This is a genomic window from Streptomyces sp. WM4235 (genome assembly GCF_001279725.1).
Lineage (GTDB): Bacteria > Actinomycetota > Actinomycetes > Streptomycetales > Streptomycetaceae > Streptomyces.
Map to the genome: position 1 here is coordinate 1 of NZ_LGDE01000293.1, position 56,536 is coordinate 56,536.

Below are 56,536 nucleotides of genomic sequence, written 5' to 3' on the forward strand. Positions count from 1 at the left end.
ATGTCGAGGACGGTCGAGATCGGGGCGGGGGTGTCGAACTTCAGCATGATGTCTTCCTTCGCTTCGTTGTTTCCGATGAGGGAAAAGCTACGTTGCGTTTGAGGATCAGGCAATCACTTCATTGCGACTGAAGCACATCATTGCTGGTGAAGGCCGCTAATTCGTTGCATTGGTTTTGGAATCAATGCAACATGACGGCCCCGTCTCGTTGCAATGGAATGAGAGTGAACGCTATGCTGGGGCATCACACACCACGAAGGAGACCGCGATGCCGGGAGGCAGACTCACCCAGCAGGAACGTCGGCAGATCGCGCTGGGGGTGGCCGACGGGCTCGCCTACGCGGAGATCGCCAGAAGCCTCGATCGTCCGACCTCGACGATCACGCGTGAGGTGATGCGCAACGGCGGCCCCGCCGCCTACCGCGCCGACCTGGCCCACCGCGCCACCGAACAGCGCGCCCACCGACGCAAGCGCACCACGCCCCGGGACCCCGGAACATCCACCCAGGCGACCGGACGCGATACCGAGGCCGTCCGCGAGTACGAGGAGGTGTTCGCCACCGTCTTCATGCAATCGGGCCTGCCCAAGATGACGGCCCGGGTGCTCGCCGCCCTCTACACCACCGACGCCGGCAGCCTCGGCGCATCCGAACTCGCCGGGCGCCTCCAGGTCAGCCCGGCGACCGTCTCCAAGGCAATCGCGTTCCTCGACGATCAGGGCCTCATCCGCCGGGAACGCGACGAGCGTCGCCGCGAGCGCTACATCGTCGACGACGACGTCCTCTACCAGTCGACGATGGCCAGCGCCCGCGCCACCGCCCACCTCGGCGATGTCGCCCGGCAGGGCGTCGGCGTCCTCGGCCCCGGCACCCCGGCCGCGGCGCGACTGGAGAACATCGCACGCTTCGTCGACTTCATCTCCGAGAGCATCGCCCGCGCCGCGGACCAGGCCCGCGCGGTCCTCCACACGAAACCCGAAACGTCATCGGAGAACGCCAACTGAATCACGTTCGGATGAGCCGGCTGAGTCACGTTCGGATGGGGCCGGACGCGCCGGGCCGACCACCGCCGGGACATGGGAGCGCGGGCCGCCCGCCCCGGGCCGCCCCGCTTCAGCCGGTGCCCGGTGTCCTGGTGCGGCGCCCACTCGTGTTCCAAGATCGAATGGGTGGTCGAGTCTCGTCAGGATCCGTGAACGAAGACGTGATCCCGGATGCGTCCGTCCTCCGTCATGCCCGCACGCAGAAGGGTGTGCGCGGATGCCTCGTCGAGTGGCGAGCGTGCAGCCCATATCCGGTGCAGGCCGAGGACCTTGAAGCCGAGCGCGCACAGCAGTGGACGGTCTCCGTGCCGAGGCCCTTGCCCCATTCCGCCGGGTTCAAGGCGAAGCCGACGGTGGCTGCCCGCTGCGGTTCGGTCGCCAGGCGCGCGTAGCCGATCAGCCGGTGTTCACCGGGCGGCGTGATGGCGAGGCAGTACTCGCTTCGCGGAGTGCCCTTCGCGGAGGCGATGGACCGGTCGACGATCCCCTGGACCTGGTCGCGGGTGCGGGGCTCGAAGCTGAGGTGCCGAGTGGCCTCGGGGTCCCCGTAGATGGCCAGGAGGGCAGCGGTGTCCTCGGGTTCGACTTCGCGCAGCACCAGGCGGGTGCCGGCCAGGTGGACTGGGGTCATGCCTTCGGAGCCTGCCGGCGGGGTCAGTGGCGGTCAGCGGTGCACGGTCGCGGGCCGTGGGGTGTCCGGTGCCGGGGCCGACGGGCCCGCGAGTTTCAGCAGCGGGCCGGTCATCAGGGTGGTGACCAGGGCGACGACGGTGAGTATCGCGAGCAGCGGGCCATCGATGATGCCCGCCTCGTGGCCGATCTGGAGGACGACCAGCTCGGTCAGTCCGCGGGTGTTCAGCAGCACGCCCAGAGTGAACGACTCCCGCCAGGGCAGGCCCGCGTACCGTGCGGCCAGCCCCGCGCCGCCGATCTTTCCGAGGACGGCCACGGCCAGCAGGGCCGACAGGACCAGCCCCCCACCCGAGGAGAGTTCCAGGGCCGACAGGTCCACTCCGAGCCCGAAGCCCAGGAAGAAGAAGGGCAGCAGTACGGTCTTGGACGTGGTGGCCAGCGGCTCGGCGGCGGCGACGGCGAACGGGTTGCCGGTCGGCCACACCAGGCCCACCAGGAACGCACCGATGAGTTGGTGCACGCCGAGTGCGGCGGTCAGCGCCGCGGAGGCGGTGATCGCGGTGACGAGCACGACCCGGAGGGTGGCGGGGTCGGTGGTCTCGCCCTTGCGCGCGAACCACCCGGCCGCCGCCCGGCGCACCGGCCCCAGGTAGACGGCGACAACGACCACCGCGATGAGCGCGCGTACGGCCGCGTCCCGGTGGTCCGAGCCCTGGGACAGCGCGACGATCGCCGAAAGCGCCAGCCAGCTGCCGCCGTCACCGACGGCCGCGGCGAACAGGCTCAGCCGGCCGGGCCGGGTACGGGAGAGGCCCAGGTCCTCCAGCATGCGGGCCAGCACCGGGAACGCCGTGATGCTGATCGCGCATCCGATGAACAGGACGAAGACGGGCTCCGGCAGGCCCGCGGGCGTGTAACGGTCCGCGAGCGGCAGGGCGGCCAGGGCGCCACCGGCGAACGGGACGAACAGGGAGGCCTGGCTGACCAGCAGGCCCTGCCGGGCGGTGCCCCGCACCCGCATCGAGCAGAGCTCCTGCCCGGTGAAGAACATGAACACCGCCAGGCCGATCTGCGCGAGCCCGGAGAACATGGGGAGCACGGCCTTCGGGAACAGCCACACCGCCGCCTCGGGGGCGAGCGCGCCCAGGAGCGAGGGGCCGAGGGCGATGCCCGCGACCACCTCGCCCATCACACGCGGCTGGCCCACCCGGACGGCGAAGCCGCCCGCGGCCCGCGACAGGGCGAGGACGACGGCCGCACCGAGGAAGAAGTGGCCGACGGAGTCGAGAGGAAACATGCGGTTCCGTTCTGCCGGACCAGGCGGGTCCGGCCCTTCGCGGTGCGGCGGTGCCGGCTGCCGTCAGTGGCGGGGGCGGCGGCTGAGTGCCATGCCGGCGAACAGGAAGACCGCGCCCAGGACGCCGGCGATGACGGCCGCGGTGGTGTGGGCGGGCTGGTCGCCGGCGTGCAGGACGGCCGTCACGACGCCCATCACGCCGCTGATGTAGCAGAAGATCGTCAGGAAGATCTTGAGGCTCGGATTCATGGGGGGTGGGTCCAATCGGAGAGGGGCGGTTGTTCGGGCCGGGTCAGTGGGGGGCGGTGCCCGTGGCGGTGAAGCCGAGCAGCATCACGTACGCGTCCGGGTCGGCGCGGAAGCGGTTCCAGCGGTCGGTGGCCAACGCGAACTCGCCCAGGCTCACCACGCCGGCGGCCACGAGCGGCTGGAGACGGCCGGGGCCCAGGTGCGGGGCGAAGGCCTCGACGGGGTGGTCGTCATTGGTGGAGGCGAACGGGCGCAGGGCCACGTCCTCGTAGCCCGCGCCGCGCAGCAGCCGGGTCAGACGGCGTCCGACGGTCCGGTCCCCGCCCGCCGAGGTCTGGGCCCGGGCCAGCTTGCCGTGGATCCCGGCCAGTTCGGGGTAGGCGGGCTCGGCCAGACCCCAGCAGGAGGCGTCGACCTCGGTCACGGCGATCCGCCCGCCGGGCCGCAGCACGCGCAGCGCCTCGGCGAGTACGGCCTGCGGGTCGGCCAGGTGTTGCAGTACGTAGCGCAGCAGCACGAAGCCGGCCGAGTTGTCGGGGAGCGGCAGGGCCGCGCCATCGGCCACGAGGAGTTCGGCTCCGCAGCCGGCGGCGTGGGCCAGCAGGTGGCCGTCGATGTCGACGGCGGTGTGGGCGAGGGCGGGCAGGGCGGCGCGCAGCCTGCGCGTGACCGCCCCGGAGCCGGCGCCGATCTCGACGAACGGGCCGGCGTGCGCGTCCAGGCCCGCCTCGCGCAGGATGCGCAGTTCGGCGCCGAACGACAGCTCGGCCTGAGCCTCCAGGCGGGCCAGTTCGCCCGTGAGCCCGCCGGCCGTGGTGGCGGCGGGATCGTACGAGCCGCCGACCGGGCGGGCGCCGGCGCCCGCCCGGCCTGCCGGATCCGCCGGGGCCGGGGCCGGGTCCGAGGTGGCCGACGGGCCCGACGGAAGGGAGGGCATCAGGGGGGACGTGGTCATCGGGGCCTCGCAGTCATCCGCATGCCGTGCTTGGGTCGCAGGGTCACCAGGGCTTCCGGCTCCACCGGGAAGCCCGGCTCCAGTTCGAGGCGGGTCGCGCGCATCAGGACGGCCAGCACCAGCGTGGCCTCGATCAGGGCCAGGTGCCGGCCGATGCAGATGCGCTCGCCCCCGCCGAACGGCAGGTAGAGGTGGCTGGGCAGGTCGGCGTCCTCGAAGCGGTCGGGTACGTACGCATCGGGCCGGTCCCAGTAGTCGGGGTGCCGGTGCAGCACCCACTGGCTGACGCACACCAGCGTCCCGGCGGGAATCTCGTAACCACCCACGGTGTCGGGGCCCTTGGCGCGCCGGGAGATCAGCCACACCGGCGGGTAGAGGCGCATGGCCTCCTCGATCGCGCGCCGGCAGTGCACCAGGTCGGGCAGGTCGGCCGCGGTGGGCGTGCGGTCCCCGAGGACCGCGTCGAGCTCCGCCCGGACCTTCTCCGCCTCCTCCGGGTGCCGGTCGAGCAGGTACAGGGTCCACGTCAGGGCCTTGGCCGTGGTCTCGTGGCCCGCCATGACCAGGGTGAGCACCTGGTCGCGCAGTTCCTCGTCGTCCAGCTCGCCGATCATCGCGTCGAGCAGGGACGCGGAGCCGTGCGCGGGGGGCTGCCCGCCGGCGACCGCCCGTCGGGAGGCGATGACGGTGCGGGCGATCAACTGGAGGAACATGCGCGCCTGTACGTATCCCTTGCGGCGCAGCGCCGTGTCCGCGGGGTCCGGGTCGGGGGTGGGTACGTAGTGCCCCATGAACCGGTTGGCGGCGTCGACGGCGCGCCCGAAGCCCTCGCCGGTCGCGCCCAGGTCCACGCCGAGTACGGCGCGGGTGAGGATCGCCAGGGTCAGCGAGGTCAGGTGGTGTTCGACGGGGAGGGCAGCGCCGTCCCGCACGGCCGGCTGCCAGCGCGCCAGGAGGGCTTCGGTCTCCTCGGTGATGATGCTGTCGAAGGTGGCGACCTCGGTGCGCCGGAAGGCGGGGGCACACTGCTTGCGCTGGCGGGCCCAGTCGGCCCCGTTGCTGGTCAGCAGCCCGTTTCCGAGGAGGGGCCGCAGCATCGCGTCGTCGGGGGTGTTGGCCTTCGTGTAGTTGGCGGTGTTGTCCTTCAGTATGTGCTTGGCCAGCTCGGGCCGGTGCAGCATGACCACCCGCTCGCCGTCGCCGACATGGCTGGTGATGTCGCCGTGGCGACGGTTCATTTCGGTCACGAAGGCCAGCGGGTCGGCACGCATGAGTGCCATGTCCACAGGGGTGTCCGGCCCCGGTGGGACGGTGCCCGCCGGTGCGGTGGTGGCTGTCACATGAACCTCCGTGGATGGCTTGATCCGATGTACGTACGCCCCCTACGCAAGCCGGCTCCGCGATGCGTACCGGCTGTCGGTAATTCGGTAATCGCCGCGGGAATCAACCCGGTTGTGTTCCCGGCAGGCACCGTGCGGAGCTTTGCGTGAGAGCATGCCTACGCAGGCAGGGCAACCGACCCTGCGGGCGCGGGTGGTTCGGCCACAGTAACTCCCCGAAAGAATAGGCTCAATGCTTATCGGGACCGGCCGGATACTCATTGTCCGGGGGTCTTCGGATTACGTTTCCTTGCGTCTTGGCCGGGCGGTTGCCGCCGTGTGAATCTTGCTTCGTCGCCGGCTGGGCGGCCGCATCGAATCCGCAGCAATCGCAAGGAATGGAGAGTCCACATGGCACTCGACCCGCAGCAGCGCGCTGAGTTCGTGAACTCCTACACCCGGGTTCTCATCAGCGCCTGGTCCGACGAGGCGTTCTCCGCCAAGCTCTCCTCGGAGCCGCGGACCGCGCTCGCCGAAGCCGGCCTGGAACTCCCGGCCGATGCCGAGGTCGTCATCGTCACCCAGGCCCCCGACGGCCACGAGCAGGGCAACCTGGACGTCCAGGTCGACCTGTGGGAGAGGGGTCTGGAGACCGGCCGCTACGAGTTCCACATCCCCGCGACCCCGACGGTCGACGCCGCCGAGCTCAGCGAGGGTGACCTGTCCGACGTCGCCGCCGGCGTGCTCGACGCCTGCAACTACTGCTGCTGCCCCTGCTGCTGCTGCACCTGACAGGTGCTCGCGCCCATTCCCACTTCGCTGGAGCGTCCCATGCCCCCTGCGCCGACGGCACATCCCGTTTCCGTACGCGGACTTTCCAAGCGGTACGGTGACGTCCAGGCCGTTCGCGACATCAGCCTCGATATTCATCGTGGCGAAGTGTTCGCACTGCTCGGGCCGAATGGCGCCGGAAAGACCACGACCGTCGACGTTCTGACGGGAGTGCAGAGGCGCACTGGTGGAGACGTGCGGGTCCTCGGCCATGATCCGGCCGAGGACCCGCGGGAATGGCGGGCGAGAATAGGTGTGGTGCCCCAGACGGCGGGCGCCTATTCCGATCTGACCGTAAAGGAAGTCGTCACGCATTTCGCCGCCATGTATCCGGCCCCGCTGCCGGTCGGCGAGGTGCTGGGGATGGTGGGACTCGGCTCCCTCCACTCCCGCCAGGCGTCCGCGTTGTCCGGCGGCCAGCAACGCCGTCTGGACGTCGCGGTCGGTGTCGTCGGCGATCCCGAACTGATCTTCCTGGACGAGCCGACCACCGGCCTGGACCCGGTGGCCCGCCGTGAGGCGTGGGAACTCGTCCGGTACTTCGCCGACCGCGGCCGTACGACCGTCCTGACCACGCACTACCTCGACGAGGCGGAGGAACTGGCCCAGCGGGCCGGCGTCGTGGTGGGCGGCCGTCTCGTCGAGTACGGGCCGCTGGCCTCGTTCGGCGGCCGCGACCGGACGCCCTCCACCGTCTCGTTCCGCCGCGGCGAAGCACTGGCCGGTGTCGCGCTGCCCGCACTGCCGCCCGACACCGAGGTGGTGCCGTCCGGACCGGGGACCGTGACACTGCGCACCGCCGCGCCCTCGCACGCGCTGAGCCTGCTGCTGCCCTGGGCACGCGAGGCGGGCTCGCTGGAACTCGCGGACCTGCGCGTGCACCGGCCCACCCTCGAAGAGATCTACCTGAGTCTGATCGACAGGGAGAGCAGGGAGACCGCCGCATGACCGCGACCGTGCCCGAAACCAGGACCGCGACCCCGGACTCGTCCGGTGACGGGACGACCCACCCGGCCGGAGCCGGGCCCGCGCGCCCTGCCGCGCGCGGTGCGAGAGGGTACGCGCGGGCCTGCGCGGCGCGTTCGTCGGTCGAACTGAGAGCGTTCTTCCGCAACAAGCAGTCCCTGGTGTTCACCCTGTTCTTCCCGGTGATCCTGCTCGTCGTCTTCGGCTCGATCTTCGAGGGGAAGGTCGAGGGCACCGACACGGACTTCCGGCAGGTCTTCATGGCCGGGGTGATCGCGGCGGGCGTCATGAGCACCTCGTTCTCCGGTCTGGCCATCAACGTGGCCATCGAGCGGGACACCGGCACCATCCGCCGCCTCTCCCTGACCCCGATGCCCAAGTCGGCGTACTTCGTGGGCAAGCTCGTCCGCGTGGTGGTCACCACCGTGCTGGAGACGATCCTGCTCATCGGCATCGCCGTGGCCGCGTTCGGGCTGCCCCTCCCGCAGACCGCCGAGCGGTGGGGCACCCTCGCGTGGTGCCTCGCCCTGGGCACCGCGGCCTGCGCGCTGGCCGGCACCGCCTACAGCGCGCTGATCCCCAACAGCCGTTCCGCCGCGGCCGTGGTGACGCCGGTCTTCATGGTCCTGCAGTTCATCTCGGGCGTGTTCTACCCGTTCGATCAACTGCCGCCGTGGATGCAGAACACCGCCGCCCTGTTCCCCGTGAAGTGGATGGCGCAGGGCTTCCGTTCGGTGTTCCTGCCGGACACCTTCACGGCCGTGGAGCCGGCCGGCTCCTGGGAACTGGGCCGGATCGCCCTGGTCCTGGCGCTGTGGGCGGTCGGCGGCCTGCTGGCGACCGGGCTGACGTTCGACTGGCGCGGCCCGCGGGTGCGTTGAGCGGGCACCCCCGATGACAGCGGCCGGGCGGGAGCCGGGCGAGAGAAGTACCGTGATGAGGAGAACGCGTACATGACCAAGGCTGCCGGGCTGCCCGCCCACCTGGCCCACCCCTTCAGCCCCGCCGGACGGGTCGACCCGTACCCGGCGTACGCATGGCTGCTGGCTCGCGACCCCGTGCACCGCGACCCCGTGACCGGCATGTGGCTGGTCACCGGACATGCCGACTGCGCGGCTCTCCTCAAGGACCCGGCGTTCTCCGCGGCCTCGGGTCAGCGCGAGCGGTCCCGGGACGACGACCTGCCGGTGTCCATGCTGACCACGGACGGCTTCGACCACACCCGGCTGCGCGCCCCGGGCGCCCTGCTGCTGGGCCCGGCCGCCCTGGCGTCCGTGGCCGACGCCATCGCCGCCGACGCCGACGCCCTGCTCGACCGGGCCGTGGAGCGCGGCGTGCCCGTCGACGCCGTGGAGGAGCTGGGCGCGCCCCTGGCCACCGCCGTGCTGGCACGGCTGTTCGGCCTGTCCGAAGACGGGCGGGAGACGCTGGCCGCACTGGCCCGTGCCGCGTCCGTCAACCTCGATCCGCTCGCCCCGCCGCACATCGCGCGCCTGGGCCGCGCCGCCATGGGCGAGCTGACCCGGTTCCTCGACGCCCACACCGACGGGGTGGACCCGCGCTGCCCGCTCGGCCGGCTCGCCGCCGACACCCGGCTGACCCGGCAGGAGATGCTCGGCGTCCTCGGCCTGGCCGTCGTAGGAGGCTGGCAGCCGCTGGCCGAGGCCGTCGGCAACGCCCTGTACTGGCTGCTGCCGCGCCCCGAGGTGCGCGCCACCCTGCGCTCCGCCGGCCAGGACGCGGCCGAGACGGCCGTCGACGAGTTGCTGCGCCTCGAAGCGCCGATCCCCTTCACCGCCCGCGTCACCGTCCACGACGCCGAACTTCCCGGCGGGCACGTCCCGGCCGGGCAACGGGTCCTCGCGGTGCTCGCCGCCGCCAACCGGGACCCCGCCGTCTTCGCCGACCCCGACAGCCTGGTGTGGGACCGGCGGCCCAACCCGCACCTCGCCTTCGGCGGCGGCCCGCACTTCTGTCTGGCCGCCCGCCTGGTCAAGCAGTCCGGCGCGGTGCTGCTCGGCAGGATCGTCCGCCGCTTCCCCGAGGCCGTCATCGCCGGCCCGGACCCGCGCTGGGCGCCGTCCCTGATCCCGCGCCGCCTCACCGCTCTCCCCGTCGACCTGGGCACGGACGTACGGGACACGGACGTACGGGACGCGGACGTACGGGACGCGGCCGGGCTGGAGGGCGCACATGCCTGAGGTGGTGGTGATCGGAGCCGGGGTCGCCGGGCTGGCCTGTGCCCAGCGCCTGGCCCAGGCCGGCGTCGACGCCCTCGTCCTGGAGGCCCGGCCCCGCATCGGCGGCCGCGTCCGCACGTTCCGCCCGGCCGACGGCGGCCCGGCACTCGAACTCGGCGCGCAGGTCGTGCACGGCGACCGGAACCCGGCCCACACCGTCCTCGGCCCGCTGCCCGCCGCGCCCCGCCCCTCGGCGGCGTACGTCGTGACCGGGCGCGTCGCCCGCCCCATGGGCGTCCTCGCCCGCGGCGCGAACCCGCCGTGGCTACTGGAGGGCAGGCTCGCCGGCTACGCCCCGGCCCCCGGCGGCCCCGACGGCGGGCTCAGCGTCGGCGGCTGGCTGGCGGCGAGCGGCGCCGCGCCCGCCGAGGCGGCCACGGCCCGCGAGTGGCTGCGCCAGACCTGGGCCGCGGACCCCGACCGGCTCGACGCCGCCGGGGTGGCGGCCGCGGTGCGCCAGGACGGCGGCGGCCGCGGTGAGTTCACCGTGCCCGGCGGTCTGGATCTACTGCCCCACACCCTCGCCGAAGGGCTGGACGTGCGCACCGGCACCCCCGTCCGCCGGATCGCGGCCGACCCCGAGGGCGGCGTGCGCATCGTCACCGGTGAGGGCGAACTCACCGCGGACCGGGCGGTCCTCGCCGTACCGCCCGCCGTGGTCGCCGGCGGCCTGCTCGCCGTCGACGGGCTCGGCCCGGAGAAGACCGCCGCCGCGAGGGCGCTCGTACCCGGCGACGGCTTCTGCGCGGTGGTGACGCTGGCCGGCCCGGCTCCCGAAACGGCCGCCGTGTTCGACGCGGACGGCGTCGGCGGGTTCGTCTCCTGCCGGCAGGGCCGCCCCGAGGTGCTGATCGTCGCCAAGTCCGCCGCGGCCGCGTGCGTCCGGGAGGCGGCCGGGTCCGCGGTCCACCTCGCCGGGCTGCTGGCCGTGGCGCTGCCGTGGACCAGGGGCGTGGCGGTCGTGGACGTCGAGACCGCCGACTGGGCCGCCGACCCGTACAGCGGCGGGGCGTTCTGCGCGCCGGGACCCGGCACGGACCGGGCGGCCCGGGACTGGGCCCGCCCCTTGCACGGGCGCGGCGGGCGGCTGTTCTTCGCGGGGGAGGCCGCCGTGACCGGGCGGGCACTGCCGTGGCTGCAGGGCGCGTACGCCGACGGGCGACGCGCCGCACAGGAAGTTCTGGAGGCGGGGAAGCAGTGACTTTGAACGTCCATTCGGGGTGGTACCTGGCCGCCTTCGCGTCCGAACTGGACGGCGAGGTGGTTCCGTTGGACATCGGCGGGCGCCGTCTGGTGGCCGTGCGCACGGAGGGCCGCCTACGCGTCCACGACGCCGACTGCCCGCACCGCGGCGCCCATCTCGGCCACGGCGGCCGGGTGGAGGGCGGCTGCCTGGTGTGCCCCTTCCACGGGCGGCGCATCGGGCTGGGGCAGCCCTCGGGCGGGGGCAGCCGGCCCTGGGTGCGCGAGCACGAGGTCGTCGAGTGCGGCGACGCCGTCTTCGTGCGCCTCACCGACGGGCCGGACGACGACCGCGGGCTGCGCACCGTACTGAAGGAGCTGGCCGACTCGATGCCGCTGGTCAAGGCGGTGGAGCGGCCAGTGGCCGCGGCCGCGGACCTCATCGTCGAGAACGCCTTCGACACCGACCACTTCACGGCGCTGCACAAAGTCCACCGGATCCGCGGCATGAGGCATTCCACCGGTGTGCACGGCGAGTTGGTGATGGACGGGGAGTTCCCGATGTCGGCCTCGCCCTGGGCCGGCCGCGGCGCGGCGGCGGCGGCGCAGCCTTACGTTCCGCGCTTCCACGCGCGCGCGTACAGCCCCGGTGTCGTCGTCACCGAGTTCGGGCCCGCCGACGAGGTGCACGTCATCGTCACCGGCGCCGTGCCTGACGGGCGCGGGGGCTGTGTCGCCCGGGTCGCCGTCGGCGTGCGCGAGGGCCGCGAGAACCAGCTGCCCATGCTGGTCGCCGGCAGCGAGCGGGCCCTCGCCGAGGACATCACCGTCTGGGAGCACCTCAACCCGCGGGTGACGCCCCGCTACGACGCGGCCGACGCGGGTGTCGTCGCGTACCGGGAGTTCTGCGCGGGCTTCGCGCAACTCGGCGACGGGGTGGCACCGTGACCGGGCCCGGGACGGCGACCGACGCCGATCACCCCGGGGGCCGCACCGTCGGGTCCGGCGACGGCGTCGGGCGCCACGTCTCCCGCGAGCCGCTGCCCGGCGAGCGGGAGGGCGCGTACGACGGGCTGCGCACCCTGACCTACGGCAGCGGCCCCACCGTGCTGTGGGTGCACGGCTACACCATGGACGCCACCCTGTGGCGGCCCTTGTGGCGGTTGCTCCCCGGGCTGCGCCATGTCGGTGTGGACCTGCCGGGGCACGGCGGCTCCGAGGCGCTGCGCTCCGGGCTGACCATGCCGGAACTCGCCGCACGCGTCATGGGGTTGGCCCGTGAGCAGGAGGCCCGGCGGTGGGTGGGCCTGTCCTTCGGGTCGACCGTCGCGCTGGAGATGGCGCTCGCGTACCCGGACGAGGTCGACCGCCTGGTCGTGGGCGCGCCGACCCCGGCCGGCGGACCGCCCGACCCGGCGGCTCGCAAGCGGTACATCGAGATGCTGATGTTGCGCCGGATGCGCGGGGCGGAGGCGGCCGAACTGTTGGCCGATCTGTGGATGGCGGCGCCGCCGGACATCTTCCGGGGCACCGAGGCCCATCCGGTGCTCCGCGCCGAGTTGCGGTCCGTCGTGGCCCGTCACTCCTGGGCCGAGCTGGACAGCGGGGCGATGGCGGGGCTCAGCGCGCACGTGCACTCCGGGGAGGACCTGGCGCGGATCACGGCCTGTACGTTCGCACTGACCGGCAGCGCCGACATGCCCGTATTCCATGACAATGCCGCTTTGTTGTCCCGGGCGGTGCCCCGCTGTCGCGTCCATGTGGTTCCCGACGCGGGTCATTTGCCCTTTCTCGAACAGCCGTGGGCCGTGGCGCCGCTGCTGCTGGACCACCTGTTGGCCTGTTAGTCACTTAATGGGGTTGTCGATGCCCGTATAAAGTGATCAAGGGAAGCAAATCGGGGGGCGGGGGACATGCCGATATTCACGCTTGAGTTCTTTGGGATGATCCTCCAAGTAATGGGGCTGGTGGAGGAGTCTGACCTCGCCTTTCACTTCGGCCGACATCTGCTCGAGGAACGGTCGGAGTCGGTGCGGACCGCGGTGAGCCTGCATTTCGCCTCGCACACCGGGGTGGGTCAGGTAGGGCGTGAGGTGCGCGTGCTCGATGGCGAGGGGCGTGTGCTACGCCGCTGGGCCTACCACGGCATAGGCGGAATCCCGCCAGTTTTGCCGCCCTTCGCCGTCATGGAGCACCCGTACGCGGTCGTCCAGGCCGCCGTGCTGGCCAAGGGCGCCGGCGTGGTGGCGCTGGTCGGCGGCATCGGTTCGCCGCGGAACTGCGTGGCGCTCGCCCTGGGCGCACGCGGGTGGCGCATGGTTTCCGGCCAATACCTGGTCGTCGACCGCGTCACCGGGGAGACACTGCCCTACCAACTGCCCCTCGAACTGCGGGGCCCCGCCCTGGAGGCCGCCCGGGCCGCCGGCCTCACCGACGACCCAGGCAGCGACGTACGAACGGTCTGCTCGCCACTGACGGGCCCGTCCGTCATGGTCCGCCCGGAGCGGCTGATCACCACGGCGGACATCCGCGAACGGCTCGGCCCGGCCACGCTGGTCCGGCTCTGCAGCACGGGCGCGCAGCGGTCCCGGCTGGAGGACTGGAACTTCGCCGCCTCGGTGTGGCCCCCGGACGCCTCGGCGGACCCCGCCTTCGCGGCCACCCCCCGCATGCGCCTGCTGCTGCCCGAATCGGGCGCCGCCGAAGAGGCCGCCGACCTGCTCGACGGACGACTGACCGCGACCACCCCGAAGGGAACCGCGCCGTGCCCCGCCGCACCTCCTACGTTGACGGAACTCCTTGCTGGATCGACCACGTAGGCGTCGACCCCACCGGGGCCAAGGACTTCTACGCGGCCCTCTTCGGCTGGGAGTTCCGGCCCGAGGGCGGCCGGGGCTACCACCTGGTGCTGCTCGGCGGCGAGATCGTCGGCGGCCTCGGACCGAGCCCGGCGGGACCGCGCTTCGGCTCCGCGTGGACCGTGTACCTCGCGGCGAAGGACCTCGACGCCGCGGGGCGGCGGGCCGAGCGGCACGGCGCCCGCGTGGTGGTGGCGGACGTCCCGGCCGGCGGCAACGGCCGCCTCAGCCTCGCCGTCGACCCCCTGGGCGCGGCCTTCGGGCTGTGGCAGGGCGCCCACGACGAGGGCGTGGTGGTCGTCGACGAGGCCGGGGCGCTGACCGGCGCCGCCCTGCACACGCCGCGGCCGGGTGAGTCGGGCGACTTCTACAGGGAGGTCTGCGGCGCCCGGCCGGAGACCGAGAAGGCGGTGGAGGCGGCGGACGCACGCTGGGTGCCGCGGTTCGGGGTGGCCGACACCGGCACCTTCGAGAACCTCGCCCGCGCGGCGGGCGCCCGTGTCCTCGCCCCGGGACTGCTGAGCGATCCCTGGGGAGCGGTGTTCGGCGTGAAGGACGGCTTCGGCACCGCCTGAGGGCGCCTCCCGTGGAACCGGTCGCCCCCGGGACCGCCCCTCACCGGCCGCCGACTACGCAATCCGCCGGATACGTAATCCCTCGCTGCGCATCGCCTCCTGTTCATTCGCGCCGCTCGTCGTGCGAAGGTCGATTCGGCCGAAGAAATCCGATGCGAGACATCCGCTGTGAAGAATTCCCGTGCTCGCGCGGACGCATGGAATGCGGTGGAATTCCGTACGGGGAAAGGCAAAAGCGATGGCATCCGAGATCGTGGTCATGGGTGGTGGGCCGGCCGGCTCCATTGCCGCGGCGCTGCTGGCCCGCCAGGGCGCGCGCGTGAGACTGCTGGAGCGTGCCCATTTCCCGCGGTACCACGTCGGGGAATCCGTGGCGACGTCCTGCCGGTCCATCATCGAGTTGGCCGGCGCGCTGGAGAAGGTGGAAGAACGCGGCTATCAGGTCAAGGAGGGCCTGTTGCTGCGCTGGGGCGCCGAGCGCGACTGGGTCGTCGACTGGCCCGAGATCTTCGGCACCAACGCCCAGACCTCCTGGCAGGTCGACCGCGCGGACTTCGACGACGTCCTGCTGCGCCACGCCGCCTCCCAGGGCGTCGAGGTCATCGAGGGGGCCCAGGCCCGCAAGGTGCTGTTCGAGGACGGCCGCGCGGCGGGCGTCGAGTGGACCCACGAGGGCCGGGAGCACACCACCCGCGCCGACCACGTGATCGACGCGACCGGTCGGGCCGGACTGTTGTCGGTGCGCCACCTCGACAACCGCACACCCCACGACGTGTTTCGCAACGTGGCCGTCTGGGGCTACTACCAGGGCGGCACGCTGCTGCCGCGCACCCCCCGCGGCGGCATCAACGTCATCTCCGCCCCCGAGGGCTGGTACTGGGTCATCCCGCTCAAGGACGACGTGTACAGCGTCGGCTTCGTGACCCACCAGGACCACTTCCTCAAGCGCAAGCAGGGCCATGCGGCCGGCGCGGCGGGCATGGAGGCCCTGTTCCTGGACGCCGTACAGGAGTCGGAGACCGTGCGCGAGCTGGTGGCGGACGGCGTGTTCCAGCACGACGTGCGCGTCGAGCAGGACTTCTCGTACACGGCGGACAGCTTCTGCGGGCCCGGCTACTTCCTCGCCGGCGACTCGGCGTGCTTCCTGGACCCGCTGCTGTCGACCGGCGTCCACCTCGGCATGTACAGCGGCATGCTCGCCGCCGCGTCGATCACGGCCGTCGACGCGGGCGAGGTGACCGAGGACGAGGCGCTGTCCTTCTACGAGGCGCTCTACCGCAACGCGTACGCCCGCATGTTCTCGATGGTGGCCGGGTTCTACGAGCAGTACCGCGGCAAGTCCACCTACTTCTGGCTCGCCCAGCGCCTCGCCCGCGGCCGCCATCCCGAGCTGATGGCCCGCCAGGAGAGCCCGGAGCCGATGCGCTCCGCGCCGGACAGCGAGGCGTTCGCGGCGCTCACCGCCGGGGTCCTGGACCTCGACGACGCGCAGCGCGCGGGTGGCGCCGGTCCGCTGCCCGCCGACGTGCTGGCCGACCGGATGTCCGGGCGGCACGACATCGGCGGCCACGACACGGCGACGGGGCTGTACCTGACGACCACTCCCCGGCTGGGCATAGGCCGGGCCGGCCGGTCCGCGGAGGCGGCGCCCGCCTAGGCGGTGTGTTGTCGGTCGGGCCGCGAGCCCGGCCTGACCGGCGAGACACCCCCTGCCCTCGGGCCGGGCGCGGTGGGCGGGGCCCGGCGGCTCCGCCCACCGCCCTTTGTCACACCCGCAGTTCCTCGCCGATCGCGGCCGCCAGCTCGTGCCGGCTGTGGATGCCGAGCTTGCGGTAGATGCGGCCCAGATGGGTGTCGACGGTGCGCTTGCTGAGGAACAGCTTCTCCGCGACCTCCAGGCTGGAGTTGCCCCGCACCACCAGCTCGGCCACCCGCTGCTCCGCCGGGCTCAGCAGTGTGCGCTCGCGCCCCGGCTCGCGCCCCGGCCGGGGCCGCGACACCGGGCCCCGCTGCCGGGGCGCGCCGTCCAGGATGGTGGCCGAGGCGGACTCTTCGCCCAGGGCCCGGTACGAGGCGGCCGCCTGGGCCCGCCAGGTCACGCAGCCGGGGTGGGTGATGCCGCGCATTGCGAGCCGGTGGCCGCAGTCGAGGAACAGGCGTACGGCGGTGGTGTGGTCGCCGAGGGCCGCGGCGACCGTGCCGTGTGCCTGGAGGGACAGCGCCTTGATGAACGGGTGGGCGTCCCCGGCCGCCGGTTCGTCGCTCAGCAGGACGGCGGCTTCGGCGGCCCGGCCCAGGCCCACGAGGGCGCGGGCCGCGGCCGCGGCGGCCGCGCCGGCCAGGGCGGGGGCGTTCAGCCGGCGGGCGAGGTGCAGCGCGGCCTCGGCGTCGGTGTGCGCGTCGGTGTGCTCGTCCCGGCGGTGGCGGACCTCGCTGCGTACGAGGTGGGCGAGCAGGGTGGTGGCGAGGTCGTCCGACGCGCGCGACATGCTGATCAGCCGGTCGGCGAGGGCCGCGGCCCCGTCGAGGTCGCCGGTCCAGGTCAGGGCCAGGGCGGCGCCCACCGGGCCGGCCGCCGACCCGGGCGCCGTCCCCTCCGGTGCGTCGGCCGGGCCGGCCGCGACCCGCAGGGCCATCCGGCGCGCGGTGCCGAGCCGGCCGCCGGCGGCGGCGGCCGCGGCGAGCGCCCCGGCGAAGACGTGCGCGGCCGGGTCCCCGGGGTCGGCGGCGGCGAGCCGGGCCGCACGGCGCAGACCGGAGCGGTGCCCGGTGAGCAGGGTCTGGGCGGTCAGCCGCAGCAGGTGTTCGCGCGGCGGTGCGGGCAGTGCCGCCAGTTCGCCGCAGATCCGGACGAACGGCTGGGCGCCTTCGACCCGGGAGACGAGCGCGGGGGAGGCGAGTCGGGCCAGGGCCTCGGCGCGCCGGACCGGCCCCAGCGGGCTGTCGGCGGCGGCCGCGGCCTGCCGGGCGCAGGCGTCGAGATCTCGGTGGAGTTCGACGGCGCCGAGCCGCACCGTCAGGTCAAGAAACGATTCTTCACGTTCCCGGGCCTCCTTCGCCGCGCTCTCGTCCCCGTCCGCCCCGGGCACGCCGCGCTGCTCCAGCAGGGTGAGCGCGCGCCGCAGGTAGCGGGCCGCGGACTCGCGGTCGCCGGCCCCGGAGGCCTGGATGCCCGCGCCGCGCAGCACGTCGATCCCCCAGTCGCAGCCCGCCAGGATCAGTTGGTCCGCGGTCTGCCGGGCCGGGGCGCCGAGCCGTGCCAGTACGGCCGCGGCGCGCCCGTGCAGCAGCAGCCGCTCGTGCGCCGACACCCGGGCGAGGACCGCGGGCCTGACCGCCGTGTGCGTGAAGCGGCCGGGCGCCCCGGCTTCCAGGAGCCCGGCCCGTACGAGCGTTTCGCGGGCCTGCTGGTCGTGCACCTCGCCGTGCTTGGAGAGCGCGGCGCACACGGCCGGGTCGGTGTCGGGGCCCAGGACGGCCAACTGCGTGAGCAGTTCACTCGCGCACGGCTCGTCCTCGTCGAGCCAGGCCAGCACGGTCTCCGAGAGGGCCTGCGCCCCGATCGGCAGTACCTGCTCGGGGTCGGGCGAGCCGGGCGGCACGTGGGTGCGCCGCAGCCGGGTCACCAGGTCGTGCAACACGAGCGGGTTTCCGTGCGCGAGGGTGTGGCAGAGCGCGGCCAGCTCCTGGTCGACGGGGCTGTCGAAGGCGCGGTCGACCAGCTCGGTCGTACAGGTCGGGCACAGCGGCTCCGGCCACAGCCGCAGCAGGTACGGCAGCGGGCCGAGTTGCTCCGCCACCTGTGCCGCGGCCGAGGCGGGCAGCGTGGCCACCATCAGCACCGGCAGGTCGTCGAGCCGCCGCGCGATGTAGGAGAACCAGCGCAGCGAGTGCGGGTCGGCGTTGGTCAGGTCGTCGACGAGGATGGCCACCGGCCGGTCGACGGCGAGGGAGCGGGTGGTCCGCAGGAGGCCCAGCAGGGCCTCGTGGGTGGGACCGGCTTCTCCGAGCCCGGGTCCGGGCGTGCCGTGGCCGCCGGCTCCGCCGAGGACCGGGTCGAACAGCTGACTCACCATGCTGTAGGGGAACTGGCTCTCGCTCGGATGGCAGCGCGCCCGCAGAACCAGGGTTTTGGGGGGTAGCAGCCGAGGCACCGCGTTCAGCAGCGCGGACTTTCCGATTCCGTGAGGCCCGTGAATGGTGGCCACGGTCGGACGCCCCAAGGCGAGTTCACCGACGGCATCCTGAAGGAGGCCCATCTCACGCTCACGGTGGTACAGATCCCCGTTGGCTGAATGCATGGGGTCAATGTTTCATTCCACAGGGTGCAGATCAAGCCAAACGGCAGTCTGAGCAGTGCAGTTGGATCAGGTTCTCGCATAGAGACCGGATGGTCGAATTCCGCGCGAGTCGCCCCGCGCCCCTCGCGTGTCCCGGTACGTATGAAACACCGTCGGGCTACGTATTCGAAGGCGTTCCTGCGTATCAGGTGAAGCATTTACCCGGGGTCGGCCCCGTGTTTGGGTTGCCGGTGTGATGCCACGTCAGGGCTGATCGCGAGAACCGAGGGGGACAGATGGAAAAGCCGCGCCTCAAGGCCCATTTCCACGTCGAGGTGGTGGAGGGCGAGCGGGTCTTCCTCTACGCGGAGGGCCAGGACTACCTGGTGCCCGGCAAAGCGGCCGCGGCTGTGCTGCCGCACCTGGACGGCCGCAGGACCGTCATGGAGATCGTGCAGGCCCTCGCCGGCACGCTGCCCATCCCCGCCGTACTCGCGGCACTCACCCGCTTCGGCGCCGCCGGGCACCTGGCCGAGGGCCGGCCCGACCTGCCGGAGGCCACCCTCGCGTACTGGGACGCCCTGGGCATCGACCCCGCCCGCACCCTCGACACCGCGCCCGTCACGGTCTCCGCGACCGCGGGCGTCGACCCCGAGCCGGTCCTCGCGGCGCTGCGCGCGCTCGGACTGGCCGCCCGCACCGGCGACTTCGACACCGTGCCCGACGAGGGCATCTCCGTCGTCCTCGTCGACGACTACCTCGACCCGGTCCTCGAAGCCCGCAACGAGCGCCAGTTGGCGGCGGCCAAACCGTGGCTGCTGGCCCGTACCGGCGGCATCGCGCCATGGATCGGCCCGTTCCTCGACCCGGACCACACCGGCTGCTGGACCTGTCTGGCCCAGCGCCTGGCCGGCAACCGCCAGTTGGAGCGCTACCTGGCGGGCAAGCGCGGCGACTCCGTGCCCCGCCACCCGTCCCGCGCGGGCATCCCCGCCGGAGCGCTGGCCGCCGCGGGCCTGATCGCCGCCGAGGCCGCCCGGATCGCCGCCACCGGCGAACCCGGCGCCCTGTGCGGGCAGATGGTCACCCTCGACCTCGCCACCCTCACCACCGACCGGCACCCGCTGATCCGCCAGCCCCAGTGCCGTTCCTGTGGCGACCCGACCCTGGTCAGCGGGCGCAGCCCCAAGATCGTCCTGACCTCCGGCGACGCCAGCCACACCAGCGACGGCGGCTACCGCGTCAACAGCCCCGAGGCCACCCTCGCCCGCCTGGAGCGGCACATCAGCCCGCACCTCGGCGCCATCACCAAGCTGGTCTCGCACACGCCCGAGTCCAACACGCTGACCTACAGCTACGCCGCGGGCCACAACTTCGCGATGGTCAACGACAGCATGGACCTGCTGCGCCGCAACCTGCGCGGCCAGAGCGGCGGCAAGGGCCGCTCCGAGATCCAGGCCAAGGTGAGCGCCGTCTGCGAGGCCATCGAGCGCTACGCCGGCGTCTGGCGCGGCGACGAGGCCGTGCGGCGCGCCGCCTACCGCGACCTCGACGCCGACACGGTCGTCCACCCCCGCAGCCTGCTGCACTTCTCCGAAGCACAGGTCGCCGGCCGCGACACCTGGAACCAGGACCCCGCCAACCGCCTGCACAAGGTGCCGGACCGGTTCCCCGAGGACGTCGCGATCGACTGGACCAGCGGCTGGTCCCTCACCCACGACGAAGAACGCCTGATCCCGGCCGCCTACTCCTGGTACGGGCACCCCGACCTCCAGGAGCACTTCTTCTGCATCGCCGATTCCAACGGCACCGCCGCCGGCAACTCCCTCGAGGAGGCGATCCTCCAGGGCCTGTGCGAGCTGACCGAGCGCGACGCCGTCGCCGTGTGGTGGTACAACCGGCTGCGCCTCCCGGCCTTCGACATGGACTCGCTCGAAGACCCGTACGTGGACCAGCTGCGCACCTACTACGACGCCATGGACCGCGACCTGTGGATGATGGACCTCACCACCGACCTCGGCATGCCGGTGTACGTGGCCGCTTCGCGGCGCCGCCACAGCGTCGAGGACATCATGGTCGGCTTCGGCGCCCACCCGGACCCGCGCGTCGCCGCCTTCCGCGCGCTCACCGAGCTCAACCAGTTCCTGCCGATGATCGAGACCCGCGACGCCGACGGGAACACCTCCTACCTCGTCGGTGACCTGGAGACCCTGACCTGGCTGAAGACGGCCACCGTCGCCGCGGAGCCCTGGCTGCTGCCCGATCCGGAGCTGCCGGCCACCAAGGTCGGCCCGCAGGCCGGGTTCGACCTCGCCGCCCGCATCCGCGAGCAGGTCGAGCGCATCAAGGAGGCCGGCTCCGAGGTCATCGTCGTCGACCAGACGCGCCCCGACCTGGAGCTCAACGTCGTCAAGGTGATCGCCCCGGGGCTGCGCCACTTCTGGCGGCGGCTGGGCCCCGGCCGGCTCTACGAGGCTCCGGTCCGCATGGGCCGCCTCGCGGAGCCGACCCCCGAGGCCGACCTGAACCACTGGAACGTCTTCTTCTGAGCTGCCGGACCACCGAGGCAGTGGGCCTCTCCTGATCATCCGTCACCACCGCGGGCCGGGGCACGCTCCGGCCCGCGCCTCATCAGGGCTGGAGCCATGACCAGTACGACCACACTCCCGGGCGAGGCGCCGCCGGTCTCCGCGGCGTCCGGCACCTACACCCTGACCAGCCGCCTGCCCCGGGGCGGCGCCTTCCAGGACGGACAGCTCACCACCCGCTTCGGCGCCGTGCGCCTGGGCGCCCTCACCCCGGGAGCCGAGGCCGCGCTGCGCGCCTTCGGCGAGGACGACCACGACGAGGCCGCGATCAGCGCGCTCGTCGTGGCCCACGACGGCGAAATGGGCCTGCTGCGCTGGCACATGCTGCGCTCCAAACTCGAAGCCGCAGGCCTCCTGGAGCATGCGGTGGCCGGGCCGGACGGCGCTCCCGTCGCCCGCCTGGTGGCCGTCGGCCGCGGCGCCACCACTCTCAAGCCCGCCCCGCGCGGCCCCGTACGGCTGAGCCGGCACGCCCTGCTGTCACCCGCCGAGGGCACCCTCGCGCTGCGCGCCCCCGGCAGCCCGTTGGCGGTGGAACTGGGCGCCGGCGCCACCGCGCTGCTCCCGCTGCTGACCACCTGGACGGAAGAGGTCCCGGCGCCGCTGGTGCGGCTGCTCGCCACCGCCGGCGCGCTGGCCCCCGGCGGCCCCGACGCCGACCCGCAGGCCGAGGAGCGCGGCAGCGTCCAGTGGCACCCGCTCGACCTCGCCTTCCACGCCCGCACCCGCGTCCCGGCCTCCGCGCCCGGCTACGGAGGCACCTACCGGCACGCCGACCGCTTCGGCCCCGAGCCGGTCGCGGCGCCCGCCGCCGACGGGCCGCGCGTGGCACTGCCCGTGCCCGACCTCGAAGCCATCGCCGCCCGGGATCTGACCCTCACCGAGGCCATCGAGCAGCGCACCTCCACCCGCGCGCACGACCCCGAGCACCCACTGACGCTGAACCAGCTCGCCGAGCTGCTCTACCGGACCGTCCGCATCCGCGGCACGTTCACCGGAAGCGACGGCCAGGAACTCGCCGACCGCCCGCTGCCCAGCGGCGGAGCCGTGCACGAGCTGGAGGTCTACCCGCTGGTCACGCGCTGCGAGGGGCTGGAGCCGGGGCTGTACCGGTACGCGCCCGACCGGCACGAGTTGGAGTTGGTCGGCGCGCCGGGCCCGGCCACCGCGACCCTGGTCAAGGAGGCCCGCGGCGGCACGATGATGGACGGGGACCCGCAGGTCGTGCTGCTGGTGGCCGCCCGCTTCGGCCGCGTGATGTGGAAGTACGAGACGGTCGCCTACCCGCTGATCCTCAAGCACGTCGGCGTGCTCTACCAGACCGTCTACCTGGTGGCCACCGCGATGGGCCTGGCCGTGTGCGGCCTCGGCGGCGGCGACACCAGCGCGTTCGCCGCCGCCACCGGCCGGGATCCGCTGCTGGAGGGCACCGTCGGCGAACTCGTCCTGGGCAGCCGCCCGGCCGGGCCGGCCGCCACACGCACGGCCGCGGCCGCCACCACCGCCACCGGGGCCTCCGCCGCCGCGGCCCCGCCCGCCGAGCGCGCCACCGAGCGCGCCGCAGCGGGCTTCTGACCCGGCAAGGGGGAACACCACCATGAAGTTCCGCTACCAGGCGCTGCAGCGCAAGCGGGAGCCGGACGAGCTCGACGCCGCCGTCATGCTCGCGGCCCCGCGCGGCTGGATCGCCGTCTTCGTCGTGCTCATCGTGATGGTCGGGGCCTGTGTGTGGGCGGTGCTCGCCCGGCTCGACGTCACCGTCGACGCCCCGGGCGTCCTGACCCACCCCGGCGGCACCAGCCAGGTCCAGAGCCCGTACACCGGCATGGCACAGGATCTACTGGTCCGCCCCGCCGACGAGGTCCGCGCCGGGCAGCCCGTCGCCCGCCTCGCCGACCAGGCCGGGGAGATCCACACGATCACCAGCCCGTTCGCCGGCAAGATCATCAGCGCCACGCTCACCATCGGCCAGTTCGTCCCGGCCGGCGCCACCGTCGCCACCGTCGAGCGCACCGACCTCCCCGGCGACCGCCTCGTCGCGCTCGTCTTCGTGCCCGCCGACCGGGCCGCCCGCCTGGTGCCCGGCCGCCCCGTCGACCTGAACGTGTCGACCGCGCCCCCGGCCGTGTACGGCCTGCTGCGCGGCACGGTCACCCGTGTCGACCCGTACCCGCTGACCCGCGAGGGCCTCGCGGCCATCGCCGGCGGCGAACTGGCGGCCCAGAGCTTCCAGCAGGACCAGGCGCCGCGCCTGGTCACCGTCGACCTGATCCCCGAATCGGGCTCCGCCTCCGGATACGCCTGGAGCTCCGCCAAGCCTCCGCCCATCCGGCTCAGCTCGCAGACCTCCGTGTCCGCCTCCATAGAGCTGCGCACCCAGTCGCCGTTCGACCTGGTGCTGGGGCGCTGAGCGGCGCCGACGCCGCTGCCGCCGAGACATCCGACGCCAAGTGAGGAAACGGCAGCCATGAGCGACACGAAAACCCGACCCCCCGTGGCCGCCTCCCGCCGGGACGCCCGCCGCACCAGGCGCACCGCGGCCCGGGGCCGCCGCTGGGCCCGGCGCCGCGCGCACCGGGTGCCCACCGTCCTGCAGATGGAATCGGTGGAGTGCGGCGCGGCCAGTCTGTCGATGATCCTCGCCCACTACGGGCGCCACGTCCCGCTGGAGGAGCTGCGCGCCCTGTGCGGCGTCTCCCGGGACGGCGCCCGTGCGAGTTCCGTGCTGGCCGCTGCCCGCTCGTTCGGACTCGTCGCCAAGGGCTTCCAGGCGGAGACCGACCAGTTGGAGGAGAAGCTCCGCAGCGGGCCCGTCATCATCTTCTGGGCGTTCCAGCACTTCATGGTGGTCGAGGGCATCACCACCCGGTTCGGACGCACCCAGGTCGCCGTCAACGACCCGGCGAGCGGCCCCCGCCTGATGGAGTGGTCCATGTTCGACTCCGGGTACACCGGCGTCGTCCTCACCTTCGAACGCGGCCCCGACTTCACGCCCGGCGGCCGCCGCAGCAGCACCGCCGCCGCCCTCCTGGACCGGCGCCTGCCGTCCGGGCGCGCCCTGCCCCTGGTCCTGCTGGCCAGCCTGCTGCTGGTGGTGCCGGGCATCGTCGGCGCCGCCTACTCGCGGGTGTTCCTCGACCGGGTGCTCGTCTCGGACTCACCCACGGCCGTGCTGCCACTGATCCTGGCGATGTCCGTCACCGCACTGATGGTCTTCGTCCTCACCTCCGTGCAGCAGCACTACCTGCTGCGCATGGAGATCCGTACCGGACTGGTGGCGTCGGCGCGCTTCTTCCGCCATCTACTGCGGCTGCCCATCGAGTTCTTCCTGCAGCGCCGCCCGGCCGAGGTCGCCCGACGCGTCGCGAGCAACGACACCGTCGCGATGATCCTCTCGCGCGACGTCGCCGCGACCACCATCAACATCGCGCTCGTCGTCTTCTACGGCGGCCTGATGGTCCGCTACGACGTCCTGCTCGGCCTGCTGGGCCTGGCCACCGCCGCCTTCAACGTGCTGGTCCTGCAACTGGTCTCGCGCTCCCGCAAGGACGCCGTGGACGCGCTGCGCGCCGACCGCGGCAACCTGATCGGCACCACGTTCGCGACCCTGTCCACCATCGAGTCCGTCAAGGCGACCGGCGCCGAGCCCGACGCCTTCACCCGCTGGGCCGGTTTCCTCGCCAAGGTCACCACCGCCCAGCAGCGGCTCGGACAGACCACCGCGGTGCTGACGGTCCTGCCGCCCCTGCTGGCCGTCGTCAACATCGGCGTCATGCTGCTCGTCGGCGGCCTGCGGGTGGCCGACGGCACCCTCAGCGTCGGTATCCTCGTCACCTTCCAGACCCTCCTCGCCGCCCTCAGCCGCCCCGTCACCCAGCTCACCAACCTGGGCAGCCGGCTCCAGGAAATGAACGCCGACCTCAAGCGCATCCACGACGTGGAGAAGTACCCGCAGGCCCGAGGCTTCCAGCCCGGCGCATCCGGGAAGGACGGCCTGACGGACGACGCCCCCGCCGGCCGGCCCGGGCGAATCGGCGGACCGACGAACCGGCTCGACGGCGAACTCGTGCTGGACGACGTCACCTTCGGCTACGGCCCGCTCTCCGACCCCGTCGTCACCTCACTCACCCTCACCGTCACCCCCGGTTCCCGCACCGCGATCGTCGGCGGCTCCGGCAGCGGCAAGTCCACCGTGGGCCGGCTCGTGACCGGCCTGTACGAGCCGCGCTCGGGGCAGATCCTCATCAGCGGACAGCCCCGCGAGGAGATCCCCCGTACCGTCCTCGCCGCCTCCATGGCCTACGTCGACCAGGACGTCGCGCTCTTCGCCGGCACGGTCCGCGACAACCTGACCCTGTGGGACGACACCGTGCCCGACGAGGTCGTCCTCGCCGCCCTCCAGGACGCCGCCGTCTTCGACGAGGTCATGTCCCGGCCCGGCGGCATCAACGCCAAGGTGTGCGAACAGGGCAGCAACTTCAGCGGCGGCCAGCGCCAGCGCCTGGAACTCGCCCGCGCGCTCGCCGCCCGCCCCACCCTGCTCGTCCTCGACGAGGCCACCAGCGCACTCGACCCGGCCACCGAGCGCACCGTCATGGACAACCTGCGCCGTCGCGGCTGCGCCTGCCTGATCATCGCCCACCGGCTTTCGACCGTGCGCGACGCCGACGAGATCATCGTGCTCGACCGGGGCGTCATCACCGAACGCGGCACGCACGACGAACTGCTGACCGCCCAGGGCCGCTACGCCGCCCTGTTCGACTCCAGCCGCTCCGAGGAGAAGGACACCCTGTGAGCACTCCCTCCGCCGCGGCCGCCGCCTCCCGGACCGTCTGCCTGGACGACCCCGCGACCCTGCTGTACGTGGAATCCGGCGCGGCCGACCTGTTCGCCGTGGACCGCGGACCGGACGGCGGCGGCGGCGAGGAGCACGGCCGGCGCTACTTCCTGTGCCGCGCCGAGGCCGGCATGCTCGTGGTGTGCGGCACCGGCGGCGAGAGCCGCCACACCGTCATCGCCCGGCCCGTGCTCGACGCCCGGCTCACCCGGCTGCCGCTGTCCGTCCTCGACCAGATCCGCCAGGGCCGGGCCACGCTGCCCCGGTCGGCCGGCGACCGTCCCGCCGCGCTCGACCACGCCCGGCTCCTCGCCGGCCTCACCGCCGGGCTCACCGCCCTCGCCGACGCGCTGCCCGGCGCCCTCGCGCCCCGCCAGTTCACGTCCCTGAGCACCACCGACGGCACCGAACTCGACAAGGGCGACGTGGCCCGCTCCGTCGACGGGGTGCAGTTCGTCCGCGTGGAGTCCGGCCTCCTCGACCCGGGCGACCCGGCCACCGAGGGCGCCGCCGCAGACCTCGACGGGGAGGAGGACACCAGTGAGCTGGAGCCCGTCGGCCCCGGCGCCGAGCTGGTCCTGACCGAGCAGGACTGGGTCCGGGCCCGCGGCGCCGCCCGCCTCACCACCGCCTCCCTCCTCTCCGTCTACCGGGAGGGCCGGCTGACGGACGCGCTGACCGAGCACTCCGCCCGGCTGCGTACCACCGTCGACCACCGCATCGCCGTCCAGCGGGCCCGTGAGCGCGCCGAACTCGCCGCGCGCCGCGCCCAGGACGGCAAGGTCCTGTCGTCCGCCGTCCGCACCTTCGACGCGGTCCTGCACGACACCGGCACGCGCCTGAAGCTCGCGGACGTCGCCGACGACGAGCCGATGCTCGCCGCGGTCCGGCTGGTCGCCTCCCGGCAGGGCTTCTCGGTCCGCCCCCCGGTCCGAAGCCCCGGCCCGGGCCGCCGCAGCGCCGCCGAAGACCTGCGGGCCATCGCCCTCGCCTCCGGCTTCCGCACCCGGGGCATCCGGCTGGAGGACCGCTGGTGGACCCGCGACGTGGGGCCGGTGCTCGGCTACCACGTCACGGGCCGGCCCGTCGCGCTGCTGCCCCTCGGCCACGGCTACGTCCTCGTCGACGACGGCCGGGTCTGCGTGCTCAACGCCGAGACGGCCGCCCGGCTGCGCCCCGCCGCCGTCGTGCTGTACCGGCCGCTGCCCGCGGCCGTGCGCGACGTCCCCAGCCTGCTGAGGTTCGGCCTTTCGCCCTCCCTGGGGCACGGCCGGGACCTGGTCCGGCTCGCGCTCACCGGCGCACTCGTCGCCCTGATCGGTCTGATCATCCCGGTCATGACCGGCAAGGTGCTCGGCGAGTTCGTGGCGGACGCCAACCGGAACCTGATCGTGCAGGGGTCCCTGGTCGTCATCGGCTCGGGCCTGGTGACCGCCGCGCTGTCCGTCGTACAGAACTTCGCCGTCCTACGGCTGGAGAGCCGCACCGGCGCCGCCATGCAGGCCGGGCTGTGGAACCGGCTGCTGTCCCTGCCGGCCGCGTTCTTCACCCGCTACTCCACCGGTGAGCTGGGCACCACCGTGCTCGGTGTCACCGCCGCCCAGGAACTCCTTTCGGGGATGCTCACCACGGCCACGCTGGCCCTGCTGACCGGCCTCGCCAACCTGGCCCTCGTCTTCTGGTACGACCTGACCCTGGCCCTGGTCGCCGCCGGTCTCACGGCCGTCGGCGTGCTGTTCGCCGCGGCGGCCGGGCGGCTCCAACTGCGTTGGGCGCGACGCGAGTACACGCACGAGCAGGCGATGTCCGCGATGGTCTTCCAGATGCTCACCGCCATGCCGAAGCTGCGGGTGGCCGCCGCCGAGGAGCGGGCCTTCGCCGAGTGGACCCGGCTGGCCGCCCGCGGCCACGCCCTGTCCGCCCGCGTCCGCCGGGTGCAGAACAGCGTGACGACGTTCAACGCCGGCTTCCCGCTGGTGTGTTCGGCGGTCGTCTTCGGGGTGACCGCGGGCCCCCTGCACGGGGAGGTTCCGCTCGCCACCTTCCTGCCGTTCTTCGCGGCCTTCAACCTGCTGCTCTCGGCGGGCCTGCAGTTCACCGCCTCCGCCGTGACCGCCGTCGGCACCGTTCCCATGCTGGAGCGGCTGAAGCCCATCCTCGAAGCGGAGCCGGAGAACGACGGCACCAAGGTCGACCCCGGCGACCTGTCCGGCCGGATCGCCGTCTCGCACCTGTCGTTCCGCTACGGCCAGGACGGCCCGCTCGTCCTCGACGACGTCAGCCTCACCGTGATGCCGGGTGAGTTCATCGCCGTCGTCGGCGCTTCCGGCAGCGGCAAGTCCACCCTGCTGCGGCTGCTGCTCGGCTTCGAGACCCCCATGTCCGGCAGCCTGCTGTACGACGGCCAGGACCTCGCCGAGCTGGATGTCTCCGCGGTCCGCCGGCAGTGCGGAGTGGTGCTGCAGAACGGCGCGCTCCAGGCCGGCGACATCCTCGCCAACATCGTCGGTTCCGGCGGCCACACCCTCGACGACGCCTGGGCGGCGGCCGAGATGACGGGCCTGGCCGACGACATCCGGGCCATGCCGATGAGCATGAACACCGTGCTCTCCGAGGGCACCAACACCCTCTCCGGCGGCCAGCGCCAGCGCCTCATGATCGCCCGCGCCCTGGTGGCGCGGCCGCGCCTGGTCTTCTTCGACGAGGCGACCAGTGCCCTCGACAATCCCACGCAGGGACTGGTCGCCGAGAGCACGCGCCGCTTGAACGCCACCCGGATCGTCATCGCGCACCGGCTGTCCACCGTGGTCGACGCGGACCGCATCGTGGTCATGGACCGGGGCCGGGTCGTCCAGCAGGGCACGTACGAAGAGCTCATGGCGGACGCGGACGGACTCTTCGCCCGGCTGGCGGGCCCACAGATGTCCGACGCCGCGAACACGCCGTGAAGGCAAGTGATATGACGGAATGTGAGTTCGGGTGGCGGTCGCGGACGGGAGGTGCGACGCTCCCCTCGCCCGACCGCTCACGGCATCCGCCGTCAGGTGAGATGATCCTTCCGCAAACGATGCACCCCACGACCAACCCGCCCGCCGCGCACATGGCGTGCGGACGGGTACGACCGATCCACCGAGTAGGGGGACCCACCCATGTCACAAGGTCCGAAGACTGCCGCCACCAACCTGAACGTGCTGCTGCCCGTGGCGTACGCGATGGCCGTCGTCGTCACCGCGAGCCTCGCCTCCGGCACGGCCGCCACCGCCGTCGCCGTCGGCGGCGGGGTGCTGCTGGGCCTCTGGTTCGCCTTCGGCCGCCGCCGCGCCACCCGCGGCTGAAGCGGCGGCTGACACGGCTGACGGGCGCACTTCAAGATCCGCACCCCTTTCGGCTTCCGGGGTGCGGGTGGGGCGGAGGCCGGTCGCGGCCCGCGGTGGATCGCCGTCCGGCGTACCCCCGCCCCGGGGCACGCCGGCGGGACACGTCAGCGAGCGAGAAGGTCGTCCTGGGCGCTGACCGCCGTCTCGAAGGTGTCCAGGGCGCGGGCCCACACCCCGTCCCAGTCCGCCAGGCGCCGCAACTGCGGGGCGAGTTCGGCGGAGAAGGCGAGGGTGGCCTCGCTGGGCAGGAGGGAGGGCAGGTTGTCGATGGCGATCAGGTCGAGGGGTGCGCCGCCCGCGGTGAGTGCGCGTACCGGCTCCTCCCAGGTGGTGGTCTCGTCGTACACCGGCAGCACGTTGCAGTCGGAGGTGACGTCGCAGGTGACGTCGGAGACGAGGGAGAGGCGCCGGCCCGGGTCGTCGAGGTCTGCCTTGGTGAGGAACGGCGGGACTGGAGTGGTGGTGAGCACGGTGTTGACCATCAGGTCGTGGCCGATGAGCGCGGCGCGGTCGATCTCGCGGGTCTCGGCGAGGTCCCAGCGGGTCGGCTCGATGCCGGCGGTGGTCAACGCGTCGCAGGCGCCGCGTCCGCTGCGGCCGAGCGCGCCGATCACGAGTGCGGTGCCGTCCGCGCCGGTACCGGGTGCTCCCGCGCCGGAGGCCAGCAGTGCGTCGAGGGCGGGGCGGTCGGTCGGCCGCAGGGGTGCGGTGAGCAGCCCGCGGCGGTGCAGGACGGCGAGGGCCGCTCCGACGTACCCGGCCCAGTAGCCGAACGCCGCGACACGGCGGCCGGCCTCGTCGATGAGGTACTCCATGTCGAGCAGGGCGCCGCCGCCGGCGGTGAAGCGGGCGAGCAACTCGGCAGCGCCGGCCTGACCCTTGTAGGCGTGGCCGAAGTAGATGTGCCGGTGGCGCAGGACGGGGGCGCCGGGGCCGGCGGGAAGTTCCTTCAGGCCGAGGACGTAGGCGTCGTCGGGGGCCGTGAGCCAGGAGGCGGTGGGTGCGGTGTCGCAGCCGGCCGCGGCGTAGTCGGCGAGGGGGAACACGCGCTGTTCCGAGGCCTCGACGGTGATCCGGAGGCCGGCCCGGACGAGCTGTCCGGCGTCGGAGGGGGTGAGGGGGGCGCGGCGCTCGGTGGGGCGGGACTCGTGCCGCATCCAGAGGTGCGGGGTCTTCGACATGAGGGGTCATTCCTGTCTGGGGGCGTGCGGTTGGCAGACGCCCGGCCGTGGTGCGCGCCGGGCGGTACGGTCCCCACCGGTGCCGCCGGCGCCACCGCTGTCACTGGTGTCTCCGGTGCCGCCTGTCCCCCGTCCCGACCCGGCCTGCGGTGCCCGTAACGCGCCACCCGGTCGGATCCGTCCCCGCCGGCGAGTCGGCCCCGGCCGCTTCGGTGTTCGAGGTGCGGGATCCGGGGCGGGCCCCGTGAGCGGGTCAGAGGTGCGGGATGCGGGCATTGGCCAGGGGGCGGTAGGTCGGGGTGTCCGTGGACGACAAGCCTGCCGTGCGGAGTTCCGTCACGATGGCGGCGGCGAGGGTCGAGGCGAGGGCTTCTCCCGGGCAGCGGTGGGACGACGCACCGAAGGTGAAGATCATCGGATTCACTCTTCCGGGTGATAGCTCGTGTGGATCCGGGTTGACGGCCGGGTCACGGTTCGCGGCGGCGAGGAGGACCAGGATCTGCTGCCCGCTCTCCACCGCACGGCCGTCGTGGGCGAAGGGCGTTCGGCCACCAGGCGTGCGTGGTACGGGTAGGGGTCCGCCGGTCGGACCGCGTCGATCGGCGTGGTGGCGCTCACCTCACGCTCCCCGGCCGGGCGTGACAGGTGACGCCGGGGCGCCGGGGTGCGTGACGGCGGACGCCCGGCCGGCGGAGGTCGCGGGTGTCGTGGGCGGGGTCAGGAGTGCGTTGGCCTCGGCGTACGGGATGGCGTCCGCGCCGAAGTCGAACGTGCCGGACCCGGCGATTTCCCGGGCGGCCCGGGTGAACGCGCCGAGGGCCGCGCGGGAGAGGGCGGAGCCGGTGCTGATCCGGCGGACTCCGAGGGCTCCGAGTTCGGCGACGGACAGCTTCAGGGCGCCGCCCATGAGGACGTTCACGGGCCGGTCAACGGCGGAGCAGACGGCACGGATCGCTTCGGCGTCGGGCAGGGCCGGGGCGTAGAGGACGTGGGCGCCGGCGGCCTCGTACGCCCGGAGGCGGCGGATCGTGTCGTCGAGGTCGGGGCGGCCCTGGAAGAAGTTCTCGGCGCGGGCGGTGACGGTGAAGGGGAAGTCCAGTTCCTTCGCCGCCTCCACGGCGGCCGCCACCCGTTCCACCGCCTCGTCGAGCGGTCGCACGGGGTCCTCGTCGCGGCCCGTGGAGTCCTCGATGGAGCCGCCGACGAGGCCGGCGGCCGCGGCGAGGCGGATGGTCTCGGCGATGTCCTCGGGCCGCTCCCCGAAGCCGCTCTCCAGGTCGGCGGTGACCGGCAGGCCACTGGCCTCGACGATCACGGCCGCGTTGGCGAGGAGTTCGGCGCGGCTGATCTGGTTCGTGCCGTCGGGGCGGCCGAGGCTGTGGGCGAGGCCGGCGCCGGTGGTGGCGAGTGCCGCGAAGCCGAGGCCCGCCAGGATGCGTGCGGTGCCCGCGTCCCAGGGATTGGGGACGACGAACGGCCGGTCGGCGGCGTGCAGATCCCGAAAGGCGACGGCGCGCGCGTGTCGGGCGGCTGTGGTGGTGCGGTTCATGGGTCCTCGCTGGATGTCCGTCGTCCGGTGGTCGGATCGGTCCAACGTACCGACCAACCGGGCGAGTTGCTCTGAGAATCGCTTCCGCGCGTCGCTCAGAGCGCGAAGCCGAGGGCGAAGGCGCCGACGACCGGGGCCATGTAGATGACCGGGAAGGGGATGTGCGCGTACGAACGGGCCTTGATCACGGTGATGACGGCGCCGAGGTAGTACAGCACCAGGCCGATGCCGGCCGCGATGCCGACCACGGGGAGGAAGATCCCGACGACGAGGCCTGCCGCGCCCAGGGCCTTGGCGGCGCCGAGGGGCGTCCACCAGGCCTGGGGCACGCGGTACTCGTTCATCGCCTCGACGACCCACTTGGCCCGCGAGAGCAGCGAGTAGCCCGAGAAGCCCGACATGGCGGCGGCGAGGACGGCGACGATGGTGGCGGCGGTGTTCATCGGGAAGCTCCTTCTCAGGTGATCGCCCCTGCGGCGACCTCACCCCCTTGACCCGCCGCGTGCCACCGGTGTGACAGGTCTCGGGAGAAAGTGTTCTCATTTCGTCGAGGGCGCGCCCCCGGGGAGCGCTTCGACCCGCCGCCTGCGGGACACGGCCACACCGGCCAGGCAGATCGCGCCACCCAGCAGGGTCAGCCACCCGGGGACCTCGTCGAGGGCGATCCAGGCGATGAACACCACGACGGCCGGCACCGCGTAGGTGGTCGCGCCCATCTTCCCGGCGGTGGTCCGCGACAGGGCGTAGGACCAGGTGGTGAAGGCCAGCGCGGTCGGGAAGAGCCCCAGATAGACCATGTTGAAGGTGGCGGTGAGCGGGGCGTCGGGCAGTTGGTCGACGAGCTGCCCGATGAACGGCAGGGTCACGGCGGTACCGACGAAGCAGCCGTACGTCGTCACCTGAAGCGGGGTCGCGTGGGCCAGGGCGGGTTTCTGGAGGACCACGCCGGCCCCGTAGGTGAGGGCGGCGAGCAGGCAGAGCAGTACGCCGGTGAGGGAGGAGGAGCCGCCGTTGGAGGTGGACACTCCCACCACGACCGCGCCCACGAAGGAGACGGCCATGCCCGCCAACAGCATCGGGGGGAACCCTTCCTTCAGCATCCATCCGCTGAGCAGGGCGATCACGATGGGGCCGATGTTCACGATCATCGCGGCGGTGCCGGCGTCGACGCCCTGCTCGCCCCAGTTCAGCGCGACCATGTACACCCCGAACCACAGCACTCCGGACCCCACGATCCCGGGCCAGGCCTGGCGCGGCGGTGGCGGCACCCGTTTGACGATCAGTACGAGGCCGAGCGCGATCGAGGCGGTGAGGAGCCGCCCGAGGGCCAGTGCCCCGGGTCCGAAGTGCTCGGCTGACGCGCGGATGGAGACGAATGCGGACGCCCAGAGCACGACGGTGATTCCTGCCGCGACGAGAGCGCGATGATCTGGTCCGGTATCCCCGGCCGTGTGGTGGTCCATGCGAGCAAACTACCGACGGGTCGAGGACACTGCCCAGGCCATTTCCGAGGACTGCGGCGAGGGCTGAGGCGGGAGGGCTGAGGCGGGAAGGCTCCGCCCGCTCCCGCTCAGGAACGGTGGGCGGGGGCGGTGAGCAGGCTCCGCAGGCGGGCCGCGTAGGCGCGGGGGCGGGTGGTGTTGCCGTTGTGGCCTCCCGGGAAGGTGCATATCGCGGTGTCGAGGAGGTCCGCCAGGGCGGTCGCGCACCGGTGGTCGAAGACCGATGCCGAGGTGGTCGCGCCGATGGCCGGGACGATCCGGGTCGTGGTGCGGGCGAGCGCGGAGAGGTCGAGGGTGTCCTCGATGATCGCCGAGAAGTCGTGCTCGACGAAGTAGTCGAAGTTGGCGCGGCGGCGGTCGTCCAGAGGCTCGGGGGTCACATCCGGTTCGACTTCCTGGCGGGTCGGGTCGATGCCCAGGACCCGGGCGATCTCGGGGAGCGCGACGCCAAGCCCGGATGAGCGGTAGACCTCTTGTAACCCTGCCAACTCCGCTTCGTGGTCGGCCCGGTCGGCGGCCGGCAGCAGGCGCGGGGCGACCGGCTCGTGGGCGATGAGGGTGTCCACTCGGCCCGGGTGTCGGGTTGCCAGGTGGAGGCCGATGGTCGCGCCGAGGCTGCACCCCAGCATCAGGGCGGGTTCGTCGCTGACGGCGGTCAGCAGCCGGTGCACGTCCTCGGCGTGCTCGGCCAGGGTCGTCGTCCGGCCGGGTTCGTCGAGCCGACTGCGGGAGAGGCCCCGGCGGTCGTAGGTCAGGACGGTGAAGGCGTCTTCGAGGTGCGACACCAGGTCCACGGTGCGGTCGGCGTCCCCCTCACCGCTCTGGGAGATCAACAACAGTGGCCCGGTGCCGCGGAGTTGGTAGTGAAGGGTGCAGCCGGGAGCTGCGAGGGTGGCGTTCAGGGTGGACATGGTGACTCCTCCGCTTCGATCGACACGGACCTTCGTCCGCTGCTCTGCGATCAGCCTAATCCATCGAAACAGATACATCAAGAGAGATGCATCCTCCTCGATGCATCGATCGTGATGTACCGTGGGCCCGGTGGATGGAATCGAACTGTTCCTGCTGGGCCGGGCCTTGATGAAGCTCGGCGAGGAAGCCCTGCCCGAGCCCCCGGGCGGATCCGGTCAGTACGCCGGCAGCACCCGCTCGGTGGTGATCGTGGCAGGGGACATCGCCGCGCATCCGGACACCACCGTCGGCGAGACCGCGCTGCGCACGGGCCTGCCGCAGAGCCAGGTGTCGGGTGCCGTGGCCCGGTTGCGCGAGGTGGGATCGGTGGAGACCGCGCCCGATCCGGCCGATCGCCGGCGCACGCTCGTACGCCAGTCCCCCGAGGTCTCCGCGCGTGTGGCCGCCGTGCGGGCCGCCGGCGCCTCCAAGGTCGAGGAGGCCCTCGCCCGGACGCTCGGAGAGGCGGAGGCGGAACGGCTGCCGACGGTCACCGAGGCCCTGGAGGTACTGGCCCGCCATCTGGTACGCCCCTGAGGACGCCGCCGGCAGCGCCTCACTCCCCCGCGCCGGCGCACCCCGTCGGCGCGGGCGCACCCCGTCGGCGCGGGCGCACCCCCTCGGCGCCGCCTCACCCGTCGACACCTCACCCCGTCGACGTCACCTCACGTCACCTCACCCCGCCGGCCCGGACCGCCCCGCCAGGGTCGTGAACGCCGCCAGGTCCTCGGCGACAGCCCGGGACACCGCGTCCCGCTGCTCGTTCAGGTAGAAGTGCCCGCCGGGGAAGCCGCGGAAGGTGAAGGCCCCCGTGGTCAACTCCCGCCAGGCCATGGCCTCGGACACGCCTACCCGGGGGTCGGACTCACCGGTCAACACGCTCATCGGGGCGCGCAACACCGGTCCGGGCACGTGCCGATGGGTCTCCACGGCGTGGTAGTCGCCGCGCAGCGCCGGCAGGATCAGCTCGCGGAAGTCCGGATTGGCCAGGAGTCTGGCGTCGGTGCCGGCGAGTTCGCTCACCAGGGCGATCAGCGCGTCGTCGTCCCGCGGGTCGACGCCCTCGGAGCGCTCGATCAGCGGCGAGCGACGTCCGGACAGGATCACACCGCGGGGGGCCGTGCCCGCGTTCTCCAAGCGGCGCGTCAACTCGTAGGCGATGAGGGCGCCCATGCTGTGTCCGAACAGCACCAACGGCCGCTCCCGCCACGGCCTCAGCGCCTCCAGCAGCCCGTCGACCATCGCGTCGATGCTGCCCGGAACCGGCTCGCCGATGCGCTCCTGGCGCCCGGGGTACTGGGCGACGAGCACCTCGGCACACGGGGCCAGGGCCGCGGAGAACGGGTGGTAGTAGGCGGCGCCGCCGCCCGCGTGCGGAAGGAACACGAGGGTCGGCGCGGAACCGGAAGACGGCTCGGGGTGGAAACGGCGCAGCCAGGGCGAACCGGTCCTGCGGTCGAGAACGGGCGCGACGACGACATCCGGAGCGGGCGCGGGAACGGGACCTGGCGTGGCAACGGGGCCGGACGCGGCAACAGGGCCGGGCGCGGGGACGGAAGGGGGAGGGGGAGTCGTCATCGCCGGTCCTCCGAGTCGTTCGTCAGCAGCAGCTTCTTCTGCGGCTTGCCCATGGCGTTGCGCGGGATGGCGGTCACGAAGCGGACCTCGCGGGGGCGTTTGTGCACCGACAGGTGCGCGGCGACGAAGTCGGTGAGTTCCGTGCCGGTGACGTCCTGCGCGACGACGAAGGCCACGATCCGTTGGCCGAGGTCCGCGTCCGGCAGCCCGACCACGGCCGCCTCGCTGACCCGGGGATGGTCGAGGAGGGCGTTCTCGATCTCACCCGCGCCGATGCGGTACCCGCCGGATTTGATCAGGTCGATGGAGGCCCGGCCCACGATGCGGTGGACCCCGTCGGTCTCGTCGACGGCGGCGATGTCGCCGGTGCGGAACCACCCGTCCTCGGTGTACGCGGCGGCCGTCGCCTCGGGGCGGCCCAGGTATCCGGAGAACAGTGTCGGCCCGGTGAGCTGGAGTTCCCCGATCTCGGCACCCGGTTCGGCGGCGATACGGGTGCGGATGCCGCGCAGCGGGGTGCCGACCGTACCGGGTCGGACGTCTCCGCCGGCCCGGCCGCTGACGGTGATCAGGGTCTCGGTCATTCCGTAGCGCTCCACCGGGCGCAGGCCGGTCAGGGCCTCCAGGTCCCGGAAGACCGGTGCGGGCAGGGCGGCGCTGCCGGAGACGAGGAGCCGGGCGCGGGAGAGCGCGGCGGCCTCGGCCGGGGAGCCGGCGATCCGGGACCAGACGGTGGGGACTCCGAAGTACAGGCTGCCGGCGGCCTGCGCGTAGGCCTCGGGGGTGGGGCGGCCGGTGTGCACGAGCCGGCTGCCGGTGCGCAGTGCGCCGAGGACCCCGAGGACGAGTCCGTGTACGTGGAAGAGGGGCAGGCCGTGCACGAGGGTGTCCTCGGCGGTCCACTGCCAGGCCTCGGCGAGGGCGTCGAGGTCGGCGGCGATGGCGGCGGCCGTGAGGACCACGCCCTTGGGGGGTCCGGTGGTGCCGGACGTGTAGAGGATCAGGGCGGGGTCGGTCGGCCCGGCAGCGGGCGTGACGGGGGCGTCGGCGCGGCGGGTGTAGTCCACGTCGAGGAGCGCGGCGCCGGAGTCCCGGAGGATGTGCTCGCGTTCGGCGTGGCCGGCGTCGGGGGGCAGCGGTACGAGGGGTACCCCGGCGAGCAGCGCGCCCACGGTGGCAGCGACGGTCTCCAGGGAGGCGGTGGCCGTCACGGCGACGGCCGGTGCGCCGCCGGCGGTGATGTCGCGGGCCACGGCGGAGGCCGCGCCGAGCAGTTCCTCGTAGGAGGTGGCGCGGCCGGCGACGGTGAGGGCGTCGGGGCGGTCTCCGTACACGCCGTCCAGTGCGGTGAGCACGCGGCAGCTCCCTGGTGATCCGATGGATGGTGGCAGGGTCAGGCTACGGGTCCGATCGCCGGTCGGTGGCGAGGGGTTGCGTGCGTGAGCGGCCCGCGCCGTCGCGGCCCCCGAGGGAGCCGCGACGGCGCGGTGCGGCGCGGTGCGGTGCGGTGCGGCGCGGGTGGGCTCAGATCACGCCCTGGGCCAGCATCGCGTCGGCGACGCGCTCAAAGCCGGCGATGTTCGCACCCGTCACGTAGTCGCCGGGGGCGCCGTACCGCTCGGCTGTTTCGTGGGCGACGGCGTGGATCGAGCGCATGATGCCCGCCAGTTCGCTCTCGACGTGCTCCGCGCTCCAGGACACCCGGCCGGCGTTCTGCGCCATCTCCAGGGCGCTCACCGCGACTCCGCCCGCGTTCGCGGCCTTGCCGGGACCGAAGGCCACGCCCGCCTGCTGGAGGACGCGCACGCCCTCCGGGGTGGTGGGCATGTTGGCGCCCTCGGAGACCGCCTGGACGCCGCCGCGCACCAGGGTCAGCGCGTCCGCCTCCGTCAGTTCGTTCTGGGTCGCCGACGGGAAGGCGACGTCCGCCGGGACCTCCCAGACCCGGCCGCCGGGGACGAAGCGGGCCGAGGCGCCGCGTCGCTGGGCGTACTCGCTGACCCGGCCGCGTTCGACCTCCTTGATCTGGCGCAGCAGCTCCAGGTCGATGCCCTTCTCGTCGACGACGTAGCCCTGCGAGTCGGAGGCGGTGACGGGGTTGGCGCCGAGCTGCCGGAGCTTCTCGATCGTGTACAGGGCGACGTTGCCGGAGCCGGAGACCACGGCGGTCAGGCCGTCGAGGGAGGCGCCCCGCACGGCGAGCATCTCGGCGGCGAACAGCACGTTGCCGTATCCGGTGGCCTCGGGGCGGATCAGCGAGCCGCCCCAGCCCTTGCCCTTGCCGGTGAGCACGCCGGCTTCCCAGCGGTTGGTGATGCGCCGGTACTGGCCGAACAGGAAGCCGATCTCGCGGCCGCCGACGCCGATGTCACCCGCGGGGACGTCGGTGTGCTCGCCGATGTGGCGGTGGAGTTCGGTCATGAAGGACTGGCAGAAGCGCATGACCTCGGCGTCGGACTTGCCGTGCGGGTCGAAGTCGCTGCCGCCCTTGCCGCCGCCGATGCCGAGACCGGTGAGGGCGTTCTTGAAGACCTGCTCGAAGCCGAGGAACTTCACCACGCCGATGTCCACCGACGGGTGGAAGCGCAGGCCGCCCTTGTAGGGGCCCAGCGCGCTGTTGAACTCGACTCGGAAGCCGCGGTTGACGTGGACGCGGCCCCGGTCGTCCTGCCACGGCACGCGGAAGAGGATCTGCCGCTCGGGCTCGGTCAGCCGCTCGACCAGAGCCACCGCCGGGTCGGCGTACTCGGATCGGGCGGCGAACACCGGGGCCAGGGTGTCCAGTACTTCGCGTACGGCCTGGTGGAACTCGGGCTGGGCGGGATTGCGGCGCTCGATGTCGGCCCGGAGCGCGTCCAGCCTGTCCTTGTGGTCCTTCACGAAAGTGATCCTCTCGGGAGTCGCTGGTGGCCGTGCGGGGCCGGGAGCCGGAGCGTACCCCGCGTCCGGACGAGGTCAGGCAGGGCTTGAGCTGATCGGACAAGTCCTCGGGCTCGCGGGAATTCCCTGGGGCACGGTGTGACGTGGACCGTATGATCGGCCGCACATCGGACGAGCCACACGACCGGGGGGCCTGCGTGGAAACGGTACGGTTCGCGTCACTGATCGCGGCGATGATCACGGTGGGGCTGATGAGCGGCCTCTTCTACGGGTTCTCCGTGTCCGTCATGCCGGCTCTCGAGCGCAGCGACGATCGGATCGTCATCGAGGTCATGCAACGCGTCAACGTCGCCATCCTCAACGGCTGGTTCCTGCTGGGCTATCTCGGCGCCCTGGTCTTCACCGGGCTGGCGCTGGGCCTGCACGTGGTGGACGGCCCTGATGGCGCGCTGGTGCCGCTGATCGCGGCGTTCGTCTGCTACGTCCTGGCGATGGTCGTGACGGGTGTGGTGAACATTCCGCTGAACAACGCGTTGGAGAAGGCCGGCCCGGTCGATCGGATCGCCGACCCGGCCGCCGTTCGCCGCGCGTTCGAGAGCCCGTGGGTACGGGCCAACGTGTGGCGCACGCTGCTGTGCACGGCGAGCGCCGGGTTCCTGGCCTGGGCGCTGCTCGTCCAGGGCGCCTGACGGCCGGGCGCCCGGCGAAGGGTCGCCGGCGGCCACCGGCCGCTGGTCAGCGGGTCGTGGTGGCCCGGCCGTACAGGATCAGCGCGCGGGTGAGCGCGGTGAGCGCGGCCGTGCACAGCAGGGTGCGGATGATGTTCGTGGTGACCCAGGTGCCCTTGAACTCGTCCACGATCGAGAAGTCGGTCAGTTTCGCCACGTCGCCACCGGCGGCCAGGTCGTTGTTCAGCGGGATGTTCACCGCGAAGGTGATGACCAGGACGACGAGGTAGGCGACGGCTGCCGAAGCGACCCACAGGGCGGTTCCGCGCCGGCCCGCGCGGAACTCGATGATCGCGGAGGCCACGGCGGCCACCAGGGCGAGCAGGAACACGGTGACGAAGAGGCCGCTGCCGTCGATCGCCGCGTTGAAGGAGCGCATGGCGCTCACGTACGTACGGTTGTCGCCGTCCGCGAGGCCGGGCATCACCGAGACGTCGAAGGCGAGGAACAAGCCGGCCATCAGGCCCACGAGCACGGTCGAGAGCGCGAGAAGAGCCGTGGACACGCGGGTGGCGCCGGCCGGATTCAGTGTCATGGAAGCAGATCCTGGCACTCAACTCTCTTGACTGCCACGCTTTTTGACGGTGTGAAACTCTGTGATGATCCCGGGTCGGCCCGCCCCTTCAGGAGAGCGCGCTGGGTTTCCTGGGTGGCGGAACGGCTCTGAGGAGTTCCCACAGGGGGCGGGAGCCGCCGGCCCATTGGGCGAGGAGGTGGCGGTCGACGAGGTGGAGGTGCTGGGACTTGGCGAAGGCGAGCGCGGGTCCGGAGAAGCGGCCATTGGTGAGCATGACCAGGACGTCGCCGCCGTGGACCTGGCGGCCGGTGCCGTTGAGGACCTGGAGGTCCGGGGTGCCGACCGCGGAGCCGGACCAGCCGGCCTTGCGGTGCTTGCACTGGATCACCCAGCGGCGGCCGTAGGGGTCGGTGGCTTTCACGTCCGCGCCGTTGTCGCCCCGTCCGCCGACCTTCTGGGCATCGGCGCAGCCGTCGCGGTGCATGAGGTCCCGTACGGCGAACTCGAAGTCGTTGTAGTGGAGGCCGTCGAGGTGCTCGACGGCGTAGCGCAGCCCCCGGGCCCGGACTCGTTCCCATCGGGCTGCCTCCTGGCGCCGTCGCAGCCAGACCCATCCGATACCGGCCGTTGCCACCAGGATCAGGATCATGACCCACGGGTGGGCGGCCAGCCATGACAGGAGTGCCATGACCAGGCTGAAGGCCACCGCGGCGGCCAGGCCGAGCAGCCACAGCTCCTCCGAACGGCCGCCCTTGCGACGCCGTGCGCCGCCACCGCGCTTGCGCCGCCTCGCGGGCGGGCGACGGGTCACCGACCGCTCGCCGTGTCGGGGAAGACGATCGGATACGAGACCGTCGGCTCCGGCCGAGGTGTGGGCCGGTTCTCCCACGCCGGCCACTTGATCGGATAGATCGGCCCGCCGGACGTCGATCGCGGTTGTGGTCGGGGTAACCCCTGCCCTGGCTCCGCGTCCGCCCCGGCCGTGGTGGGGCTGTTGCCGAGGATGAACACCCCGGCCACGATCAGGCCCAACAGGGCGGTCTCCCGGCGGGCCCCCGGTGGCAGCCGGAGATGGCCACTGACTTTGGTTCCGTCCGACTTCACATACGTGTTGATCCAGGGCACAGCCGCATCCCCCTCAGTGGTCGCGTCGCGTCTGCCGGCGCAACCGGCCCATGAAAGCACTTGCCACTGACAACACGTCACCCAAGTTCATCAAGTGTGATCATCCGCTGATGCGACATCGTTTTCCAGGCACTCGGGCCCGCGGCGACGACTCGGGCCCCGTCCCGGTCAGGCGTGCCGTGAACCTCGCCCCGAGCAACACCCCGCCCGCGTAATGTCCCTTGCGTGAATGAGGCGAACGCGACGGACAGGACCGAGATCCCCGACGGCGTCCTCGCCGAACTGACCGGCGCGTTCGGCCTCGGAGCGGTGCGAGGGCAGCGGTATCTCGCCGACGGGCCGATGAACGCGAACTGGAAGGTGGACACCTCGGCCGGGGTGTTCGCACTCAAGCGGGTCACCGATGTGTCGCTCGATCGGTTGGTCCGCAACCTCGGGGTGTTGGCGTCCCTGGCCGCCGATGGCGTTCCGGTCGGCGCTCCCGTGGCGACCGGCTCCGGCGCTCTGGCGGCGGAGGTCGCGGGAGGTGTGTGGTGCCTGTTCCCGTGGGCGGCCGGCGTGCACGTCCGTGGTGTCGACCTCAGCCTCGCCCAGGCCGGCTGTCTGGGGGCGCACCTGGGACGGCTCCACGAGAGTCTGGGGCGCGCCTGCCGCCTGGGGCTGCTCCCCGCGGTGCCCGGGATGGTGACCGCCGACGTGACGACGCCCGAGCGAGCGGTGGGGACGTCGGAGCGGCTGTCGCGTGCGGTGGCGGACAAGGGCACCGGCAGTGCCTTCGACCAGGCGGCCGTGGCCGCCCTGGAGCGGCGGCGGGTGCTGATCGGCGGGCATGCCGACGGCCGGCCGCGGGACGCGGTCCCGGTGGGCGGTCACGGGTGGACGCACGGTGATGTCCAGTACCGGAACCTGCTGTGGGGGGACGGCGAGCTGACCGCCGTTCTCGACTGGGACCGCGTCGGTGTCCGCCCGTACGCCGAAGAGGTCGCACGGACCGCCCAGGTGCAGTTCGGCGTGGACGGGGTGTTCGACCTCGCGCGGGTGTCGGCGTTCGTGCGCGGCTACCGGTCCCTGCTCCCGCTGGAGACGCCCGCCCTGGTGGACGGCGTACGTCGGCTGTGGTGGAAGCGGATGACGGACTTCTGGCAGTTGGAGTTCCACTACGACCGCGGTGACTTCTCCTGCGATGGGCTGTTCACCGCGGACGAGGCCTTGTTGCACTGGTGGACCGATCGCCTCGGTCAGGTGGAGGCAGCCTTCGTCGAGCAGTAGATCCCCGAGTCTTCGAGAAGGGTCGGGCGGGCGTCGAGGCTCACGCTCCGGGGGCTCCGGCTCGGGGCGCGGGTCGGGGCACCGTGATCGCGGTGACGATGAGGCCGTCCCGGACCAGCCAGCCGCCGTCGAAGGAGTCGAGCCGGACCCCGTCGATCTCGGGGCCGGGCACCAGCAGCCTGGCGTGGAAAGTGGACCAGGCCGGGTCGACGGTGATCTCCGCGTCCTGGAAGTCCAGCCAGCGTCCGGTCAGCGGGTACCAGACCTTGTACACGCTCTCCTTGGCGCTGAAGAGGAGTCGCTCCCACTGCACCTCGGGTCGGCGGGCGGCGAGTTCGGGCAGCCAGGCGCGTTCCCCTTCGACGGTCACCAGGTCCGCGACGCCCCGGCTGCGCAGCGGCAGGTTGGGTTCGGCATCGATGCCCAGCGCGGCCACCTTCCCGGCGGGCGCCACGACGGCCGCCCGGTAGCCCTGGCAGTGGGTCATCGCGCCGACGAATCCGGCGGGCCACCGGGGCGCCCCCTTCGGGTCGCGCAGGATCGGCGCGGGGGCGACGCCGAGCTTGCCGAGGGCCTCGCGCGCGCAGCGCCGTACGGTCGCGAACTCCCGTCGGCGTCCGTCCTCGGCGCCCGCGACGAGGAGTTCCTCCTCGGGGTGGAGGTCGGCCAGGGCCCCGGGGTCGTCTGCGAAGGACTCCACGGCGGTCGTGCCCGGGGCCAGCAGTTCCTCGATCATGTGCGCTCCGCGAGGATCCGTACGGCGCCCGCCGGGGCGGTGGCGCGTTGCTTCCACTCTCTCGGGTACCCCAGGGAGACCTCGTGGTGTGGGATCCCGTCCTGGTGGATCAGGCGCGGGATGTGCAGGTGTCCGTAGACCACGGCCGCCGCCCGGAAGCGGACGGGCCAGTCCTCGGTGGCCTCTGTTCCGCACCACAGGGCGAACTCGGGGAACCGCAGGACGCGGGTGGGTTCGCGGACCAGCGGATAGTGGTTGACCAGCACGGTCGGCAGGTGGTCCGGGATCTCGGCGAGCCGCGCGGCGGTGTGCGCGACGCGTGCCCGGGACCACGCCTGGCGGCTGGGGTAGGGGTCGGGGTGGAGGTAGAACTCGTCCGTGCAGACGACCCCGGCCCGCTCGGCGATGTCCATGGCCTCCTGCCGGGTACGGGCTCCGGCGGGCCGGAACGTGTAGTCGTACAGCAGGAAGAGCGGGGCGACGGCGACGGGGCCGCCGGCGCCCTCCCACACCGGGTACGGGTCCTCGGGGGTGATGACGCCCAGGCGGCGGCAGATGGCGACGAGGTGGTCGTAGCGGGCCTGGCCGCGCAGTTGGACCGGGTCGGCGGCGGTGGTCCACAGTTCGTGGTTGCCCGGCGCCCAGATCACCTTGGCGAACCGGTCGCTGAGCAGCCGGAGGGTGTCCTCGAAGTCGACGGTGGACTCGCTGACGTCCCCGGCGAGCAGCAGCCAGTCGTGTTCCGTCTCCGGTCGCAGGCCGTCGACGACCTTCTTGTTCTCGTCGTGGCGGACGTGCAGGTCGCTGATGGCCAGCAGCCTGCCGGGGCCGGTCGGCATCAGGCGGCCCCCAACGCGCTCGCGCCGCTGCGGTGGAGTGCGGCGCGGATGACGGCGGCCACCTGCGGAACGCTGTGGTCGAGGTAGAAGTGCCCGCCGGGCAGGATCCGTACGTCGCTGCCCGCGGCGGTGTGCACCCGCCAGGCGGCGGCGTCCTCGACGGGGACGACGGGGTCGCGGTCGCCGACGAGCACGGTGAAGGGCACGTCGAGGGGGCGGCCGGGCTGCCAGGCGTAGGAACCGATGGCCTTGTAGTCGGCGCGCAGGGGCGGCATGACCATCTCCAACAGGTCGGGGTCGTCGAAGACCCTCCCGACCGTCCCGCCGAGCGTGCGGATCATGGCGATCACCTTCTCGTCGGTGTCCAGCCGGTCGCTGGCGCTGCCGAGCGGGGTCGGGGCGAACCGGCCGGACAGGAACAGCCGCTCGGGGGCGGGCAGTCCGCGCCGGTCGAGTTCGCGGGTCAGCTCGTACGCGAGCACGGCACCCATGCTGTGCCCGAAGAAAGCGTACGGGCGATCGTCGCCCCGGCGGCCGGGCCCGGGCATCGAGGTGGCGGCGAGTTCGTCGGCGAGCGCGGTGACGAGCCGGCCTATGTCGTCCACGGCGGGTTCCATCCGGCGGTCCTGACGGCCGGGGTACTGCACGGACAGGACATCGAACTCGGGGGTCAGCTCCTGCGACAGCGCGAGGTAGGCGCTGGCCGCGCCGCCCGCGTGGGGAAAGCAGAACAGGCGCGTGTCGCTGTCGGACGCGGGGCCGAACCGCCGGAACCAGTCATTGGCCATGTCTTCTCTCCTTCAACATCCTGTCGAGTCGACTTCCAGGGTCGGTCGAGGCGGTGGACCGCCGGTCGAGAGGCCTTGGACGGGTACTACAGGCACCCCCACAGCCTGGGCGAACGTCGTGCCGGAGCGGGCGGTGGGCCGTGGGTTACCGCGCCGTGAGACGGCGTGGCGAGACTTCGATCCGTTTCTCGCCACTCCCCACCGAACTCCCCACCGAGCCCTGAGCGGTCGCCTTTCCGCTCTCCTCTCCCCCGCTCCCGCCCTTGGAGGCGCGCCCCATGTCCAGCACGGAAACGGAACCCCGGCAACTGTCCCGGGGCCAGATCGTCGGTCTGGCCGTCGCCAGCATGATTCCCGCGGTGGGTCTCGCCGCGGTGCCCGCCCTGATGTTCGTCTCGGCCGGGAACGGCAGTTGGCTGTCCGCCCTGCTGTCGGCCGCGGTGACCACGTTCGTCGGCCTGTCGGTCGTCACCTTCGCGCGCCGGCACGTCGCCAACGGCTCGCTGTACTCCTACCTTTCGCTGGTCTTCGGCCCGTGGGCCCGGCTGGTGGCGGCCGCCTCGCTGCTGCTCGGCTACGCGGCGATGATCGCGGGCATCACGATGGTGATCGGGGTGTACGTCGGCAGCTTCCTGCTGTCCCGGGGGTTCGCGGCCGGCCTGGAGGTGCCGGCGCAGCTCGCGGTGTACGCGGTGGCGCTGCTGATCGCGGTGTTGTTCGCGCGGCGCGGCGTCGACCTGTCGGTGAAGGCGGCGGTGGTGTTGATGGCCGTGGCGATCCCGGTGGTCGGTGTGGTCGTGGTGGCCGGCGCGGCCACGACCGGGCTGCACCTCGCGGAGCAGTTGTCCTTCGAGGGCAGGTTCTCCTTCAGCGGGGTCTTCCAGGGCATGGCGGCCGGGGCGACGTTCCTGATGGGCTTCGAGAGCTGCGCCGCGCTGGCGCGGGAGACGAAGGATCCCAAGCGGGACGTACCGTTCGCGGTGTTGGGCATTCCGGTGCTGCTCGGGGTCGTGTACCTGGTGGCGACGGTGCTCCAGGTGCCGGGGCTGTTCGCGGCGGCGGACGACCTGGCGGCGGGCATGTCGCCCGCGGCGGCGTTGGCGTTGAACGCGGGGCTGGGCGAGACCTTCGCGAGCGCCACCGACCTGGTGCTGGCGGTGGCGACGTTCGCGGGTCTCATCGGGTTCGTGAACTTCGGGTCGCGGTTCGTGGCGACGCTCTCGGACGACGGTCTGTTGCCGCGCCGGGTGGGCCGCGCGCACCCCGAGCACGGGTCGCCGACCGTCGCCGTGACCGTCCTGGCGGTGATCGGTTTCGCGGTGCTCGCGGTCGCCTTGCTCGCCTATCCGGAGTCGTTGCTGTCGGTGTACTCGGCGTTGGCCACGCTGATCGTCTACCTGTGGGTGTTCCCGTACGTGCTGATCTGCGCGGCCCACGTGGTGCTGCTGGTGCGCGAGCGGGCGGTGAGGCCGTTGTCGTACCTGACGGCGGTGCTCGGGGCGACGGCGATGGGCTGGGTGTACCTCAACGGGTGGGTCAACCCGCCCGCCTCGCCGGTGGACGCCATGTCGTACGTGGCGCTGGTGCTGATCGGGGTGACCGTGCCGGCCCTGGCGTGGGCGCGGCGCGGTGCGCTGCGGTCCGCGCGCGAGTCGTCCGGGGCGCGGGAGGTCCCGGAGGCCCGCGTCGAGGCGCCGCCGGCGGAGCGCCTGTCGGACTCGGCGCGCGCCTGACCGCGGGGTACGGCCCGTGTCGTCCAGGCTGCCGGCCGGACAGGCCCGAGGCCCCGTCCCACCGTGTGGTGGGGCGGGGCCTCGGGCCGTGCGGGGGTCGATCATTCGCCGCTCAGGCCGTGTTGGCCCAGGTGGGCTGGGCGCCCGCGGCCCAGGACGTGGCCGCGCGGCGGCGGGCCGCGGAGGGCGTCCAGCGGGCCGCGGCCTGCTCCTGCTCCTCCTCGGCCAGCCGGATCGCCTCGGCCGCCCGGGCCCGCATGACCGCCGCCAGGGCCACCGCGAGCGCGGCGACCTCCTCGGCGGCCGGTGAGCCGCTGGTGATGCGCCAGGCCTGGGCGGAGAGGAACTCCGACGTGTCCGGCTCGGTGGGGACCGCTCGTACCGCCATCGGGTCTCTCCCTCTACTGAGGCTGGTTGCCGTGCTTGCGGCTGGGCAGGGGGGCGTGCTTGCCGCGCAGTACCGCGAGGGCGCCGATCAGCGCGGCTCGGGTGTCGGCCGGGTCGATGACGTCGTCGACCAGGCCGCGCTCGGCGGCGTAGTACGGGTGCATCAGTTCCTCGCGGTACTCGTCGATGCGCGCCGAGCGGGTGGCCTCGGGGTCGTCGGAGGCGGCGATCTCGCGGCGGAACACCACGTTGGCCGCGCCTTCGGCGCCCATCACGGCTATCTCGTTGATCGGCCAGGCGAGCGCGATGTCGGTGCCGATCGAGCGGGAGTCCATGACGATGTACGCGCCGCCGTAGGCCTTGCGCAGGACGAGCGAGATCCGCGGGACGGTCGCGTTGCAGTACGCGTACAGGAGCTTCGCGCCGTGTCGGATGACGCCGTTGTGCTCCTGGTCGACGCCGGGCAGGAAGCCGGGTACGTCGACCAGGCTGACCAGCGGGATGTTGAAGGCGTCGCAGAGTTGGACGAACCGGGCGGCCTTCTCCGACGACTGGATGTCGAGGACGCCGGCCATGTTCTGCGGCTGGTTGGCGACGATGCCGACGACCTGACCGCCGAGGCGGGTCAGCGCGCAGATGATGTTCGGCGCCCAGCGCTCGTGGACCTCGAAGAACTCGCCGTGGTCGGCTATCTCCTCGATGACCTTGTGCATGTCGTACGCCCGGTTGGGGTCGGCCGGCACCAGGTCCAGCAGGGCCTCCGTGCGGCGGTCGGCCGGGTCGTCGGCGACTTCCGCCGGGGGCAGTTCCCGGTTGTTGGAGGGCAGGTAGGAGAGCAGGTGCCGGACGTCCTCCAGGCAGTGCTCCTCGTCGTCGTACGCGAAGTGCGCCACGCCCGAGACGGAGGAGTGCACGTCGGCGCCGCCCAGGGCGTCCTGGGTGATCTGCTCACCGGTGACCGCGGCGACCACGTCGGGGCCGGTGATGAACATCTGCGAGGTGCCGCGCACCATGAAGACGAAGTCGGTGAGGGCCGGCGAGTACGCGGCGCCTCCCGCGCACGGGCCCATGATCACGCTGATCTGCGGGATCACGCCGGAGTTGCGGACGTTGCGCTGGAAGATGCCGCCGTATCCGGCGAGGGCGGTGACGCCCTCCTGGATGCGGGCACCCGCCCCGTCGCACAGGCCGATGATGGGTGCACCGGCCTTCTCGGCGAGGTCCATCAGTTTGTGGATCTTCTGGGCGTGTGCCTCGCCGAGGGCGCCGCCGAAGATGCGGAAGTCGTGGGCGTACGCGAACACGGGGCGGCCGTTGACCTGGCCGTAGCCCGTGACCACGCCGTCGCTGTGCGGTTTCCTGTCCTCCAGGCCGAACCCGGTCGCACGGTGCCGCCGGAAGGCTTCCACCTCGGTGAACGTGCCCTTGTCGAAGAGGAGTTCCAGGCGGTCGCGGACGGTCAGCTTGCCCTTCCTCCGCTGCGCCTCGGTCGCCTTCTCGCTGGGGCCGGCGATGACCGACTCGCGGAGTTCGGCGAGCTCCGCCACCCTCGACCCCATGGTCGCGGCCGGCGGAGGGCCGGTCGGCGCTTCCTCGACGATGCTCATGCTTGATCCTTTCCAGATCCGAGAGGCGTCTCGTCGTCCTGACAAAACGTGGTAGACCCCTACAGACTGGCCAAGGCGACTACACAACCACTCAAGCGCGCCAAGCGCCGGACTCGGCGGCCGCCGCGACGTAGTCGGCGAAGTCGCGCGGCTCCCGGCCCAGGGCGCGCCGCACCCCGTCGGAGACCTTCGCCTCGAAGCCCTGCTGGACCGGGTACAGGGCCGCGGCCCAGAGTGCGGCGTCGGCGGCCGGGACGCCCTGTGCGCCGAGCTCCGCGATGAAGTCCGGGGTGGAGAGCCGCGTGTACGTGGCCTTGCGGCCGGTCGCCGCCCCGATGAGGTCGAGCACCTCGGGCAGGGACACCGCGCGGGGGCCCGAGAGTTCGTACGTCTGACCGTTGTGGCCGTCCTCGGTCAGGGCGGCGACGGCCACGGCGGCGATGTCCTCGACGTCGATCCAGGTCGCGGCGCCGTCGCCGGCCGGGAGCCTCAACTCGCCCGACAGGACACCCTCGTTGAAGAAGCCCTCGTCGAAGTTCTGGGCGAACCAGCCCGGGCGCAGCACCGTCCAGGCGAGGCCGGATTCGCGGACGGCCGCCTCGCCGGCGAGGAACGCGTCGCTGGTGGAGGGGTCCTCGCCGTAGTAGCCGGGGGTGTCGACACCGCGGGCGGAGAGCAGTACGAGGCGGCGGACGCCGGCGTCGGCGGCGCGCCTCGCGAGTTCACGGGTGCGCGGTTCGGTGTCGTTCTGGACGATGTACACGCCGGACACGCCGTCGAGGGCCGGGCCCCAGGTGGTCTCGTCGAGCCAGTCGAAGCGGGTTTCGCCCGAGCGCGAGGCCGACCTGACCGGGACTCCGCTTTCCGTGAGTCGGCGTACCACCCGACGGCCGGTCTTTCCGGTGCCGCCGATGACGAGTACGGGATCGGGTACGGGATTCTGAACCGAATTCTGTGTCATGGGCCGATGGTAATTCGTGGATTCGTTTCCGACACCGGACGATGACCCGCCGGTGAACGGCCGATGAGTGGGGCCGGGCAGCATCACACTTGCGACCTCATCTGCAGCGGCCGCGCCTGGACAAAAGAATTGGGAGTATCCGAATGACTGCCCTCACGAACAAGACTGCTCTGGTCACCGGTGGCAGCCGGGGCATCGGCCGCGCCATCGCCCAGCGCCTGGGCAAGGAGGGTGCGCTCGTCGCGCTCACCTACTCGAGCGACGAGGCCGCCGCGAAGGAGACGGTGAACTCGATCGAGGCCGCGGGCGGCCGTGCCTTCGCCTTCCGCTCCGCCCTCGGTGTCGCCGGTGACGCCGACGCCCTGTGGGCCGCCTTCGACGAGCGGATCGGCGCGCACTCCGACACCGCGGGCCTGGACATCCTGGTGAACAACGCGGGGATCGCGGGTCCGGGTCTGATCCACGAGGTGTCCGAGGCCGACTACGACAAGGTCTTCGCGATCAACGCCAAGGCCCCCTTCTTCATCATCCAGAAGGGCCTGGACCGCCTGCGCGACGGCGGCCGCATCATCAACATCTCCTCCGGCGTCACCAAGGTCGCCTTCCCCGGCATGACCTCCTACGCCGCCAGCAAGGGCGCCATCGAGGTCCTCACCCTCACCCTCGCCCAGACCCTCGGCTCCCGCCAGATCACCGTCAACGCCGTCTCCCCCGGCACCATCGAGACGGACATCCACCCGTGGATGGCCATCCCGGAGGCCAAGGCCCAGGCCGCCGCCTTCTCCGTCTTCAACCGCGTGGGACAGCCGGGCGACGTCGCCGACGTCGTCTCCTTCCTCGCCTCCGACGACGCCCGCTGGGTCACCGGCCAGAACATCGACGTCAGCGGCGGATCCGGCCTCGGCATCTGATCCACCCCACACACCCGACGTCACGGCTCGGACGTCGGGTTTCGGTCCCCACGCCGATCGGCCTTCCGTCCGCACACGGAAGACCCGGACGCCGCCGCCTCCACCGCACAGGGGGGCGGCGGCGTCCGTCGTGCGCCGGTTCCGCCGGCGCGCGGGCGGTCACGCGGTCGCGGTCACGCGGTCACGGTCACGCGTCGAAGGCCCCCGGCCCGAGGGGTTGTCCCTCGGGCCGGGGGCCCGGTCGGTGCGCCGGCCCCTGGATCAGGGCAGTCGGCCCGTGGATCAGGGCAGTCTGATCGACAGGGTGTGGCGGAACACGTTCCGCGGGTCCCACTGGTTCTTCGCCGCCTGCAGGCGGCAGTAGCCGTCCTTGAAGTACAGGTGGTGCCAGGCGATCCCCGAGGTGTTCAGGGTCGAGTCGGCCAGGTCGGCGTCGGCGTAGTTGATGAACGCGCCGTCGTTGACCACGCCCGGGCGGGGGACGCCGCCGGTCGCGGCGTGGACGTCGCGGTAGAACTCCCGGATCCAGGCGAGGTTCGCGGCGTCCTCGGCCGGGGTGGCCCAGAGGTTGACGAACAGCATCTTGATGATCGAGTCGCGCTGTGCGGTGGCGGTCGCCGAGGTGGCCGGCACGTTGGCGGCGGCGCCGTAGCCGGCGATCTCCACGAGGGCCGCGGAGTTGGTGTAGTCGTTGCGCGTGAGGTGCTTGTAGAACGCCTTGATCTGCGCGGCCGGCATGGTCTTGCGCAGGTAGGAGGACTTGGCCTTGAAGCGGCCCTTGCCCTCGAAGCCGGAGCCGCCGAGACCCGGCCAGTGCAGGACGTTGTACAGCCAGTCGACCCGCCGGCGGGTGTCCACCCGGTACGTCAGGCCCGTGCCGGCGACGATGGCGGCGAGGTAGTCGTCGAGGAGCTGGTCGGCGTTGGGCAGGGCCGAGTCGATCTGCGAGCTCATCAGGAACTCGCCGGCCAGCTTGTGCCGCGGCTTGATCGCGCTGAAGAGCTTGGCGTACGGGGAGGTGGCCGAGGAATTGTCCTCGTGCCACTTCGTGAAGTTGTGCAGCAGCCGGGTGAACGCGGCCTCGGTCATGCCGGTCCAGGAGAAGGCGACCTCGGAGATGATCAGCTCGCGCGGGGCCTTGGGCAGGAACAGGGCCGGGTCGGTGGAGGTGGTGTTGGGGCTGCGGAACCAGTAGCGGGTGACGATGCCGTAGTTGCCGCCGCCCGCGCCGGTGTGCGCCCACCACAGTTCGCGGTTCGGGTCGTTCGCGTCGCGGGTGGCGACGACCTTGCGGGCGACGCCCGCGCTGTCCACGTGCACGACCTCGACGGCGTACAGGTGGTCGACGGTGACTCCGTGGGAGCGGGCCAGCGGACCGTACCCGCCGCCCGGTATGTGACCGCCGACGGAGACCGTCGGGCAGGTGCCACCGGGGATGGTGACGCCCCAGGTGTTGTACAGGGTCTCGTACACGCTGCCGAGCTGGGCGCCGGCCTCGACCGCGACGGCGCGACGGCTCGCGTCGTGGGCCACGCCGGTCATCGCCGAGATGTCGATGAGGACGCGGATGTTGGCGTTGCTCGTGAAATCCTCGTAGCAGTGGCCGCCGCTGCGGACGGCGAACCGGACCCCGCGGTCGAGGGTCTCCTGCACCGCCTGGACCACCTGGTCCGCCGTGCTCGCGACCAGCACGTAGTCGGGGGTGCCGACCCAGCGGCCGTTGGCCCCCGCGACCAGGCTCGCGTAGCGCGGGTCGGACGGCGCCACCGTGACCAGGGAGGTCGTGGCGATGCCGGCGGCGGCCGTCGGCTCGGCGGCGAACGCCTCGCCCGCCCAGCCACCCAGTGCGGGCAGAGCCAGGGCCGCGCCGCCGGCGGCCGCGGTGTGTCTCATGAACACCCGGCGGGAAACTCCGGTCATTAGCGTGTACCTCCACGAAGAAATGGTTCTGGAGTCACGGAACTCGACATCACGCCGCACACCGGGTGGAGGCGGGGTGGAGCCAATGGCCGTCAATCCCTTTGAAACGCAGATTATCGGCCAGATTCCATCGTGAAGTAATCCGTGACCAATTCCGCTTGTGGAGGTCCGAATCAATTGGTAAGGGCATCGAAAATGCGGGAATCCCGCGCCCCGGATCCGGGGTCGGACGGCTTCAGACCGCCCAGACCCCGGTGGGGGCCGGCCCGCGTTCGCGCAGGACCCCGAGCGACCCGCCGAGCGGGACCTCCAGCGCCTCGCGGGTGGCCTCGCAGAGCTGGATCTCGCCGGCCGGCGAGAGTTCCAACAGGCACTGGCAGGTGTCCAGCAGCGCGCCGTTGACGGAAGGCGCGGCGGAGGGGTCGTCGGGACGGTAGCGGACCAGCGCGTTGCCGGTCGCGACGGCGGCGTGCAGGGTCAACCCGTACCAGGGCGAGGGGTTCGGGGCGCCGTCGGTGGCCGGATCGGTGAGCCGGTCGCGGATGGCCGCTGCCGCGCGGACCGCCCGCAGGGCGCTGTCCTCGTCGCCGTCCGCACGGAAGAGGCCGAGGGAGACGGCGCCGATCGAGGTGACGGCGTCGCCGCCGAACCGCTCGATGCGGCGGCGGGCGATGGCGTTGACGCTCTCGAACATCTCGTCCATGAACTCGGGCGCGCCGCCGGGTCGTTCCGCGGTGATCCGGGTCTGCACGAGAAGCACGCTGATGCGGCGGCGCTCGGTCACCACGGCCCGGGACAGGGGCTGGGGGGCGGGCTGCGACCGTCTGACCGACCCGGCGCGGGGCGAACCCGGGCGCTCGGCCAGCAGCAAGCCGCGGGGGTGGGTGGGCACGGCGGCCAGCATCCGCCGCCGGTCCTCGCGACGGTCCTCGCGCGGGTCCGCGTACCGCTGCTCGTAGCGCTCCTCGTACAACTCCTCGCGCGGGTCGTCACGGTGGTCGACGCGCGGGTCGTCCCGACGGTCCTCGCGCAGGTCGTCGTCACGGTGGTCGACGCGGCGGTCCTCGCGCAGGTCGTCGTCGCGGTCGTCGCGGCGGTCCTCACGGTGGTCCCGGTCCTCGTGCCGCTGCTCGCGGCGCTCCTCCCCGGGACCCGCCGCCCGCCGGGCGGCCGGGCGGGTATCCCGGACGTCCTCGCGCCGGCGCACCTGTCCCCCGGGGACCCCGACCGGGGCCGATCCGCCGAGGACCACCGCCGCGGGGGCGAGGTTCAACGTCGGGTCGTGGGCCAGGATCGCCTGCTGGAGGCGGCGCAGCTCGTGGCCCGGTTCGAGGCCGAGGTCCTCCACGAGCGTGACCCGGATGCGGTTGTAGACGCCGAGTGCGTCGGCCTGCCGCCCGCAGCGGTAGAGCGCCAGCATCAGCTGCCCGGAGGCGCGTTCGCGCAGCGGCTCCGCCTCGACGGTGGTCTCCAGCTCGCCGAGGACGGCGTAGTGCTGGCCGCAGCGCAGCTTGGCCTCGAAGTAGTCCTCCAGGACGTCGAGGCGGGTGTTCTGCACGGCCGTGAGTTCCGGCCACATGGTGCCGGTCTCGACCAGGTCCGACAGGACCGGGCCGCGCCACAACTCCAGCGCCTCGCAGAACCGGTTGGCGGCCTCGTGCGGGGAGCCGCCGGACAGCAGGGCGCGGCCCTGGCGCACGCGCCGGCGGAAGAGGTGGAGGTCCACGTGGTCGGGATCGACGCGGATCATGTAGCCGGGCGCCCGGGTGACGAGCTCGGCGGGCGCCCCGTCGAAGCCGGGGTCGCACTGGTTCAACATGCCGCGCAGTCCCCACACGGCGTTCTGAAGGATCTTCCGCGCCGTGACCGGAGCATTGTCGGTGCTCCAGAGCGCGGCGAGGAGTTGGCTGGTGGGAACGACCTGGTTGGCCTGCAACAGCAGGTATCCCAATGTGGCGCGCGGCTTGGTGCCACCGAGCGGTACCGGCTGGTCAGCGGACATCACTTCCAGCGGACCCAACATCCGAAAGCGCATATCTCCCCCGGTCCTGCGGCTGATAGCTCATGCTCACTCGACCGGAAGGTTACAAACCAACACGCCGGTTTGTCAAAAGGTTAGATGAGCACACCGGAGGTTCGAGAAGGGTGATTCCGACGCCCGCCCGAGAGCCCTCAACTTCGGTAAAACAAAAGGCCAGAGGGCCCGGGAGGGGGGATCCCGGGCCCTCTGGCGGTGGGGCGACCACTGGGGGTAGGTCGCCATACAGGGGGACTGCTTGCCGGCCACTCAAGGGGTTCGCGACTGATTCTCGACCCCTAAACAGCACGAGCGGTCTGATTTTGCTCAGGCGATCGGTGCGAGACTCGCGCCATCCGTGTCCCGGATGATCACGCACACATCGCGGAGCGCCTCTTCCAGCCGGCCGATCTCCTCGTCCGTCAGGTACACCGACGGCTCGAACCGCAGGGTGTTCACGGCGCTGGAGGTGGGGAACGTCCGGATCCGGTGCGCGCGGAGCATGTGCCCGGCGACGAAGTACCCGAAGAACCCGCTCTGCGCGACCGCCTTGAGCGGCTCGGCCGAGGAGCCCGACTGGTCGTGGAACTCCAACCCCAGCATCAGGCCGCGGCCGCGCACGTCCTTGACCGTCTCGGGGAAGTCGTCCCGGACCGAGCGGAGCATGGCGAGCAGCCGCGCGCCGCGCTCGGCCGCGCGCCGGTAGACCTCGCCGTCGTCGGCCTCCATCAGTTCGAGCACCTTGAGGGCGATCAGACAGGAGAAGCTGTCCTTGGCGAACGTGGAGCTGTGCGCCAGCTCGAACTGGCCGCGGTAGAGCGGCTTGCGCACGAGCATGACGGCGGCCTTGGCGATGCCGCCGCCCAGGCTCTTGGCGAGGGTGTAGTAGTCGCCGCGCAGCCCGAGGTGGGTGGCCGCGAGGAAGCTGCCGGTGCGGCCCATGCCGGTCTGCACCTCGTCGATGACGATCGGGATCCCGGTCTCCGCGCAGACCTCCTGGATCTCGTCGGCGAACTCCCGGCTCAGCTCGTGGATGCCGCCCTCGCCCAGGACGGGCTCCAGGACGAAGGCCACGAAGAGCGGGAAGTCCCGCTCCACGACCTGGACCTGGCCGCCCTCGACGACGAGGTCGAGCAGGTGGGCGCGCTCCTCGTCGATGATCTTGCGGATCGTGCCGGGCCGGTCGCGCGGCACGAACCGGGACTGCGCGGCCAGCGCCTTGAACGGCAGCCGGTACCCCTCGTTGTGGGTGAGCTGCACGCTGCCGGCGAGCTTGCCGTGGAAGCCGCCCTCGGGAACGAGGAAGAGCGGGCTGCGCCCGCGCTGGGCCTCGTTGCGGGCGAGGACGTCGGTGACCAGGTCCTCGAAGGACTCGGCGACGGCGGCCGGGACGCTCGCGACGCCGGCCTCGACCTGTCCGCGCACGTCGGCCAGGTGGGCGGCGATCTCGTCGGAGAGCGCGGTCAGGCGCAGGCCCCGGTCGAGTTCGGCGTGCTTGATGGCGGCCTCGACGGCCTCCGCCCCGCTGTTGGCGAAGATGGCGTAGTACTGCTCGTCGTCCCCGCGTTCGCGCTGGATGATCCGGTTGAGGACCTCGGCGACGTCGTTGGCGTACGGGTGCCGCGAGAACTGCGCGTGGACGGGCGTCTGCGCGTCCAGCAGTTCCTTGGCGTACGCGTTGATCCCGGGGTGGTTGTGCCCCAGCATCAGCGAGCCGTAGCCGCCGACGTAGTCCAGGACGGGGATCTCCCGGCCGTCCTCGTCGCGCAGGTAAAGGGTGTTGCCCTCGCCGCGCACGTACTCGGCGTCCAGACCTCCGGAGGCGAGCACCCCCAACAGGAAGGGTTCCGCGTACTCGGTCGTGGCCGTGGTGGGTTCGGCGGTCATGTCATCCCCTTCAGGCTCGGGTGGTGGACTCTTCGCGGACCGCGGCGGCCGGCTGCGTGCCGGGCTCCGACTCCGCCGTCCCGGCCTGCTCCGGCTCGGCCGGGGCCTCGGCGGCGGGTGCGCCGATCGCGGGGATGTGGCGCAGCAGGGCGAGGACGATGACGCCCGTGACGACGGCCAGTCCGGCGCTGACCCAGGCGGTGGCCTGGAATCCGGAGGTGAACGCGTCGCGCGCGGCGGC

General features: G+C 72.5%; 49 protein-coding genes (1 of these 49 cut by a window edge). 22 read left to right on the forward strand and 27 right to left on the reverse strand.

Going from position 1 to position 56,536, the window contains the following annotated elements:
- The first annotated feature begins 268 nt into the window (after positions 1-268).
- Positions 269-1,003, forward strand: coding sequence for a helix-turn-helix domain-containing protein (locus ADK55_RS40995; RefSeq protein WP_053680526.1), 735 nt, complete (start codon positions 269-271; stop codon positions 1,001-1,003).
- A gap of 226 nt (positions 1,004-1,229) precedes the next feature.
- Here the strand turns inward: ADK55_RS40995 and ADK55_RS19725 are convergent, their stop codons facing one another.
- The 5 genes from ADK55_RS19725 to ADK55_RS19745 form a co-directional block, all read right to left on the reverse strand.
- The gene (locus ADK55_RS19725; RefSeq protein ID WP_324611191.1) at positions 1,230-1,673 is read right to left on the reverse strand and encodes a GNAT family N-acetyltransferase; all 444 of its coding nucleotides are present in this window, start codon (positions 1,671-1,673) and stop codon (positions 1,230-1,232) included.
- Between the two features lie 33 nt (positions 1,674-1,706).
- On the reverse strand, positions 1,707-2,972 hold the full coding sequence (locus ADK55_RS19730; RefSeq protein WP_053680528.1) for a cation:proton antiporter: 1,266 nt from the start codon (positions 2,970-2,972) through the stop codon (positions 1,707-1,709).
- A gap of 63 nt (positions 2,973-3,035) precedes the next feature.
- Positions 3,036-3,221, reverse strand: a complete 186-nt coding sequence (locus tag ADK55_RS19735) for a hypothetical protein (protein WP_053680529.1) — start codon at positions 3,219-3,221, stop codon at positions 3,036-3,038.
- 43 nt (positions 3,222-3,264) lie between these two features.
- A complete protein-coding gene (locus ADK55_RS19740; protein WP_053680532.1) occupies positions 3,265-4,176 on the reverse strand; it encodes a class I SAM-dependent methyltransferase in 912 nt (303 codons plus the stop codon).
- On the reverse strand, positions 4,173-5,456 hold the full coding sequence (locus ADK55_RS19745; protein ID WP_159041481.1) for a cytochrome P450: 1,284 nt from the start codon (positions 5,454-5,456) through the stop codon (positions 4,173-4,175). The genes ADK55_RS19740 and ADK55_RS19745 overlap by 4 nt, the downstream gene beginning before the upstream one ends.
- 450 nt (positions 5,457-5,906) lie before the next feature.
- On the opposite strand from ADK55_RS19745, the gene ADK55_RS19750 reads away from it, so the two are divergent.
- The 10 genes from ADK55_RS19750 (at position 5,907) to ADK55_RS19795 (ending at position 15,804) form a co-directional block, all read left to right on the forward strand.
- Positions 5,907-6,287 carry a hypothetical protein gene (locus ADK55_RS19750; protein WP_053680536.1) on the forward strand — a complete coding sequence of 127 codons (381 nt, stop codon included), beginning with the start codon at positions 5,907-5,909 and terminating at the stop codon, positions 6,285-6,287.
- A 39-nt stretch (positions 6,288-6,326) separates the two neighbouring features.
- Entirely contained in the window at positions 6,327-7,274 is a 948-nt protein-coding gene (locus ADK55_RS19755) for an ABC transporter ATP-binding protein (protein ID WP_053680538.1), read from the forward strand.
- Positions 7,271-8,173, forward strand: a complete 903-nt coding sequence (locus tag ADK55_RS19760; protein WP_078999163.1) for an ABC transporter permease — start codon at positions 7,271-7,273, stop codon at positions 8,171-8,173. Before ADK55_RS19755 ends, ADK55_RS19760 begins: the two co-directional genes overlap by 4 nt.
- Positions 8,174-8,245: 72 nt before the next feature.
- A complete protein-coding gene (locus tag ADK55_RS19765) occupies positions 8,246-9,493 on the forward strand; it encodes a cytochrome P450 (RefSeq protein WP_053680540.1) in 1,248 nt (415 codons plus the stop codon).
- Positions 9,486-10,733: a flavin monoamine oxidase family protein gene (locus ADK55_RS19770; RefSeq protein ID WP_078999164.1), complete on the forward strand. Its 1,248-nt coding sequence runs from the start codon at positions 9,486-9,488 to the stop codon at positions 10,731-10,733. The genes ADK55_RS19765 and ADK55_RS19770 overlap by 8 nt, the downstream gene beginning before the upstream one ends.
- Positions 10,730-11,662, forward strand: coding sequence for a Rieske 2Fe-2S domain-containing protein (locus ADK55_RS19775; RefSeq protein WP_159041482.1), 933 nt, complete (start codon positions 10,730-10,732; stop codon positions 11,660-11,662). The genes ADK55_RS19770 and ADK55_RS19775 overlap by 4 nt, the downstream gene beginning before the upstream one ends.
- Positions 11,659-12,561, forward strand: coding sequence for an alpha/beta fold hydrolase (locus ADK55_RS19780; protein WP_053680546.1), 903 nt, complete (start codon positions 11,659-11,661; stop codon positions 12,559-12,561). Before ADK55_RS19775 ends, ADK55_RS19780 begins: the two co-directional genes overlap by 4 nt.
- Positions 12,562-12,657: 96 nt before the next feature.
- Entirely contained in the window at positions 12,658-13,533 is an 876-nt protein-coding gene (locus tag ADK55_RS19785; RefSeq protein WP_159041483.1) for a hypothetical protein, read from the forward strand.
- Positions 13,479-14,147, forward strand: a complete 669-nt coding sequence (locus tag ADK55_RS19790; protein ID WP_053680551.1) for a VOC family protein — start codon at positions 13,479-13,481, stop codon at positions 14,145-14,147. The genes ADK55_RS19785 and ADK55_RS19790 overlap by 55 nt, the downstream gene beginning before the upstream one ends.
- A gap of 238 nt (positions 14,148-14,385) precedes the next feature.
- Positions 14,386-15,804: an NAD(P)/FAD-dependent oxidoreductase gene (locus tag ADK55_RS19795; protein WP_053680553.1), complete on the forward strand. Its 1,419-nt coding sequence runs from the start codon at positions 14,386-14,388 to the stop codon at positions 15,802-15,804.
- 109 nt (positions 15,805-15,913) lie between these two features.
- Here the strand turns inward: ADK55_RS19795 and ADK55_RS19800 are convergent, their stop codons facing one another.
- Positions 15,914-18,448: a helix-turn-helix transcriptional regulator gene (locus tag ADK55_RS19800; protein WP_053680556.1), complete on the reverse strand. Its 2,535-nt coding sequence runs from the start codon at positions 18,446-18,448 to the stop codon at positions 15,914-15,916.
- 275 nt (positions 18,449-18,723) lie between these two features.
- On the opposite strand from ADK55_RS19800, the gene ADK55_RS19805 reads away from it, so the two are divergent.
- The 6 genes from ADK55_RS19805 (at position 18,724) to ADK55_RS37815 (ending at position 29,187) form a co-directional block, all read left to right on the forward strand.
- A complete protein-coding gene (locus tag ADK55_RS19805; protein ID WP_053680558.1) occupies positions 18,724-20,976 on the forward strand; it encodes a TOMM precursor leader peptide-binding protein in 2,253 nt (750 codons plus the stop codon).
- A gap of 96 nt (positions 20,977-21,072) precedes the next feature.
- On the forward strand, positions 21,073-22,590 hold the full coding sequence (locus ADK55_RS19810) for a SagB family peptide dehydrogenase (protein ID WP_053680560.1): 1,518 nt from the start codon (positions 21,073-21,075) through the stop codon (positions 22,588-22,590).
- A 22-nt stretch (positions 22,591-22,612) separates the two neighbouring features.
- A complete protein-coding gene (locus ADK55_RS19815) occupies positions 22,613-23,425 on the forward strand; it encodes an HlyD family efflux transporter periplasmic adaptor subunit (protein ID WP_053680562.1) in 813 nt (270 codons plus the stop codon).
- A gap of 57 nt (positions 23,426-23,482) precedes the next feature.
- The gene (locus ADK55_RS19820; protein WP_053680564.1) at positions 23,483-25,810 is read left to right on the forward strand and encodes an NHLP family bacteriocin export ABC transporter peptidase/permease/ATPase subunit; all 2,328 of its coding nucleotides are present in this window, start codon (positions 23,483-23,485) and stop codon (positions 25,808-25,810) included.
- Positions 25,807-28,800 carry an NHLP bacteriocin export ABC transporter permease/ATPase subunit gene (locus tag ADK55_RS19825; protein WP_053680566.1) on the forward strand — a complete coding sequence of 998 codons (2,994 nt, stop codon included), beginning with the start codon at positions 25,807-25,809 and terminating at the stop codon, positions 28,798-28,800. Before ADK55_RS19820 ends, ADK55_RS19825 begins: the two co-directional genes overlap by 4 nt.
- Before the next feature lie 201 nt (positions 28,801-29,001).
- The gene (locus ADK55_RS37815) at positions 29,002-29,187 is read left to right on the forward strand and encodes a hypothetical protein (protein WP_053680568.1); all 186 of its coding nucleotides are present in this window, start codon (positions 29,002-29,004) and stop codon (positions 29,185-29,187) included.
- Positions 29,188-29,333: 146 nt separating this feature from the next.
- Here ADK55_RS37815 and ADK55_RS19835 read toward each other — a convergent pair whose 3' ends face one another.
- The 6 genes from ADK55_RS19835 to ADK55_RS19855 form a co-directional block, all read right to left on the reverse strand.
- Entirely contained in the window at positions 29,334-30,410 is a 1,077-nt protein-coding gene (locus ADK55_RS19835; RefSeq protein WP_053680570.1) for a saccharopine dehydrogenase, read from the reverse strand.
- Between the two features lie 253 nt (positions 30,411-30,663).
- Entirely contained in the window at positions 30,664-30,927 is a 264-nt protein-coding gene (locus ADK55_RS38680) for a hypothetical protein (protein ID WP_159041484.1), read from the reverse strand.
- A gap of 102 nt (positions 30,928-31,029) precedes the next feature.
- Complete coding sequence (locus ADK55_RS19840; protein ID WP_078999169.1) at positions 31,030-31,959, reverse strand: isocitrate lyase/PEP mutase family protein; 930 nt, start codon at positions 31,957-31,959, stop codon at positions 31,030-31,032.
- Between the two features lie 95 nt (positions 31,960-32,054).
- Positions 32,055-32,402, reverse strand: coding sequence for a DoxX family protein (locus tag ADK55_RS19845; protein ID WP_053680572.1), 348 nt, complete (start codon positions 32,400-32,402; stop codon positions 32,055-32,057).
- 96 nt (positions 32,403-32,498) lie between these two features.
- Positions 32,499-33,422 (reverse strand): DMT family transporter, encoded by a 924-nt coding sequence (locus ADK55_RS19850; RefSeq protein WP_053680574.1) that lies wholly within the window; start codon positions 33,420-33,422, stop codon positions 32,499-32,501.
- A gap of 107 nt (positions 33,423-33,529) precedes the next feature.
- Entirely contained in the window at positions 33,530-34,372 is an 843-nt protein-coding gene (locus tag ADK55_RS19855; RefSeq protein ID WP_053680576.1) for an alpha/beta fold hydrolase, read from the reverse strand.
- A gap of 169 nt (positions 34,373-34,541) precedes the next feature.
- On the opposite strand from ADK55_RS19855, the gene ADK55_RS19860 reads away from it, so the two are divergent.
- A complete protein-coding gene (locus tag ADK55_RS19860; RefSeq protein WP_053680613.1) occupies positions 34,542-34,949 on the forward strand; it encodes a MarR family transcriptional regulator in 408 nt (135 codons plus the stop codon).
- 138 nt (positions 34,950-35,087) lie between these two features.
- Here the strand turns inward: ADK55_RS19860 and ADK55_RS19865 are convergent, their stop codons facing one another.
- The 3 genes from ADK55_RS19865 to gdhA form a co-directional block, all read right to left on the reverse strand.
- Positions 35,088-35,990, reverse strand: coding sequence for a thioesterase II family protein (locus tag ADK55_RS19865; protein WP_078999171.1), 903 nt, complete (start codon positions 35,988-35,990; stop codon positions 35,088-35,090).
- Complete coding sequence (locus ADK55_RS19870) at positions 35,987-37,345, reverse strand: AMP-binding protein (protein WP_053680578.1); 1,359 nt, start codon at positions 37,343-37,345, stop codon at positions 35,987-35,989. Before ADK55_RS19870 ends, ADK55_RS19865 begins: the two co-directional genes overlap by 4 nt.
- 169 nt (positions 37,346-37,514) lie before the next feature.
- Positions 37,515-38,870: an NADP-specific glutamate dehydrogenase gene (gene gdhA / locus ADK55_RS19875; RefSeq protein WP_199826574.1), complete on the reverse strand. Its 1,356-nt coding sequence runs from the start codon at positions 38,868-38,870 to the stop codon at positions 37,515-37,517.
- A gap of 197 nt (positions 38,871-39,067) precedes the next feature.
- On the opposite strand from gdhA, the gene ADK55_RS19880 reads away from it, so the two are divergent.
- Positions 39,068-39,559: a DUF1772 domain-containing protein gene (locus tag ADK55_RS19880; RefSeq protein ID WP_053680616.1), complete on the forward strand. Its 492-nt coding sequence runs from the start codon at positions 39,068-39,070 to the stop codon at positions 39,557-39,559.
- Positions 39,560-39,605: 46 nt separating this feature from the next.
- On the opposite strand, the gene ADK55_RS19885 is transcribed toward ADK55_RS19880, so the two are convergent.
- Together ADK55_RS19885 and ADK55_RS19890 are read right to left on the reverse strand one after the other, a co-directional pair.
- Entirely contained in the window at positions 39,606-40,133 is a 528-nt protein-coding gene (locus ADK55_RS19885; protein WP_053680581.1) for a DUF1772 domain-containing protein, read from the reverse strand.
- Positions 40,134-40,221: 88 nt separating this feature from the next.
- Positions 40,222-40,926, reverse strand: a complete 705-nt coding sequence (locus tag ADK55_RS19890; protein ID WP_053680618.1) for a restriction endonuclease — start codon at positions 40,924-40,926, stop codon at positions 40,222-40,224.
- Positions 40,927-41,465: 539 nt separating this feature from the next.
- Here ADK55_RS19890 and ADK55_RS19895 point away from each other — a divergent pair.
- Entirely contained in the window at positions 41,466-42,509 is a 1,044-nt protein-coding gene (locus ADK55_RS19895) for a phosphotransferase (protein ID WP_053680583.1), read from the forward strand.
- A 40-nt stretch (positions 42,510-42,549) separates the two neighbouring features.
- Here ADK55_RS19895 and ADK55_RS19900 read toward each other — a convergent pair whose 3' ends face one another.
- Genes ADK55_RS19900 through ADK55_RS19910 form a run of 3 tightly spaced genes read right to left on the reverse strand, consistent with a single transcriptional unit; the run spans position 42,550 to position 44,872 of the window.
- On the reverse strand, positions 42,550-43,245 hold the full coding sequence (locus tag ADK55_RS19900) for a 4'-phosphopantetheinyl transferase family protein (protein WP_053680585.1): 696 nt from the start codon (positions 43,243-43,245) through the stop codon (positions 42,550-42,552).
- Positions 43,242-44,084: a metallophosphoesterase family protein gene (locus ADK55_RS19905; protein WP_053680587.1), complete on the reverse strand. Its 843-nt coding sequence runs from the start codon at positions 44,082-44,084 to the stop codon at positions 43,242-43,244. Before ADK55_RS19905 ends, ADK55_RS19900 begins: the two co-directional genes overlap by 4 nt.
- On the reverse strand, positions 44,084-44,872 hold the full coding sequence (locus ADK55_RS19910) for a thioesterase II family protein (RefSeq protein ID WP_053680589.1): 789 nt from the start codon (positions 44,870-44,872) through the stop codon (positions 44,084-44,086). The genes ADK55_RS19905 and ADK55_RS19910 overlap by 1 nt, the downstream gene beginning before the upstream one ends.
- 278 nt (positions 44,873-45,150) lie before the next feature.
- On the opposite strand from ADK55_RS19910, the gene ADK55_RS19915 reads away from it, so the two are divergent.
- Entirely contained in the window at positions 45,151-46,605 is a 1,455-nt protein-coding gene (locus ADK55_RS19915; protein ID WP_053680591.1) for an APC family permease, read from the forward strand.
- A 112-nt stretch (positions 46,606-46,717) separates the two neighbouring features.
- On the opposite strand, the gene ADK55_RS19920 is transcribed toward ADK55_RS19915, so the two are convergent.
- The 3 genes from ADK55_RS19920 to ADK55_RS19930 form a co-directional block, all read right to left on the reverse strand.
- Positions 46,718-46,993 carry a hypothetical protein gene (locus tag ADK55_RS19920; RefSeq protein WP_053680593.1) on the reverse strand — a complete coding sequence of 92 codons (276 nt, stop codon included), beginning with the start codon at positions 46,991-46,993 and terminating at the stop codon, positions 46,718-46,720.
- Between the two features lie 13 nt (positions 46,994-47,006).
- A complete protein-coding gene (locus tag ADK55_RS19925; RefSeq protein ID WP_053680595.1) occupies positions 47,007-48,599 on the reverse strand; it encodes an acyl-CoA carboxylase subunit beta in 1,593 nt (530 codons plus the stop codon).
- Between the two features lie 91 nt (positions 48,600-48,690).
- Entirely contained in the window at positions 48,691-49,560 is an 870-nt protein-coding gene (locus tag ADK55_RS19930) for an NAD(P)H-binding protein (protein WP_053680596.1), read from the reverse strand.
- A 143-nt stretch (positions 49,561-49,703) separates the two neighbouring features.
- Here ADK55_RS19930 and ADK55_RS19935 point away from each other — a divergent pair, with 143 nt between their 5' ends.
- Positions 49,704-50,471 (forward strand): SDR family oxidoreductase, encoded by a 768-nt coding sequence (locus ADK55_RS19935; RefSeq protein WP_053680598.1) that lies wholly within the window; start codon positions 49,704-49,706, stop codon positions 50,469-50,471.
- A gap of 282 nt (positions 50,472-50,753) precedes the next feature.
- Here the strand turns inward: ADK55_RS19935 and ADK55_RS19940 are convergent, their stop codons facing one another.
- The 4 genes from ADK55_RS19940 to ADK55_RS19955 form a co-directional block, all read right to left on the reverse strand.
- Positions 50,754-52,391: an FAD-binding oxidoreductase gene (locus tag ADK55_RS19940; RefSeq protein WP_053680599.1), complete on the reverse strand. Its 1,638-nt coding sequence runs from the start codon at positions 52,389-52,391 to the stop codon at positions 50,754-50,756.
- Between the two features lie 235 nt (positions 52,392-52,626).
- Positions 52,627-54,393 (reverse strand): AfsR/SARP family transcriptional regulator, encoded by a 1,767-nt coding sequence (locus tag ADK55_RS39905; protein ID WP_234350155.1) that lies wholly within the window; start codon positions 54,391-54,393, stop codon positions 52,627-52,629.
- 342 nt (positions 54,394-54,735) lie between these two features.
- On the reverse strand, positions 54,736-56,295 hold the full coding sequence (locus tag ADK55_RS19950) for an aspartate aminotransferase family protein (RefSeq protein ID WP_053680603.1): 1,560 nt from the start codon (positions 56,293-56,295) through the stop codon (positions 54,736-54,738).
- 10 nt (positions 56,296-56,305) lie between these two features.
- A protein-coding gene (locus ADK55_RS19955) for an MFS transporter (RefSeq protein ID WP_053680605.1) crosses the window boundary here: on the reverse strand, positions 56,306-56,536 show its final stretch. Its footprint extends 1,416 nt past the window's final position; the window shows 231 of its 1,647 coding nt (coding positions 1,417-1,647); the start codon falls outside the window, past its right edge; it ends in the stop codon at positions 56,306-56,308.

Coding starts and splice junctions, on each gene's coding strand:
- ADK55_RS19805 (WP_053680558.1), top strand. CDS start 18,724: ATGGAAAAGCCGCGCCTCAAGGCCCATTTCCACGTCGAGGTGGTGGAG.
- ADK55_RS19770 (WP_078999164.1), top strand. CDS start 9,486: ATGCCTGAGGTGGTGGTGATCGGAGCCGGGGTCGCCGGGCTGGCCTGT.
- ADK55_RS19840 (WP_078999169.1), bottom strand. CDS start 31,959: ATGAACCGCACCACCACAGCCGCCCGACACGCGCGCGCCGTCGCCTTT.
- ADK55_RS19800 (WP_053680556.1), bottom strand. CDS start 18,448: ATGCATTCAGCCAACGGGGATCTGTACCACCGTGAGCGTGAGATGGGC.
- ADK55_RS19745 (WP_159041481.1), bottom strand. CDS start 5,456: ATGGCACTCATGCGTGCCGACCCGCTGGCCTTCGTGACCGAAATGAAC.
- ADK55_RS19820 (WP_053680564.1), top strand. CDS start 23,483: ATGAGCGACACGAAAACCCGACCCCCCGTGGCCGCCTCCCGCCGGGAC.
- ADK55_RS19940 (WP_053680599.1), bottom strand. CDS start 52,391: ATGACCGGAGTTTCCCGCCGGGTGTTCATGAGACACACCGCGGCCGCC.
- ADK55_RS19785 (WP_159041483.1), top strand. CDS start 12,658: ATGATCCTCCAAGTAATGGGGCTGGTGGAGGAGTCTGACCTCGCCTTT.
- ADK55_RS19810 (WP_053680560.1), top strand. CDS start 21,073: ATGACCAGTACGACCACACTCCCGGGCGAGGCGCCGCCGGTCTCCGCG.
- ADK55_RS19765 (WP_053680540.1), top strand. CDS start 8,246: ATGACCAAGGCTGCCGGGCTGCCCGCCCACCTGGCCCACCCCTTCAGC.
- ADK55_RS37815 (WP_053680568.1), top strand. CDS start 29,002: ATGTCACAAGGTCCGAAGACTGCCGCCACCAACCTGAACGTGCTGCTG.
- ADK55_RS19905 (WP_053680587.1), bottom strand. CDS start 44,084: ATGCCGACCGGCCCCGGCAGGCTGCTGGCCATCAGCGACCTGCACGTC.
- ADK55_RS19760 (WP_078999163.1), top strand. CDS start 7,271: ATGACCGCGACCGTGCCCGAAACCAGGACCGCGACCCCGGACTCGTCC.
- ADK55_RS19860 (WP_053680613.1), top strand. CDS start 34,542: ATGAAGCTCGGCGAGGAAGCCCTGCCCGAGCCCCCGGGCGGATCCGGT.
- ADK55_RS19915 (WP_053680591.1), top strand. CDS start 45,151: ATGTCCAGCACGGAAACGGAACCCCGGCAACTGTCCCGGGGCCAGATC.
- ADK55_RS19925 (WP_053680595.1), bottom strand. CDS start 48,599: ATGAGCATCGTCGAGGAAGCGCCGACCGGCCCTCCGCCGGCCGCGACC.
- ADK55_RS19920 (WP_053680593.1), bottom strand. CDS start 46,993: ATGGCGGTACGAGCGGTCCCCACCGAGCCGGACACGTCGGAGTTCCTC.
- ADK55_RS19835 (WP_053680570.1), bottom strand. CDS start 30,410: ATGTCGAAGACCCCGCACCTCTGGATGCGGCACGAGTCCCGCCCCACC.
- ADK55_RS19755 (WP_053680538.1), top strand. CDS start 6,327: ATGCCCCCTGCGCCGACGGCACATCCCGTTTCCGTACGCGGACTTTCC.
- ADK55_RS19935 (WP_053680598.1), top strand. CDS start 49,704: ATGACTGCCCTCACGAACAAGACTGCTCTGGTCACCGGTGGCAGCCGG.
- ADK55_RS19815 (WP_053680562.1), top strand. CDS start 22,613: ATGAAGTTCCGCTACCAGGCGCTGCAGCGCAAGCGGGAGCCGGACGAG.
- ADK55_RS19845 (WP_053680572.1), bottom strand. CDS start 32,402: ATGAACACCGCCGCCACCATCGTCGCCGTCCTCGCCGCCGCCATGTCG.
- ADK55_RS39905 (WP_234350155.1), bottom strand. CDS start 54,393: ATGTCCGCTGACCAGCCGGTACCGCTCGGTGGCACCAAGCCGCGCGCC.
- ADK55_RS19930 (WP_053680596.1), bottom strand. CDS start 49,560: ATGACACAGAATTCGGTTCAGAATCCCGTACCCGATCCCGTACTCGTC.
- ADK55_RS19725 (WP_324611191.1), bottom strand. CDS start 1,673: ATGACCCCAGTCCACCTGGCCGGCACCCGCCTGGTGCTGCGCGAAGTC.
- ADK55_RS19850 (WP_053680574.1), bottom strand. CDS start 33,422: ATGGACCACCACACGGCCGGGGATACCGGACCAGATCATCGCGCTCTC.
- ADK55_RS19740 (WP_053680532.1), bottom strand. CDS start 4,176: ATGACCACGTCCCCCCTGATGCCCTCCCTTCCGTCGGGCCCGTCGGCC.
- ADK55_RS19735 (WP_053680529.1), bottom strand. CDS start 3,221: ATGAATCCGAGCCTCAAGATCTTCCTGACGATCTTCTGCTACATCAGC.
- ADK55_RS19885 (WP_053680581.1), bottom strand. CDS start 40,133: ATGACACTGAATCCGGCCGGCGCCACCCGCGTGTCCACGGCTCTTCTC.
- ADK55_RS19910 (WP_053680589.1), bottom strand. CDS start 44,872: ATGGCCAATGACTGGTTCCGGCGGTTCGGCCCCGCGTCCGACAGCGAC.
- ADK55_RS19950 (WP_053680603.1), bottom strand. CDS start 56,295: ATGACCGCCGAACCCACCACGGCCACGACCGAGTACGCGGAACCCTTC.
- ADK55_RS19865 (WP_078999171.1), bottom strand. CDS start 35,990: ATGACGACTCCCCCTCCCCCTTCCGTCCCCGCGCCCGGCCCTGTTGCC.
- ADK55_RS19730 (WP_053680528.1), bottom strand. CDS start 2,972: ATGTTTCCTCTCGACTCCGTCGGCCACTTCTTCCTCGGTGCGGCCGTC.
- ADK55_RS19900 (WP_053680585.1), bottom strand. CDS start 43,245: ATGATCGAGGAACTGCTGGCCCCGGGCACGACCGCCGTGGAGTCCTTC.
- ADK55_RS19795 (WP_053680553.1), top strand. CDS start 14,386: ATGGCATCCGAGATCGTGGTCATGGGTGGTGGGCCGGCCGGCTCCATT.
- ADK55_RS19855 (WP_053680576.1), bottom strand. CDS start 34,372: ATGTCCACCCTGAACGCCACCCTCGCAGCTCCCGGCTGCACCCTTCAC.
- ADK55_RS19750 (WP_053680536.1), top strand. CDS start 5,907: ATGGCACTCGACCCGCAGCAGCGCGCTGAGTTCGTGAACTCCTACACC.
- ADK55_RS40995 (WP_053680526.1), top strand. CDS start 269: ATGCCGGGAGGCAGACTCACCCAGCAGGAACGTCGGCAGATCGCGCTG.